Raw genomic sequence first — 57,671 nt, 5'->3', positions numbered from 1 at the left:
CGATTGCGCCGTTTTTCAGCTTTAGCCCGGCTTGGACGGCCATCAATGCCTACTTGATGGCTGTTTCTTTATCGCACTTCGGTTCCGTGGTGAAAGTGTGAGAAACGTCTACCAGACCCACATTCTCCAGCGTTCTTCGTCCAATGAGCACGGGGTAATTCATCTTGCCCCGATTCTTCAACGAGAACTGTTCGTTATAGATCTGATGGCCAATACAGATCTTCATCAGGACCACTGGTCGATGTTCGGCACCACCGGCACCTCGGATTTTCACGTTCCGCTCAATCTTCCGCTCGAACGGTGCAGTAACCAGCTTGCCAGTTTCGCTGTCTTTTACCTCAACATTAAAACGGACCCATTTTTCGCCATTTTTCTGGAATGGCTCCAAGTCCTTGGCGTCCAGTGAGGAGGTCAATGCCCCGGTATCAAGCTTGATCTTCACTGAAATATTTTCAGGCATCAACACACCTTCTTCGATCCAGCCAAAGACCTTCGGCGAGTTTTGAGTCGCGCAGAATGCTGGCTGTAAAAGTGATAGTCCAAGAGCGGATGCTGCAAGCCATTTTGCCATCGAACGTGCCATGTGAAGCTCCTCCAGGAATCGAAGCCTCAGTCTGCACACCGCACCGTCAACAACCCGTTAACACGAATTTCCGGATTTTGAATCGCCCTGGATTTTGTAGACACATCCTGGGGCGGATGCAGCCCTCCACGACAGGCAGCAATTGCCTGTAGATTCAACCGGTCGCCTTCAACCCGTTTTACACGCCAGCCAGGCGCCCCGGAAAAGGCTGCTGAAGAAACGCGTGGCCTCTGCGAATCCGCAGTCATGCAACAACTTCTGGACCGCCGCCTCGGAATGCGGGGGATCGGCGCCTTGAGAATTTTTCCAGGCTTGATCTTCACTTCGTCCGGGCTGGCGTCATACCCTGCCAATGCAATACGACTCTGCTTTGCGTACTCGTTGGCCCGGGAGGTATTAAACTTTTCAGCGGTGTGGGCAGAGGATGATTTCAAGGCGACTCTCCATGTCCTCAAATCAAACTACGCCACACAAACCGATAATAAAAATTCATTAATTTTATGCAATGCATTCCCACAAGGAATAAAAACCGCGCATTTTGTTGTCGATTTCCCAGCGTCTGGTTCGACTATCTTTCAGGGAACGCTCTCAAGGAATCGCACACTTCCCTGCCTAACCGCTTGAACCAGGATCAACCAGGAGAACAGCATGCGCACACTGACCGTTGCCGCGTTCGTGAGTCTGGACGGCGTCATGCAGGCGCCCGGCGGGCCTGAAGAGGATTCCAGTGGCGGATTCCGCTTCGGTGGCTGGATCGTGCCCTACGCCGACAAAACCACCGGTCAGGCCGTACAGGACCTGTTCTCACAGCCTTTCGAGTTGCTGCTGGGACGTCGTACCTACGACATCTTCGCCGCCTATTGGCCGCACATTCAGGCCGACGCACCCCATCACACCATCGCTGACCTGTTCAACGCCGCCCCCAAGCACGTGGCCACCCATCACGCCGACTCGCTGGATTGGCACAACAGTCATGCGCTGGAGGGCAACCTGGTCGACGCGATCCGCGCGCTCAAACGCCAGGACGGTCCTCAGCTACTGACCCAAGGCAGCGGCGACCTGGTGCGCCAACTGCTTGCCGCCGGCCTGGTGGACGAGTTACGGCTGATGATTCATCCCATCCTGCTGGGGTGCGGCAAGCGCTTGTTCGACGACAACGCACAAGCATCGGCCTTCACCCTGGTGAATTCGATCAGCTCCCCCGGAGGGGTGCTGATCGCCCGCTACACCCGCAGCGGCGAGGTGCGCACAGGTTCGTTCGAAGGTGTCAGGCAGCGATAGCCACCACCCCCGCGACGCCTCACGCCACCGGCATCAACTTCGCGTAAGCCTGCAAATGGTGATCGTCGTCGCCGAATTGGCGCGCCACCATCAGCAAATGCTTGGCATGGTGCGACAGCATGTATTCCCAGGTCAGGCCGATACCGCCGTGCAACTGGATGCTTTGGTCCGCGACAAAACGGCTGGCGCGGCTGACGATGAACTTGGCCGCTGCCAGGATGCGGCTGCGCTCGTCACTGTCGGCCTGATCGGCCACGCAGGCGGCGAGCAGGGTTATCGAGGTGGCCTGGTCCAGTTCGATGCGCATATCCACCATGCGGTGTTGCAGCACCTGGAACTTGCCGATGGGCTGACCGAACTGCTGGCGGGTTTTCAGGAAATCGAGGGTCAACGCGCACGCCGCTTCCATGCTGCCAACAGCCTCAGCGCATTGCGCGGCGATGCAACGACCTTGCTGATAACGCAGCGCTGGCAAGGCCTGCCCCACTTCGCCGAGTACCGCACTGCTTTTGACGAACACGTCCTCAAGGTACAGCTCGCAGGCCATCCGCCCATCCAGTGTGTCAAAGTCGCGTCGACTGACGCCGTTGTCTTGCGGGTCGACCAGGAACAGTGTGATGCCCTTCTCGTCCCGAACACCGCCGCTGGTGCGCGCCGACACCAGAATCAGCCCGGCGCTTTGGCCACCGATAATCACCGACTTGCGGCCACTAAGTTTCCAGCCGCCGCTGACTGGCTCGGCGATGGTCTGAACGTCGTGCAACTGGTAGTGACTCTGCGGCTCATCGAGGGCCACGGCCAGTTGCAGGCTGGCGCTGCCGACTTGCGGCAACAGCGTGTCTTTCTGGGCTGCGCAGCCCAACTGCTCGACCAGGCCGCCGGCGAAAATCACCGAGTGCAGGTAAGGCTCCAGGCACAGCCCCCGGCCCAGTTCGGTCATGATCAGCATGTTCTCCACACCGCTGCCACCATAGCCGCCATAGGCTTCGGCAAAGGGCACGGCGCACAGTCCGAGTTCACCCAGTTGCTGCATGAACGGGCCGCTGAATCCCTGCCTGCTTTGGCGGTATTGCTCGCGATGCTCAAAACCGTAAACGTCACGCACCAGGCGCGCGGCGGTTTCCTGCAGCATCAGCTGCTCTTCTGTCAGTTTGAAATCCATGGTCGTGGCGCCTTAGAGTTCGAGGATCATTTTCGCGATGATGTTCTTCTGGATTTCATTGGCGCCGCCATAGATCGAGGCCTTGCGCGCATCCAGGTACTGGTAGGTGGCCGCGCTGCTGTAGTCGGTGTAGAGCAACGGTTCGCTGCCATAACCGAGCTCATCCTCGATGAACGGCAATGCATAGGGACCCACGGCCTTGCTGATCAGGTAGGTGATGGCCTGCCGAATCTCGGTGCCCTTGATCTTCAGGAACGAGCTTTCGGCACCGGGTACATCGCCGTTTTGTGTCGCCGCCAATGTGCGCAGGTTGCTCATTTCGGCTGCCATCAATTGCATGTCGACTTCGGCGATCTGCGCGCGGAACAACGGATCTTCGATCAGCGGCCGTCCGTCACGGACTTCCTGGCCGGCAATGCGCTTGAGCCGGGTGAGCAATGCCTTGTTCTGCGCGATCCCGCCGATGCTGGTGCGTTCGTGGGTCAGCAAGTACTTGGCGCAGGTCCAGCCCTCATTCTCTTGCCCCACCAGATTCGCCACCGGCACCCGCGCGTTGTCGAAGAACACCTCGTTGACTTCATGTTCGCCGTCCAGGGTGATGATCGGCCGCACCGTGATGCCCGGGGTCTTCATATCGATCAGCAGGAACGAAATGCCCCGTTGCTGACGAGCCTCGGGGTCGGTGCGCACCAGGCAGAACATCCAGTCGGCAAAGTGCGCCAAGGTGGTCCAGGTCTTCTGGCCATTGACCACGTAGTGATCGCCCTCGCGCACCGCGCGGGTTTTCAACGACGACAAATCAGAACCGGCACCCGGCTCGGAGTAGCCCTGGCACCACCAGTCCTCACAGGAAAGAATCCGGGGAAGGAAGTGTGCTTTTTGCTCGGTAGTGCCGAACTTGATGATCACTGGCGCGACCATTTTCAGGCCGAACGACACCACCTTCGGTGCGCCCGCGGCAAAGCATTCCTCGTCGAAAATATGCTTCTGCACCGCGTTCCAGCCGGTGCCGCCGAACTCGACGGGCCACCCCGGCGCGAGCCAGCCCTGGCGGTCGAGAATCTGCATCCATTGCACTTGATGCGTTTTGCTCAGGCGTTTGCCCAACGAAATTCGCTCGGACAGTTCGCCAGGCAAATTGTCGCGCAAGAAGGCCCGGACTTCCTGGCGAAAGGCCTGTTCCTGCACCGTGAATTCAATGTCCATCCATCCACTCCAAAAGCATTGGGGCTTACCCGCTCCCACAGGGGAACTGCGGTGTTTATTCGAAAACGATCACAGAGCGCGCCAGCTCACCGCGACGCAGTTCATCGAACGCCTCGTTGATCTGGTCCAGGCGGATGCGCTGGGAAATCATCTCGTCGAGCTTGAGCTTGCCGGACATGTAGAAATCCACCAGGCGCGGCATGTCGACCGGGAAGCGGTTGGAGCCCATCAGCGAACCCTGAATGCGCCGTTCGTGGAGCAATTGCAGCGGGTCGAGTTCGATCTTCAGGCCCGGCTTGAGCATGCCGATCACCGTGGCGGTACCGCCACGGGCCAACATGGCGAACGCCTGCTCGGCGGTCTGCTTGAGGCCGATGCATTCGAACGCGTGGTGCACACCGCCACGGGTCAGCTCCATCACCTGCTTGGCGGCATCACCGTCGCGGCCGTTGATCACATCGGTGGCGCCGAACTGCCTGGCCAGCTCCAGCTTCGAGTCGAGCATGTCGATGGCGATGATCCGCCCTGCCCCGGCCAGCGCCGCGCCGTTGATCGCGGCCAGGCCGATACCGCCGCAACCGATCACGGCCACGGTTTCGCCCGGCCGCACCTTGGCGGTGTTGAACACCGCGCCGGTACCGGTGGTGACCGCGCAACCGAGCAAGGCGGCGCGGTCCAGCGGCATGTCGCGGCGGATCGCCACACAGGCGTTTTCGTGCACCAGCATCTGCTCGGCGAACCCGGACAGGTTGACGAATTGCGGCATCGGTTTGTGCACGTAGGTCAGGCGCGGCTCTTCGTCCTTGCCACGTTTGGTTTCCGGCGACACGCAGCGCGCCAGATGGCCGGTCACGCAATGATCGCAGTGGCCACAGAACACAGTCAGGCAGGTGACCACATGATCGCCGGGCTTGACCGAACGCACTTCGGAGCCGACCTGCTCAACCACACCGGCGGCTTCATGCCCCAACACCATCGGGCCGGGATAGGGAAACGAGCCGTCGATGACGTGCAGGTCCGAGTGGCACACACCCACCGCTTTAGTGCGGATCAACACTTCGCGCGGACCCGGTTTGCTGATGCCCACCTCTTCGATGACCAGCGGGGCTCCAACCTGATGGAATACGGCAGCTTTCATGGCAGTTCTCTCAACAATGATGTGGGGTTCAGACCGGGTTGGCCGCTGTACGCAAGACGGCCTTGGCGTGGCTGAAAGTGCGGAAACCGTCGATGCCGTGGTAGGCACCCATGCCGCTCTGGCCGACGCCGCCGAATGGCAAACCTTCGGTGCTGGCGTGGCTCATCACGCCATTGAGGGTCACGCCACCGGAACAGGTGCGGCTGAGTACCTGGGCCTCTTCGGCGGCATCGTTACCGAAGTAGTACAAGGCCAGCGGACGCGGCCGCGCGTTGATCTGGGCGATGACCTCGCTGAGGGTTTCGTAGGGTTTGATTGGCAGCAACGGGCCGAAGATTTCGTCCTGCATGACCTGCAAATCGTCACCGGGGTTGCGCAGCAGCGTCGGCACGATCTTGTTCAGTGTCGATTGGCTGAAATCTTCAGCACCGGCGTTCAGTTCGATCAGCTCGACACCGGCGGCGCGGGCCTCGCTCAGGTAACCCTGCAAGCGTTCGAAATGCCGGGCGTTGATGATCGAGGTGTAGTCGGGGTTGTCCCTGAGCGTCGGGAAGAACTTCGCCACCACGGCTTTCGCCACGCCGATGAAGGCGTCCACCGACTCTTGCGGGACAAACACGTAGTCCGGCGCCACGCACAACTGGCCGGCGTTGAGCAGCTTGCCGATCACGACCTTGGCCACCGCATCGTTGAAGTCCGCCGAGCGCGAGATGATCGTCGGCGACTTGCCGCCCAGCTCCAGGGTCACCGGCACCAGGTTCTCCGCCGCGGCGCGCAACACGTGTTTGCCGATGCTAGTGGCACCGGTGAACAGCAGATGGTCGAACGGCTGGCCGCAGAACGCCTGGCCGACCTGCGCGCCGCCCAGAACCACCGCTACTTCATCTTCGGAGTACACCGAACGAATCAGACGGGCGATCAATGCCGAGGTGTGCGGATTGAATTCCGACGGTTTGATCATCACCCGGTTGCCCGCTGCCAACGCGCCGGCAAGCCCGCTGAACACCATGTAGCCGGGCACGTTCCAGGCGGTGACGATGCCGACCACGCCGAGCGGCTGGTATTGCACCCAGGCTTCACCGGCCCGGGCCTGGCGCTGTTCCGGGCGCATCCATTGCGCCAGTTCGGCTTTGGTCTGCTTGAGCGTGGCCAGTGGCGACAGCACTTCACTGCCCTTGGAGAAACCGGGGCTGCGATGGCCGAAATCGGCGGTCAGGGCGTCGATGATTTCCTGCTCATGATTGACCAGCAAACCGATCGCCCGGTCGAGCAACTCGCTGCGTTCTTCAAGGGTATAGGGTTCGCGGGCCTGGAAAGCCGCGCGTTGTTTTTCCAGGATCGTGCGGATGTCACAGCTCGTCGAACTCTCGATGGCGCTCATCACTACCTCTCTTGTTTTTGTCAGGACGCGGCCACGGTCGGGCTGCAATGCACAGGGTCTGGCTGCATGGTTGATCATCGCCGGCGCGGCGCCGCCACCCGGATCAGGTGGGTGGCGCAACGACGATGGATTCAAGCGAGGATGCCCATGGCCTTGGCGCTGTTGATGGCCTGGGTGCGACGGCACGCGCCGAGCTTGACGTTGATGTTCTTGGCGTGGGTTTTCACGGTGTTTTCCGAGATGAACAAGCGGCTGCCCACCTCACGTACCGACATGCCTTCGGCCAGCAACTTGAGCACCGAGACCTCGCGGGGCGTCAGGTCATCCTGGTAATCCGCCACGCCGGTCAGGCGAACCGGCGAAACCTTGTCGTCGTTGGCCGGTTGCTCGCGGGCGGCGATCCGGGCTTTCTGCCGTGCGATCGGCCCTTGGTAACATGCAGCGTGGATCTTGCCCCAATGCATGCGCCGCTCGGCTTCGTACAAGTGCCAGCAGGCCTTTTCCGGGTCATGGCTGCGCGAAGCGATTTCCGACAACAGCAAGGGGGCGCAGCAGTCGCGGACCTGCAACAGCCCTGCCTGCACCACCACTTCGGCTTCGTGGGTATGGCCCTGTTGCAACAGCAACTCGCCTTGCGTGAACAGCAGCCGCCCGAGCAGCGGGTAAGGTTGCGCGCCCTTCACGGTCAGTCGGTTGAGCTCGCTTCGCACCAGCGATTGCGCCTGCCCCCATTGCCCCTGAAGCATCAGCAGGCGCGCCCGGTCGACGTTGACCAGCACTTCCGACTCATGACTGCCCTGGCGCCGGGCCAGCTCCAGTGAGTGATCCAGCAGCGACTGGGCCTCGACAAGGTCGCCGCCCTCCATCGCGATCCGCGCCAGGATGCAATGACACAGCAACACCGACAGCCAATCCTCCGCCGTCAGCTCGTCAAGGGCCGCCCGACAATGCAGGCGCGCCGAATCGGCATGGCCGCGCAATGCCTGCAAGGTGCCGTACAGCGCCTGCCAGTTCGCCAGCAGGCGCTGATTGCGCCGGGTATCGGGCAACGGCAGAAAGTGCCCGAGCCGCGCCAGGCAATCGGCGGCTTCGTCCAGCCGCCCACTGAACAACAGCGCCTTGGCACACAGGTAAATCAGGCGCGGGCTGCTGTGCAGCAACTGCGGTTCGATGCGCTCACGCCAGTCCATCAGCTTGCTCAGATGCCGTTCGCCGAGGATCCAGCTCAGCCACAAGCGCTCCATGTAATTGGCGGCCACCTCGGGCTGATCAGCGCACAACGCCTGCTCCACCGCCTCATCGACATGCCCCAGCACGCTGAGCAACTGACAAGCCCGCAGGCGCAGCCGATTCAACGGTGCTGCGCTCAACTGGTTTTGCAGGGCCTGTGCCACGGCGGGCAGCAGGCGATACCAACCGGGCTGTTGCTCGACCGGGAACAGAAATGCCCGGCAATCCAGCAGGCTGTGAAATACCCGGGCGCCCTGCTGGCCTTCCCATAACTGCTCGCAGAAGTCCGCGCTGAATCGGGACAAATGCGCGAGCCCACACAGGACCTCGCGCTGTTCCTGGCTCAGCCGCAACAACAGTTCGCGCTCAAGGTATTGGCCGAGCAAGGGTGACGACCGTACCTGCTCCAGAGAAAGCGACAGGCGAATACCGGCGCACCACCCGCCTGTCTCATGCCAGAGTTTTTCTCTGGCCGGTGCATCGGTGTGCGGCGCCAGGGCATCGATCAGCGATTCGAACTCATCGGGGCGCAGGGCCAGTTGCCCGGCGCCCAGCTCCTGCAACTGGCCGGTCAGCATCAAGCGCGGCAGATTCCAGTCCGGGCGCTGGCGGCAGGTGACCAACACGTGCAGTAGCGGGTTTTTGAGGGACAGGAGTTGGTCGAACCAGTGGTTCAGGTCTGTGGGCATATCGACGGGAAGATCGTCGAATACCAGGTGGATTGGGGCTACCTCAAGGGCCTCATCGCGAGCAGGCTCGCTCCTACAGTTAACCGCGTTCCCCTGTAGGAGCGAGCCTGCTCGCGATAGCAATAGCTCAGGCACCACAGCTCTTGAATCGAGAAACGCCAATACCGCATCCGGCGCAGTATCAGCCGCCAACCCCAATTCACCCGCCAATCCTGAAATGAAGTGCTCCAGCGTCTGCGGCTGTGCGCCCAAAGACATCCAGACCACTTGCCCCGGCGGGGCAATGCCTTGCAAATACTGCTGCAACAATGACGTCTTGCCATATCCGGCAGGCGCGCAAAGCAGTTGCAAGCGGCACTGTTTGCCCTCAAGTGCATCGATCAGATGCGGCCGTGGCACAAACATGGCGGACCTCGCTGATGGGAAGTGGACTCCATCATTGAACCGGACACCGGTTTGCGCGCCACCCGCATCAGGTGGGTGCAAGGCTCGCCATGCACAACGCCCTGCGAACAGGGCGTTGCTTGAGGCGGGAACGAACAGTCAGCGAATGCCGTCGTTGCGCAGCGCAGCCGGGGTGAAGTCGGTCATCTTCGCGGTCAGACCATAGGTGGTGGCATGCCTGGACTGGTTGGTCATGGCCAGCACGTTGTAGCGGCCGGCGATCAGGTCGTAGATGCCAAGCATCGCGAAGTTCGGCGCGCCACGCTCGTAATCGTTGATCGCATAACCTTCCGCCACCCGCCATAGCTGGCCACGACCGTCGTAGTGATCGACCTCGGCCAGTTGCCAGGTGTCCTCGTCAAAGTACATGTCACGCTTGGCATACACGTGACGCTGACCGGGCTTGAGCGTGGCCTGCACGTGCCAGACGCGGTGCAATTCGTAGCGCGTCAGGTCCTGGTTGATGTGCCCCGGCTTGATGATGTCGTCGTACTTGACCTTCGGCGACTGCAATTTGTAGTTGTTGTACGGGATGTACAGCTCCTGTTTGCCCACCAGTTTCCAGTCATAACGATCCGGTGCACCGTTCATCATGTCCGTGTTGTCGGCGGTGCGCATGCCGTCGGAGCCGTTGCCCGGGCCATCGTAAGCCACTTGCGGTGCCCGCCGTACGCGGCGCTGGCCGGCGTTGTAGACCCACGCCAGGCGCGGTTCCTTGACCTGGTCGATAGTCTCGTGGATCAGGATCACGCTGCCGGCCATGCGCGACGGCGCGGTGATTTCCTGCTTGTAGTAGTACAGGACGTTATCGGCCTGCCCCGCATCGACGCCTTCCATCAATTGCGGGAAGGCCAGTTTGTCTTCGTATTCGACGATGGAGTAAGAACCGTTGGTTTGCGGAGCCGCCTGGGCCGCTATACGTTCCATGTTGCCGCCGCGATAACGGTTGGTGTGGTTCCAGTAGATCTCCACGCCGTTCTTCGGAATCGGGAACGGGTAGTAGCGGGTCTGGGTGAAGTTCACCAGGCCGTTGCCATCGGGCGTCAGCTCGGTGGTCACCGCGCTCTTTTTCGCGATGTCATAGACGTTCTGCGGTGACGCCGCGGTGCGCTGGGTCTTGTACACCGGGATCTTGTAGCTGTCCGGATAGCGCTTGAACATCGCCAGCTGGCCCGGGGTCAGCTTGTCCTTGTACTGGTCGACGTTGGCTGCCGTGATCACGAACTGCGGTTTTTCACCGGCAAACGGATCGCCGAGAAAACCATTGTCGAGTGCCGCCGCACCGGGGTTGAGGCCCCCGATCCAGGCCGGAATGCTGCCGTTGACATTGCCCTCTTTCTGCGCCCCCAACGGCGTCAGCGTAGTCCCCAGTTGCGCCGCCTCCTGCGGAGAAACCGCGGCCATCACACCGCTGGCCAGCAACGACAGACTCAGTGCGCCAGCGCGCAGAATTAAACGTGCGTTCATGTTCAGTTTCCTCTGGCAGGGTTGCATCAGAAATTCACGCCGAAGCTCAGCGCGGCGTAGTCGCGGTCGACGTTGGTGTTGAAATCGCCACCAAAGTAGTTGGTGTAACTCAGACTGGCGGTGTAGGTGTTCTGGTAGTCGGCGTCGACACCGAGGCTCACGGCCTTGGAGCCTTCATCGAAGTTCGGGCCGAAACCCTGCACGTCGTGAGACCAGGCAAGGTTCGGCGACAGGTTGATACCGGCGATCACGTTCGGGTAATCGAGCTTGCCGCGCAGGCGATAACCCCAACTGCTGCTGGTGTAGAAGCCATCGTTGTTGCACTCCTGCGCCGGGTTGCTGGCGTTGGGCAGGCCCGCTGCGGTCCCACGGCAAGTGGCCGCCCCCGCTGCGCCCGGCAGTTCGCCGGAACCGAAGGCCGGGCTGCGACCGAAGCGCAGGTCCGTACCGTCCGCCTTGCCCAGGCCGTTGATCTTGTTGTAACCCACCTCGCCCACCAGGGTCAGGCGACTGGCGCCGAAGACCTGATCGAAGAACTGCGTGGCGGTCACCTGCGCCTGGGTCACCGGCATGCGCTTGTAGCCGTTGACCTCGGCCCCCAGAGTGCGTCCGGCGAAACCGGTGGTGATCAGCGGTGACGTTGCGCCGAAGGTCGCGGCGGACAACAGGTCAGCGGTGTTCAGCTGCAGCGGCATGTTTGGCCGGTAGCTGAGTTCGCCACCGAGCGATACGCCGGCGACGTTGGTCTGGAAGCTCAAGCCATACAGACGAATGTCTTCCGGATAATCGATGAAGTAACGCGCACTGCGCGCCGAGGCCACGCCACCGGCCGGGTTGCTCATCTGATTGATGCTCAGGAACGGGTTGCGACTGTGGTAGTTCATCGCGTAGGCACCGAACTCGGTGTCGTTGGCTTCCGGCACATACCAGCGCAGCGCCAGGCCATACTGGCCACCGTCGCGGGCATCGTTGTCCTTCAGGCGCGGGATGAACGCGTCGTCGGTGCCGGCAGCAATGGCAGCCAAACCGCCGGTGTTCTTCGCGACACCCGGTGGCAGGTCGAGACCGGCGATCACCAGGCGGTCATCACAACCTTGCGGCACACCGTCATTGCCGAAGAACGTGCCGCAGTTATCGACCACCGACTTGTCCCATTGCAGTTGGTAGAAACCTTCAGCGGTGATGTTGTCGGCCAGGCCCTGGGACACATAGAGCAGGTTGACCGGGATCAGGCCTTCTTTCACTTCGGCACCCGGGCGACGCAGCGCGGCGACGTCAATCGGGTTGATGCTGTTGATCGAGTTGCCGATGAAGGTACTCTCGCCCCAGCTCACCACTTGCTTGCCCAGGCGCACATTGCCGACCTGATCGCCAATCGAGTAGTTGTGGTAGACGAAGCTGTCGAGGAACATCGCGCCGGACGACTTGGCCGCGCGGTCACGTCCCGAGTCGTCGATGTCATAGAACGGACGGCTCTCGTCCATCAGCTCGAAGTCGTACCAGTATTTGCCGCGCACGAAGGCGCCGCTGTCGCCGTACTTGAGTTCCAGGTCATGCACGCCCTTGAAGATCTTCGAGAAGGTTTCACCCTTCTTGAAGTTCAGGCGGTTGTCGTCGGTGGTCCGGGACGCAGATTTGCCGCCGGTGACACCCTGGGAGTTGAAGTTGGAGATGAATTGCTTGTCTGGATCAGCTGCCGACCAGCTCACGCCAATCGACAGCGACGAATCGAAACTGCCCTGAATTTCCCCGATATTGAAAGCCACAGCGTGAGCCTGATTGCTCGCACAAGTGGCAACCATCACAGCGACGGCCAGCAGACTCGGCTGGAAGACTCCGCGCATTGTTTTTGTTGTCATGCGGTTTCTCCGGTTAAGGATTAAGTGTTGGAGCGCCCATGCTAGCGGCGCTCCGTTGGGGGTCTCACACCCGAACGGGTGATTTGAAGCAGCGTTATTGATGGGGTTTTGTGCCGCGTAACAACCTGGTTTGAACGGCGCTCACCGTGCGTTACGCTCGGTGACACTCACCCGGTAAAAGTTGGTGCCCGCTTGTCGATAAACGCCGCCACGGCTTCGCGGTGGTCGGCGGTCTGGTGCGACAGCACCTGGAACGTCGCCGACATTTCCAGCAGCGTGTCGAGTCGGGTGTGCAAGGCCTCGCGCAACAAACGCTTGGCCAGGCGCACGGCGTGAGGTGGGTTGGCGGCAATCGACGCGGCGATGTCCCGCGCCGTATCCAGCAACTGCTCGGCGGGGACAACGCGGGACACCAGGTTCCATTGCTCGGCCTGGCGAGCGTCAATCATTTGTCCGGTCAGGGTCAGTTCGGTGGCGCGGGACAAACCGATGATGCGTGGCAACAACCAGGCACCGCCGTCGCCTGGAATGATCCCCAACTTGACGAAACTCTCGGCAAACTTCGCGTGCTCGGACGCCACGCGGATGTCACACATGCACGCCAGATCCAGCCCCGCACCAATGGCCGCGCCATTGACCGCGGCGATCACCGGTACTTCCAGATTGAACAACGCCAAGGGCAAGCGCTGAATGCCGGTGCGATATTCCTGACGCAATTGCATGCCCGACATCTGCGCGTAGCGATCCATGTCGCGCACGTTGCCACCGGAGCAGAACGCCGTACCGGCGCCGGTGATGATCACTGCACGCACACTGCTGTCGCGTTCGATTCGCTCAATGGCTTCGAGGAACTCCGGCACGGCGCTGTTGCCGGTCAGCGGGTTGCGTCGCTCGGGGTCATTCATTGTCAGGGTGACGACATGACCTTCCTGTTCGTATTTCAAAAACGCGCTCATGAATGATCCTCAGGCCGATGGGGACAGGGTGACGTGACGCACGAAATGGCTGGCGCAGGCATCCGGTTGTGCGAGAAACGCCTGGCCGACGATGCCGTTCCACCAGGTTTCCGAGCCGTCGCTGATGCGCCACTCGTGCAGGCGCCGGGTGAACAGTTGCAAGTCCAGTTCTTCGGTCACGCCGATGGCGCCGAACAGTGCGTGGGCGATGGCAGTGACTTGAGGCACAGCCATGCTGGTCCGCGCTTTGGCAATGGCCGTCGCCATCAGGTCCGGCACCTGCAAATCGCCGGCAAACGCCAGTTCAGCGGCGATGCGCGCGGCGGCCACTTGCTCGGCCATCACGCTGAGTTGATGCTGCACGGCCTGGAATTTGCCGATGGCCTTGCCGAACTGCACCCGGTCGTTGCAGTACTCCAGCGTCATGGCGAGAACCTGCTCCATGGCCCCGGCGATGGTGGCGGCGTGAATGGCGGCGTTGAACACACGTACTTCTTCGCCGTTATTGCCAATTGCGCTGCCGAGTGAATCCTGCGGCCAGTACAAGGTGGCGCATTGACTGCCGTGAACACCGGTGGACTCGCGGCGGGCGAGGCTGCAATCGAGCAGCAGCAACTCGCCTTCCAGGTTGACCAGGGCAAAATCAGCCAACAAACCAAACGCCACACGCGGCACACACAACAGGCCATCGGGCTGGCGACAGGCTGTGCCGGCCAGGGTCACCATGCCGGACGGTGGCGCGCTCGGGCAGTCACGTAGCAACGCACGGGCGGCAATGCTTTGCGCCGCCGGGACCGGCAGCGCGCAGCGACCGAAGGCGACAAAAATCGGCAGCAGTGCATTCAGCGCAAGTCCCGCTCCACCAGCGATTTCTGGCGTCAGCAATTCCAGAAAGCCGCTGTCTTCCAGGGCACTCCACAGCGTTGCGGCGCTGTCTCCGCCTTCCACAGCACGGACCAGTGCCGGCGTGCAAAAGTCGCTGAGGATCTTTTCAATGGCTTCAGTGAACATGAAGTTTTTCCTATTCGAGGTGCATCAGCGCAGGCCGAGGCCGCGGGCGATCATGCCGCGCAGGATTTCCCGGGTGCCGCCGCGCAACGAGAAAGTCGGCGCGACCTGGTTCAGGTAGGCGACCGTGCGGTACAGCTCCTCATCGACGGGTACATCCGGATGGGCACTGATCGCCGAGGCAATCGCTGACGGGATCGCCTGTTCGAATTCAGTGCCGATGTCCTTGACCAGTGCAGCTTCCACCACCGGGCTTTCGCCCCGGGCGAGCAACGCCGTCAGCGCCAGCGAGAGATTGCGCAGGCAGGTCAGCTGCGTGAGGAAACTGCCGAGCAACGCGGATTCCTGTGCAGTGGCGCCGTGACGGCGCAAGGTGTCGGCCCACAGATCGAGCAACACCACGCTGGAGTAGAAACGTTCCGGCCCGCTGCGCTCGAACGCGAGTTCGGCATTCACCTGCTTCCAGCCGCTGCCCTCCTCGCCCACCAACGCGTCTTCGCCAAGCAAGACGTCGTCGAAGGCGACTTCGGAGAAATGCGCGTCGCCCGCTAGGTCGACAATGGGACGCACGCTGATGCCTGGCTGCCTGAGGTCGATGATGAATTGCGACAGCCCGTTGTGACGGTCCTCGGGCGAACCACTGGTGCGCACCAGAGCGATCATGTAGTCGGCGTGATGGGCATTGGTGGTCCAGATCTTGCGCCCGCTCAGACGCCAGCCTTCAGGGCAAAGGGTGGCGCGGCTGCGCACGCTGGCCAGGTCAGACCCCGAGTTCGGTTCGCTCATGCCGATGCAGAAAAACGCCTTGCCGGCGCAGATGCGCGGCAGGAAAAAATCCTTCTGCGCGTCGTTGCCGAATTTCAGGATCAACGGCCCGCTCTGGCGGTCGGCGATCCAGTGTGCCGCCACCGGAGCACCGGCCGACAGCAGCTCTTCGACCAGCACAAAGCGACTGAATGCATCCAGCCCGGCACCGCCATAAGCGGCCGGCAAGGTCAGGCCGACCCAGCCACGTTGCGCCAGTTGGCGACTGAAACCGGCGTCGAAACCGGTCCAGCTGCGGGCCCGCACATCCGCCGGGACGCTCGGCAGATGCTCGGCCAGAAATCCTTTGACCTCGGCACGAAAGGCCTCGGCGTGTGGCGGTAGAGCGGTCAGGCGAAAGGCGTCGAGCAAGCTGCTCACTGGGCACCTCCACTGACTTTGCCGTACAGCGTCACCACGCATGCACCGCCCAGCCCGAGGTTATGGGCCATGGCCAGACGTGCACCGTCGACCTGGCGTTGATCGGCGCTGCCGCGCAATTGTCGGGTCAGCTCGTAGCACTGCGCCAGGCCGGTGGCGCCCAAGGGATGGCCCTTGGAAAGCAGGCCGCCGGACGGGTTGATGACGATCTGTCCGCCGTAGGTGTTGTCGCCGTCCATGACGAACTTCTCGGCCCCGCCCTCGGGGCAGAAACCCAGCGATTCGTAGCAGATCACTTCGTTCTGGGCGAAGCAGTCGTGCAGTTCGCAGACATCGATGTCCTGCGGGCCGACACCGGCCTTCTCGTAGACCTGGCCCACGGCGGCGTGGGTCATGTGGGTGCCGACCCAATCGAGCAGCGACGGCTGTTCGAAGTTGAAGGATTCCGGGGTGTCGGTGGTCATCGCCTGGGCGACGATTTCCACGTCGCGACGCAAGCCATGCTTTTTCGCAAAACGTTCGGACACCAGGATTGCCGCGGCACCACCGCAGGTTGGCGGGCAGGCCATCAGCCGCGTCATGACGCCTGGCAGAATCACCGGGTCGTTCATCACGTCTTCGACGCTGAGCACCTTGCGAAACAATGCGAGCGGGTTGTTGGCTGCATGACGGCTGGCCTTGGCGCGCACGGCGGCGAAGGTTTGCATTTTGGTGCCGTATTTGTGCATGTACTCGCGCCCGGCACCACCGAAGGTACGGATGGCCTGGGGCATGCCATCCATATCGGCGGTGAGACCGCGCAGGATCGGCAGGAAGCGCTCACGGGTTGGCGGGCGGTCGTCCCAGTGGGATTTCAATGCGCCGGCCTGCATCTGCTCGAAACCCACCGCCAATACGCAATCAGCCGAACCGGACTCGATGGCCTTGCGCGCCAGGAACAGCGCGGTGGAACCGGTGGAGCAGTTATTGTTGACGTTGACCACAGGAATCCCGGTCATGCCCACTTCGTACAGTACGGTCTGGCCGCAGGTGGAGTCGCCGTAGACATAACCGGCATACGCTTCTTGCACCAGTTTGTAGTCAATGCCCGCATCAGCCAGGGCCAGACGTACCGCTTCTGAACCCATCTGCACATAGGTCGGGCTGTCGCTGGGCTTGCGGAACGGGATCATGCCGACGCCGGCAACCAGTACTTTTTCGCTCATGGTGTCACCTGAAAATGAGGGGGAAGGATCACAACTGGCGCGCGATCAGTTCGCGCAATACTTCACTGGTGCCACCAAAGATGCGCGTCACGCGCATGTCGACGAAGGCGCGGGCAATCGGGTACTCGAGCATGTAGCCGTAGCCGCCGTGGAGCTGGACCATGTCGTCGATGCACTGCCAAAGCGTCTCGGTGGCGTACAGCTTGGCGATGGCCGACTCCTGCACGGTCAGGCGACGGCGCATGTGTTCGGCGATGTAGTGGTCGATGGTCAGGCGCACGGCGGTGGCCTTGGCCTTGATGTCGGCCAGCTTGAATTTGGTGTTCTGGAAGTCCCACACGGTCTGGTTGAAGGCCTTGCGGTCCTTGACGTACTCGACGGTCTGCTCCAGCAGGCGTTCGAGTTTGGCGGCGCAGTACAGGGCGATGACCAGGCGCTCTTGCGGCAACTCCTCCATCAAGTGCATGAAGCCTTTGTTTTCTTCACCGAGCAGGTTGCCCACCGGCACACGGACGTCGTCGAAGAACAACTCGGCGGTGTCGGCAGCGTGCTGGCCGACCTTCTCCAGCTTGCGGCCACGACGGAAACCCTCGCGATTGCACTCGACCATGATCAGGCTGCAACCCTTGGCGCCAGCGCTCGGGTCGGTCTTGCACACCACCACGACCATGTCGCAGGTCAGGCCGTTGCTGATGAAAGTCTTGCTGCCATTGATCACCCACTCGTCACCGTCGCGCACGGCGGTGGTGCGGATCGCCTTGAGGTCGGAACCGGTGCCCGGTTCGGTCATGGCCACCGCCAGCACGGTTTCGCCGGAGCAGATTTTCGGCAGCCATTGCTGCTTCTGCTCTTCGGTGCCCAGGCGCACGATGTAGGGGGCGACGATGTCCGAATGCACACCCAGGCTCCAGCCGGAGACACCGGCGCGGTACAGCTCTTCGATCAGCACCGCCGAGTGACCGAAGTCGCCACCGCCACCGCCGTATTCGGTGGGCACGGTGAGGCACAACAGGTTGTGGCGGCCAGCCTTGAGCCAGGTTTCCCGGTCGACCTGCCCGGCCTCGTCCCACTGCGCCTGCTTGGGCAGGCATTCACGCTCGAAGAAACGCCGCGCGGTTTCACGCAGCATTTCGTGGTCTTCACGGTAGACGGTACGGTTGATGTGCATCGGGATCTCCAGTGGGTTGCCAGGCAGGCACGCGCCTGGTTCGTGGGTCCACTGTATTGGCGGGGGGTGGGTGATGAAGCCACCCGGATCGGGTAGCGGATTTGCGGAACAGTTGTACGGAGGGCTTGAAATGAAACACCATCAAGGTAGGAGCTGGCGAAGCCTGCGATCTTTTGACTTTGCTTTTCAAAAACAAGATCAAAAGATCGCAGCCTCCGGCAGCTCCTACGGGGATTTGTGGTGGGGTTACTGGCGCAGTTCGCGCTTGAGGACTTTGCCCGCCGCCGACAGTGGCAGCTCGTCGCGGAACTCCACGGTCTTGGGGCACTTGTAGGGGGCGATGAATTCACGACAAAACAGGCGCAATTGCTCCTCATCGGCTTGGGCACCGGGCTTGCGCACCACCACCGCGTGCACCGCCTCGCCCCACTGTTCATGGGGAATGCCGATCACCGCGCACATCGCCACGGCCGGGTGCCGCGACAGAACGTTTTCGACTTCCGCCGAGTAAACGTTTTCCCCACCGCTGACGATCATGTCCTTCAAGCGGTCGACGATGAATAGGTAGCCCTGCTCGTCCATCCACGCCGCGTCGCCGGTGTACAGCCAACCGTCTCGCAACACCCTGGCGGTTTCTTCGGGCTTGTTCCAGTAGCCCTGCATGATGTTCGGCCCGCGCACAATGATCTCGCCCACTGTGCCACGGGGAACCTCTTGCCCCTGCGGGTCGACAATCTTCACGTTGACACCCAGACCGCCACGCCCCACCGAGCGCGACAAGCCGCTGATGCGAGCCTCTGGCGTGTGATTGCACGGCAGATTGCTGGACACCACCGGGCAGGCCTCGGTCAGTCCGTAGGAATGTGAAAGTTCGATGTCCGGCAGTCTGGCCAGCACTTGCTCGACCATATCCCCGGCGCTGGGTGAAGCACCGTAGGTCAGGCGTTTCAGGCTGCCCAGGTCATACTTGTCAAAGTCAGGATGAGCCAACAGCGCAAGGATCATGGTCGGCACCAGCAACGTCTCGGTGACCCGTTCGCGCTCAATCATCTGCAAGGCCTGCAAGGGGTCGAAGCTCGACGCCAGCACATGGCTTTCACCGGCCAGAAACTGAATCAGTGCACGGGCCATACCGGCGACATGGAACAATGGCGCGACATGCATCAGCAGGCCGCCGCGGATCGGCGGCATGTCCACCATGCGAGGCATGCACGCCGACCACAGGTTCAGGTGCGACTGCATGACCCCCTTGGGAAACCCGGTGGTGCCGCCGGTGTACATGATGCAGGCAAGGTCTTCACCGCCCCGCCCGGCGTCTTGCACTGGCGCAGTCTGGGCAATCAATTGCTCGAAACCCGACATGCCGGCCGGCACGTCACCGTCACCCGCATAAATCAACAGCGGCGCACGACGGGCCCTGGCACAAATGCCTTCGGCCAGCGCTGCGAAGTGCTCATCGACGATGAGGATGCCAGTACTGCAATCGTCCAGCGAATAGACGATCTCCGGCACGCTCCAGCGGATGTTCACCGGGTTGAGCACTCCGCCGCCCCACCAAACACCCATGATGTACTCCAGGTAGCGGTCGGAGTTCAGCGCCAGCATGCCGACCCGGTCACCGGCCGCCATGCCGAGTTTCTGCAAGGCGCCCGCCAGGCGAGCGACCCGTTCGCCAAATTCACGGTAGGTGTGGCGACGTTCGCCATGGATAGTCGCGATGTGGTCCGGGTTCTGTTGCAGCGTGCGTTGCAGGCATTGGGTCATGTACATGCTGTCAGCTCACGCCCCGATCCGTGCCGCGCCAGAACGGTTCACGCAGATCGCGCTTGAGCACCTTGCCGGCACCGGACAACGGCAACGCCGTACGGAACTCCACGGATTTCGGGGTCTTGTAGCCGGCAATCTGCCGACGGCAGTGTTCAATGATCTGGGCGCTTGCAACCTCGTTGTCCGGCTTGAGCACCACCACCGCGTGCACCGCTTCGCCCCACTGGGCACAAGGAATGCCGATCACTGCGCAGGCCGCGACGGCCGGGTGACTGGCGATGGCGCTTTCCACTTCGCCGGAATACACGTTTTCGCCACCGCTGACAATCATGTCCTTGAAACGGTCGACGATGTAGATAAAGCCATCCGCGTCCATATAAGCGCCATCGCCGGTGTGCATCCAGCCGCCGCGCAAGGCCTTGGCGGTTTCCTCGGGGTTGTTCCAGTAGCCGAGCATGATGTTCGGGCCGCGCACCACCACTTCGCCGACGGTGCCGCAGGGCACTTGGTTGTCATTTTCGTCGACGATGCGCACCGTGACCCCCAGCCCCGGGCGCCCGGCCGAGCGCAGGCGGCCATTGGCGATGCCTTCGGCGCTGTGGTTTTCCGGGCCGTTGGCAGAGATCGGCGGCGCCGCTTCGGTCATGCCGTAGCCTTGGGTGAACTCGACATTCGGCAAGGCCTTGAGCGCCATTTCCAGCAAGGGCACGGCAATCGGCGAGGCGCCGTAGGTGAGGCTGCGCAGGCAGCTCAGGTCATGCCTGGCGAAATCGGGGTGCATGATCAGCGCCTGAAGCATGGTCGGCACGATCAGGATATCGGTGATGCGCTCGCGCTCGATGGTGCGCATCACGTCCAGGGCATCGAAGGCCGGAACGAAAATGCTCGGCAGCCCCAGCAGCGAAATCAGGATCACCCGCGACAACGCCGCCAGGTGGAACATCGGCGCGATGTGCAGGGTCAATGCGTCCGCCGGCACCGGTACGTCGGCGGCGCGGGCCACGGCAGCGGTCCACAGGTTCATGTGCGACTGCATCACGCCTTTCGGTCGGCCGGTGGTACCGCCGGTGTACATGATGCTCGCCAGGTCGTCGCCGCCGCGAAACGCGTCGTCAACGGGCGTGGCTTCACCAATCAATTGCTCGTAGGACAGCATGCCTTCTGGCAACGGCCCGTCGCCGATGTGGATCAGCAACGGCCGCACCCTGGCGCTGCTGGCAATGCCTTCGGCCAGGGGCAGGAAGGTGTCGTCGATCAGCAGGATGCGGGTGTCGCAGTCGTCCAGCGAATAGACGATTTCCGGCACGCTCCAGCGAATGTTCACCGGGTTGACCACGCCACCGCCCCACCAGGTCGCCAGGAAATACTCAAGGAACCGGTCGGAGTTCAGGCCCAGCAGACCGACGCGATCGCCGGTCCGCATCCCCAAATGCTGCAAGGCCCCGGCCAGGCGAGCCACCCGGTCGGCCAGTTCGGCATAGGTGCGGCGGCGGTCGCGAAAGACCGTCGCCACGGCATGGGGACGTTGCTGCAGCACGCGGTGCAGGCCTTGGGTCAGATACATGAGGTTCTCCTGTGAATTATTGTTGTCAGGTAACGAACGCGACGCTACGGATCAGGTACCGGTGTATTTCGGCGAACGCTGCTCGACCTGGGCCATGCGCCCTTCGGCGTGATCTTCGCTGTCGCGCAGCAAGCCCCAATGCAGATGGGCCTGGGTGACGAAGTCCCGGGGCGCGAGATGGGCGCTCTGCAAGGCCAGGCGCTTGATCGACTGCACCGCGAGCGGGCCGTTGGCGGCAATACGCTCGGCCAGGTCCAGCGCCGCCGGCAGCAGACGGTCCTTGGGCAGCAGCTCGATGATCAAACCGATGCCCAAGGCCTGCCCGGCGCTGATCGATTCCCCGGTCAGCGCCATTTTCATGGCATGGGCCGCTGGAATTGCACGCAGCAAGTACTGCACGCCACCGGCCGCCGGAATGGTCGCGTCGCACACCTCGGGCAAGCCGAACGTGGCGCTGGCCGAGGCAATGCGCAGATCGCATTGCAGCGCCAGCTCGAGACCGCCCCCCAGGCAGGCACCATTGATGGCGGCAATCACCGGTTTCCAGATGTCCAGGTCGCTGAGGTCGAACAGCCGGCTGTAGCCGCCCTCCTCGGCTTCGGTCTCGCGGCTTTTGAGGGTGCCGGCGACAAAACCGGATGCCGCCAGCAACGACTCCTTGTGGCTTGCACCGCTGCAAAACGCGCGCTCGCCGGCACCGGTCAGGACGATCACCCGCACCTGCTCGTCATCCTGGCAGGCACCCAGGGTCTTGCGCAGGTGCATCAGATCGCTGACGGTCAGCGCGTTGTTCGACTGTTGCGCATCGAGCGTGATGAGTGCCACGTGATCGATGATCTTGAACTGAATGGCCATGGTGTAACTCCTGCGCTGCGCGATTCTTCATGTTGTTTTTCAGGCGCCAAAACCCAGGCCCAGTTCACGCAAGCGCTCAATGGCCGCGGTGTCGAAGCCCCAGTCACGCAGTGCTGCGCCGCCATGCTCTCCACGCGCGGGCGCCGGTTGCGGTTGCGCCGATGGCGTGCCGAGGAAACGCGGAGCCGGGACCGGTTGCACTACCCCGTCGACCTCAATGAAGCTGCCACGGGCAACGCCGTGGGGGTGCCTGGCTGCTTCGGCCAGGCCCAACACCGGCGCAACGCAGGCGTCGCTGCCTTCGAAGGCTTCCTCCCACTGCTTGCGGGTACGACCGAAGAACGCAGCGGTGAATGACTCCCGCAGCCGCGGCCAGCCAGCCCGGTCGTGCTGGCTGGGCAGGTCCGCGTTGGAGAGTCCGAGAATGTCCAGCATCTGCCCATAGAAGCGCGATTCAATCGGCCCGATCGCCATGTACTGGCCGTCGCGGGTTTCGTAGGTGTCGTACCAGGGCGCACCGCCATCGAGCAGGTTGCTGCCGCGCTGTTCTTTCCAGTGACCACCGGCCAGCAGGCCCCAGATCACCGAGCCCAGCTGCGCCGCACCTTCGGTCATCGCCGCATCGACCACCTGCCCGGCGCCGCCGCGCTGCACATTGAGCAGCGCCGCCAGTACGCCCATCGCCAGCAACATGCCGCCACCGCCGTAGTCACCCACCAGGTTCAGCGGCGGCACCGGCCGACCACCGGCCGGGCCGATACTCGACAGCACACCCGACAAGGCGATGTAGTTCAGGTCATGGCCAGCGCGGTCGGCCATCGGGCCGGTCTGGCCCCAGCCGGTCATACGGGCGTAGACCAGACGCGGATTGCTCTGTAGCGCGACTTCCGGGCCGAGGCCCAGGCGCTCCATCGTGCCGGGGCGAAACCCTTCGATCACCACGTCGGCGCGCTCAATCAATTGCAGCGCGACGGCGACACTGTCGGGGTGCTTCAGGTCGAGGGTGACCGAACGGCGGTTGCGCCCGGTGATGTCGGCCCGCTTGCCCTCAAGCTTCGGCCCCAGGTCACTGGCCTTCTGCGGCCGGTCGATGCGCACCACGTCGGCGCCCATGTCGGCCAACAGCATGGTGCCAAACGGCGCCGGCCCGATTGCCTCAAACTCCACCACCCGAATGCCGCTCAGTACGCCCATCGCCAACGCTCCGTGATTCTTCTGGAGCGCCAGCAGCACTCCTATTGTTGTGCCATCCAGTAGATCAATCCCGGCCCCACCGACCACCACCCGCATCGGGTGGTGGCCGCCAAAGACAGGGTCATCCCGCCCATGGTCTGGGTTACACTCGATGAGATTCGGCGCACTCACAAAACAAAAAAGAATCGGACAGCCCCATGGATAAACACCGCAAGTCCAATGCATCGGACACCCATGCCAGCCAGGTCTTCAATCCGGTTCAGTCCCCGATCGTCAGTACCAAACTGACTCCGCCGCGCAGCGCCGGGCGCCTGATTTCCCGCGAGCGCCTGCAGGAGCAAATGCTCAAGGCCCGCCGCCTGCGTTGCATCGTGCTCAGGGGACCAGCCGGGTGTGGCAAGACTTCGACCCTGATCGCCTGGCGCCAGGCGCTGTTGCCGCTGGGGTTCGACGTGGCGTGGCTGACGCTGTCGGCCGATGACAACGAACTGGCGCGCTTTCTTGACTATCTGCTGGCAAGCCTCGGCCAGATCGACCCGACGCTCGTGCGCGAAGCGACTCAACTGGAAGGTCGCGGCCTCGACAGCGAAGCCGTGGAACGCACCGTCATCACCCTGGTGCGCAGCATTGCCAGCCGTGGCCGTGAGCTGGTGCTGGTACTCGACGACCTGCACCACCTGACTGACGTGGGCATTCACCAGGCCCTGCAATGGCTGATCGACTACGCCCCGGCCAACCTCCACCTGGCGCTGATATCGCGCAGCGTCGTGCCGTTGTCCCTGGCGCGGTTGCGCAGCCAGGAACTGGTGCTGGAGCTGAACCTGCGGGACTTGCGTTTCACCGCCGCCGAATCCGAACAGTTCCTCAAGGCGCAATTGGGCGAGATCAGCGCCCGGGACGCCCGGATGATGCATGAGCTGACCGATGGCTGGGTCGCCGGCCTGCAACTGCTCGCCGTCAGCCGCAAAAAGAATCGCCCGCCTGCCGCCGCAGAGGCAACGTCGGTGCAAGCGCAGCTACGGGACGATCAAGCCTTCGCCAGGTTCTTCGAAGTCGAAGTGTTGTCCCACCTGTCACCGACAGACCTGGACCTGTTGCTGCTCATGGCCGTGTGCAACCGCTTCTGCGCCTCGTTGTGCGCTGCCTTGAGCGGTCACCCGCAGGCGGTTGCCGAGGCGAACGCGCTGCTGACGCGGCTGGAGCGGGACAACCTGTTCCTGATTCCGGTAGACAGCGCCGAGCGCGAAACCTGGTATCGCCTGCACCCATTGCTGCGCGAAACCCTGCTCAAGTATTTCGACTCGCGCAGCAACGCCGAGCAACAAGCGGTGCACGTTCGCGCATGGAGCTGGTTCCGCGAGCACAATCACCTGGATGAAGCGGTGCACCATGCGGTCATGGGCGGCGACCCGTCGGCCGCCGCCGATCTGGTGGAACAACACTGCGAGGCGTTGTACGCCCATGGCGACCTGCGCATGTTGATCGAGCTGGTGCGGCTGTTGCCGGTCGAACAGGTACAGGCCCGGGTCAAGCTGCGCATTCTCAAGACGCGGATGCAGCTGTATGCCAGGGACTTCGTGGCCTGCACCGCCAGCCTCGAACAACTGTTTCGCGACGTTCCCGAGAGCGAAGTCCATGACCGCTTCATGATCTCGCTGCTGCGCGCCTCTTTGGCCCTGCAGCGGGATGACACCGATGCGGCCATGACGGTCCTGCCGCAATTGCTCAACCCGCCTGCGGGCAGCAACAGCGTGGCCATCGGCTCCTGTGCCAACATCCTGTCCTGGCTGTACATGCACCGCGGTGAATACGAAAAGGCCCGCCAGGTGCAACTCGACCGGCCGAACCTGCTGATCAATGGCCAGCCGCTGCTGGGGACCACGGCGGGCAGCCTTCAGGGTCGTTGCCTGATCGGCTTGAGCCTGGCCCTTGAAGGCCAGATGACCCAGGCGGAACGGGTTTACCGCGATGTGTTGCATGAAGCCGGCCAATGCGGCAAGGGCGGTGCCGACGCGACTTATCTCTCCGCTGCGCTGCTTGGCGAAGTGCTGTACGAAACCAACGACCTCGACGCCGCGTTCAAGATGCTCTCGGGCTGGATCGACATTCTCGAACGGATCTCGATTCCCGATTCCGTGCTGCGTGTGCTGCAAGTGCTGTGGAATGTGCAATGGCTGGCGGGTAACCATCAGGAGGCCCTGGCATTTGTCGAGCGGCTTGATGAGTACGCGATCAAACTCGGCCTGGAGCGCCTGCAAGCCTACTGCCTGACCTGGCAGGTGCGCTGGTTGCTGACACTCGGGGAAACCGCACAAGCCCAAGCCAAGCTGGCGCGCCTGGATGCCATCGACGCGCGCCACCCGGACGCCGGGCACACGGCACTCAAGGAAATCCACATCCTGGCCGAGAACGCCCGCGCTCGCTGGCAACTGGCACAGGGCGACCTGGACGGCGCCTACGCACGCATAGAACAGCTGATCGAAACCTGTGAAAGGCACCGCCGCCAACTCGGAGCGGTACGCCTGATGGTGCTCAGTGCCGTGATCGAGTCCGAACGGGGTCACCATGAGCAGGCGCGGGACAAGGTCATGGAGGCGCTGCGCCGAGGGCAGCGCTTCGGCCTGGTGCGCAGCCTCATCGACGCCCATCCGGACGGGTTGAAACTGATCTGCGATATCACCAGCCGGGAAGTCCTTGACCCGGTGCTGGCGTTTTATGTCGAGCGCCTGCAGGCCGCCGGGGCCACAGCGCCTGCGGTCTCGAAAACCAAGCCTGCGACGGCGGCAACCAGCAAACCGCTGGCGGCCGGGATCGAGCCCTTGAGCGAACGGGAGATCGAAGTGGTGCGCCTGCTGGCCCAGGCCCTGCCCAACAAGAAAATCGCCCGTGCGCTGGGGCTGTCCCCGGAAACCGTGAAATGGCACCTGAGCCATATCTACAGCAAGCTCGGCGTCGGCAGCCGCGATGAAGCGGTGGCGCGGGTGCGGGATCTGGAATCGCAGGGTGATCCAGGCACTGGTACTCACTAACTGCCAATAGAGAAACCTGTGGGAGCGGGCTTGCCCGCGAAGGCGGTGTGTCAGTCAACACAGATGTTGAATTTGCTGGCCTCTTCGCGGGCAAGCCCGCTCCCACAGGGATTGTGTTGTCTTCAGTGATTTTTTAACCGCCACCCACCTCGGGTGGCGTTCACTCGCGCCCCCCCACCTATCGTAACCCTCAGATCACAGGCGCAGTTCGCGCCTTGCGTAAGCGCTCGGCCTAAGGCCGGCCTGGCATTTTTGAGGAGTCTTGCGTGCACATCGCCCGAACCGTTTTCCGCGACGACCATGAGATGTTCCGCACCACCGTGCGCCGTTTTTTCGAGCGTGAATGCCTGCCGCGCCAGGCCGCCTGGGACAAGGCCGGCCAGGTCGACCGGGAAACCTGGCTCAAGGCCGGCCGCGAAGGCCTGCTCGGCATCACCCTGCCCACCGAATACGGTGGTGGCGGCGGCGACTTCGGCCACTGCGCGGTGTTCAACGAAGAGTTCGCCCGGGCTGGCGTGAGCGGCGCCTACTTCGGCATGCACTCCGACGTGATCGCCCCCTACATCAACCGTTGCGGCAACGAAGAACAGAAACAGACATGGCTGCCGGGCATCTGCGCAGGCGAAATCATCCTCGCCATCGCCATGACCGAACCCGGCACCGGCAGCGACCTCAAGGCTGTGCGCACCACCGCCGTGCGCGATGGCGACGAGTACGTGATCAATGGCAGCAAGACCTTCATCAGCAACGGCCTGACCGCCGACCTGGTGATCGTCGTATGCAAGACCGACCCGACCGCTGGCGCCAAGGGCATCAGCCTGATTGCCGTGGAAACCGGCCGCGCCGGTTTCAAGCATGGCCGCAAGCTGGAAAAGGTCGGCCAGCACGCCCAGGACACCGCCGAGCTGTTCTTCGACAACGTCCGCGTGCCGGTGGGCAACCGTCTGGGCGAGGAAGGCCTGGGCTTCACCTACCTGATGGGTGAGCTGCCGCAAGAGCGTTTTTCCATCGCCGTGTCCGCCGCCGCCAAGCTTGAGCGCCTGCTGGAGCTGACCATCGAGTACGTAAAAGACCGCAAGGCCTTCAATCAGACCGTATGGGACTTCCAGAACAGCAAATTCAAACTTGCCGACATCAAGGCCCAGGCCACCGCCCTGCGGGTGATGGTCGACTACTACCTGGGCGAACACATGCGCCGCCGGCTGACCCTCGAAGAAGCCGCCATCGCCAAGCTCCACACCACCGAAACCCTGTGGAAATGCATCGACGACATGGTCCAGCTGCACGGCGGCTACGGCTACATGATGGAGTACCCGATTGCCCGCGCGTTCGTCGACATGCGCGTCAACCGCATCTACGGCGGCACCAGTGAAGTCATGCGCGAAATGATCGCGCGCAAGCTCTGAACCTCTCAAACAACAAGGAAAACAACGATGAGCAATAAAGTGTTCGTTGCTGGCGTCGGCATGATCCAGTTCAAGAAACCGGGGACCAATGAGCCCTACGACATCATGGGTGAACAGGCGATTCGCCTGGCCCTGGCCGATTGCGGGCTGGACTTCAGTGACATCCAGCAGGCCTACGCCGGCTACGTCTACGGCGACTCCACCTGCGGCCAGAAAGCCCTGTACCGCGTGGGCATGACCGGCATCCCGCTGATCAACGTCAACAACAACTGCGCCACCGGCTCCAGCGCGCTGTTCCTGGCCCGGCAGGCCGTGGCCAGCGGTGCGGTGGACTGCGCCCTGGCATTTGGCTTCGAGCAGATGAATCCGGGCGCATTGAGATCCGCCTGGACCGACCGCGCCCCGGCCACCGAGCGCGCCCTCAAGTTGACCAACGAACTGGTGGGCATGCCCGACCTGCCGACCGCCATCCGCCAGTTTGCCGGTGCCGGTCACGCGCACATGCAGAAGTACGGCACCCGGCTGGAGACCTTCGCCAAAATCCGCGCCAAGGCCAGCCGCCATGCCGCCAACAACCCGCTGGCCGTATTCCGCAACGTAGTCACCCCGGAAGAAGTCCTGGCTGCGCCAATGTTGTGGGAAGGCGTGCTGACCCGCCTGATGGCCTGCCCGCCGACCTGTGGCGCCGCCGCGAGCATCGTAGTGTCCGAGTCCTTCGCGAAAAAGCATGGCCTGCGCACCGACGTGCTGATGGCCGGCCAGGCCCTGACCACCGACCTGCCGAGCACCTACGACGCCAAGGACATGATCCGCGTGGTCGGTTTCGACATGACCCGCATGGCAGCGGACATCGCCTACAACCAGGCCGGCATAGGTCCACAAGACATCGACGTGATCGAGCTGCACGACTGCTTCGCCCAGAACGAGCTGCTGACCTACGAAGGCCTCGGCTTGTGCGCTGAAGGCGGCGCCGAGCAACTGGTCAACGACGGCGACAACACCTACGGCGGCAAGTGGGTAACCAACCCCTCCGGCGGACTGCTCTCCAAGGGTCACCCGCTGGGCGCCACCGGCCTGGCCCAGTGCTACGAGCTGACCCACCAGTTGCGCGGCACCGCCGAACAGCGCCAGGTGCCGAACGCGCGCATCGCCGTGCAGCACAACCTCGGTCTGGGCGGCGCCTGCGTCGTCACCGTGTACCAGAAAAACTGAAGCGACCGGGTAATCAAGGAGTCACTCAGATGATCGACAAAAAACACATCGGCAGACAACTGCCCACCTTCCTCGCCACCGCCGAAGCCGGGCAACTGCGCTTCTTCGCCAAGGCCACCGGGGAAACCAACCCGATCTACTTCGACGAGCAGGCCGCTCGCGATGCAGGGCATCCGAACCTGCCGTTGCCACCAACCTTCCTGTTCTCGCTGGAATTCCAGATCCCGTCCAACGCCTGGCGCTTTGAGCTGGGCATCGTCACCGCACGCATCCTGCACGGTGAGGAATCGTTCCGTTATCACCGCATGGCCTATGCCGGCGACACCCTGCGCTTCGACGTACGCATCGCCGACATCTACGACAAAAAAGGCGGCGCGCTGGAATTCGTGGTGCGCGAGACCCGAGTCACCAACCAGCACGGTGAGCACGTCGCGGACCTGCGCAGCGTGCTCGTACAGCGCAACAGCTGAAGCGGAGAACATTGATGAACGCCATAAGCCTGGAAAAAATCAACATCGGCGACACCCTGCCACCGCTGGCGCTGCCGCCGATCAACCGCACCACCCTGGCGCTGTTCGCCGGCGCGTCCGGTGACCACAACGCCATTCACATCGACACCGATTACGCGCGCAAAGCCGGCATGGCTGACGTGTTCGCCCACGGCATGTTGTCGATGGCCTACCTCGGTCGCCTGCTGACCCAGTGGGTCGATCAGCGCCAGTTGCGCGAGTTCGGCGTGCGCTTTCTCGGCATCACCCACCTGGGTCATCAGATCACCTGCACCGGCACCGTCGTCGAGCGCTTTGAAGTCGACGGCGAGCAACGCATCAAGGTCGAAGTGCGCACCACCAACCAATACGGCGACACCAAAATTGTTGGTGACGCTGTGATCGCTCTGTAAACAAACCCAAGAATTGAGGAGCAACACCCCATGGCAAAACTCGAAGGCAAAGTCGCACTGGTCACCGGTTCCGGTCGTGGCATCGGCCAGCAGATCGCCCTGAAACTGGCAAGCGAAGGCGCGCGCATCGTGATCAACGACCTGGACGCCGATCCGGCCCATGAAACCGCAGAACTGATCCGCAAGATGGGTGGCGAAGCCGCCGTGTGTCACGGCAACGTCAGCGCCCCGGATTTCGCCGAGCGCTACATCAAGACCGCGATGGACAACTTCAACGGCATCGACATCATCGTCAACAACGCCGGCTACACCTGGGACGACGTGATCCAGAAGATGACCGACGAGCAGTGGTACGCGATTCTCGACTGCCACATGACCGCACCGTTCCGCATCCTGCGTGCCGCCTACCCGATCATCAAGGCGCAGGCCCAGGCGGACGCCGCAGCAGAGCGCGAAGTGTTCCGCAAAGTGGTGAACATCTCGTCAGTGTCGGCGCTCAACGGCAATGCCGGGCAGATGAACTACTCCTCCGCCAAGGCCGGTGTACTGGGCATGACCCGCGCGCTGGCCCGGGAATGGGGCCGCTTCAAGGTCAACGTCAACGCCGTGGCCTTCGGTTTCATCGAAACCCGCATGACCAGCGCCGACGCCCATGCCGGCGCCACGGTGAACATCGAAGGCCGCGACATCCGTGTCGGCATCAGCCCGGAAGCGGCCAAATCGTTCGCCCAGCGCAACCCGCTCGGCCGCCCGGGCACCACGAAGGAAGCGGCCGACGCCGTGTACCTGTTCTGCTCGCCGGAGTCGAACTACATCACGGCCCAGACCATCGCGGTGGCCGGCAATCTGCAGTAACCGACAAGCAACAAGCAAAACCACTGTGGCGAGGGAGCTTGCTCCCGCTGGGCTGCGAAGCGGCCCCCGACAATCTGTCAGTTGCTGCGCATCGGCAGAGATACGACTGCTTCGCAGCCGAACGGGAGCAAGCTCCCTCGCCACAACTGCCCCCTCGCCACATTGGCTCTGCTGACTTTGAGATCGATGACCGCAGGATCACACCATGAACATGACTGAAACCAATATCCGCCAGGCTGCCATCAAACTGATCTCGCGTAATGGCTACGGCTCGATGAGCCTTCGGCAACTGGCGGCTGAATCGGGGATCAACCCCTCGACGCTGTACCTCTATTACCAAGGCAAAGGCGAGTTGCTGCTGGAGCTGGTTCTGGAATATTTCCAGGGGATTTCCCAGGCATGGGCACGCAGCCGCCCCGCCGTTGCGCGGGCCGATACGAAACTGCGCACGTTCATCGCCTGCCATGTGCGTTATCACTTGGAACATCAGGATCAGGCCATTCTCGGCAACCTGGAATTGCGCAGCCTGGATGAACAATCCTTGACCCAGGTCCGCCAGGCGCGACGGGTTTACCTCAGGGGCCTGCAAGATCTGCTGGAGCAAGGCGTGCGTGAAGGCTCGCTCAGCTGCGCCGAACCCAAACTGATGGCGCGCACCCTGTTCAACATGCTGACGCATGCCTGTGTCTGGTATCAGGCCGATGGCCGCTGGAGCGTCGACGACGTGATCCGCCATTACTCGGAACTGGTGCTGAAAATGCTCGGTGCCGTGCCCATCGCATCACCTCGCCCACCTCTGCGCCGTGCGGCCATTACACGCCGCACTATGCCGATGGAGGCAGTTTCATGAGCGACCTCATGCAGCCCTTTTCCATGGCCGGCAAAACCGTGCTGGTAGCCGATGCCACCACCCGACTCGGCGCCCATTTCGCCCGGCTGATCAGCCTCGCCGGCGCCCGGGTGGCCCTCGGCGCGCAACACCCTGCGCAACTTGAGCAGCTGGTGGCCGACCTGCGCTGGGAGGGTGGTGAAGTGCTGATCGTCAGCCTCGACAGCGCCCGCCGTCCCAGCATCGAAGCGGCGCTTGAGGCCGTCGAAGAGCGCTTGGGCAGCATCGATGTACTGATCAACAACAGCGCCGAGCGTGAGCACGTGGTGCTGAAAAATCACCTGATCCATTGCACCAGCCAGCACATGATCAAGGCCGAGCGTGGCGGTAGCATCGTCAACATCGAACCGCCGCCCCGACCGATCAGAGAGCCCAACCCTTGTTTGCGCTCCAACAGCAGCCTGATCCGCATGAGCCGGGCCATGGCCCAGTCGCTGACGCCGCACCGGATCCGGGTCAATGTGATTGCCGCCGGACGCGGCAACGACGCGGGTCTGCAGGAACTCAACGGTCCCTTGCTGTTGCTGGCCAGTGGCGCGGGTGCCAGCGTCACCGGTGCGGTGCTGCACATCGACAACTATGCCACCTGATACGGGTGGCGTTTAGTTTCTGACGACCCTTGAACATCGGAACCGGTCGCCTTGCGCGACGCCCGTCAACAAGGAGCCAGTCAGATGACTCGCATAAAAAAGTGGCTGCCGAAACTCGCCATGGTGGCGACAACGGTCATGGCATTGGCGGCGAATGCCGCTGACAAACCCAACATCCTGGTGATCTTCGGCGATGACATCGGCCAGACCAACATCAGCGCCTATTCCATGGGTGTGGTCGGCTACAAGACCCCGAACATCGACCGCATCGCTCACGAAGGCATGCTGTTCACCGACTACTACGCGGAGAACAGCTGCACCGCCGGGCGCTCGTCGTTCATCACCGGCCAGTCACCATTGCGCACCGGCCTGACCAAGGTCGGCGTGCCGGGGGCGCCGGTCGGTATCCAGAAACGCGACATCACCCTCGCCCAGGCCCTCAAGTCCCAGGGTTACGCCACCGGCCAGTTCGGCAAGAACCACCTCGGCGACCGTGACGAATACCTGCCGACCAACCACGGTTTCGATGAGTTCTTCGGCAACCTGTACCACCTCAACGCCGAAGAAGAACCCGAGCGCCCGTACTGGCCCAAGGACGACCCGGACTTCGTCAAATCCCGGACTCCCCGTGGCGTGATCCACAGCTACGCCGACGGCAAGATCGAAGACACCGGCGCACTGACCACCAAGCGCATGGAAACCATCGACGACGAAACCACCGCCGCCGCGCAAACGTTCATCGAGAAACAGGCCAGGGCCGACAAGCCGTTCTTCGTCTGGATGAACACCACGCGCATGCATGTGTTCACCCACGTGCGTGAATCGATGAAAGGCCAGAGCGGCATGCCCGGCAACGATTACGCCGATGGCATGATCGAGCACGACGGTGACGTCGGCAAACTGCTGCAGACCCTCGACGACCTGAAGATCACCGACAACACCATCGTCGTCTACACCACCGACAACGGCCCGAACCAGTTCTCCTGGCCGGACGCGGCGACCACGCCGTTCCGTAACGAGAAGAACTCCAACTGGGAGGGTGCCTATCGCGTACCGGCGATTGTGCGTTGGCCGGGCAAGATCAAGGCCGGTGAAGTTTCGAACGAGATGTTCTCGGGCATGGACTGGTTCCCTACCCTGCTCGCGGCGGCTGGCGATACCGAGGTGAAGGACAAGCTGTTGAAAGGCTGGGCACCGACTTCGGGCGGCGCCAGTTTCAAGGTGCACCTGGACGGCTACAACCAGTTGCCCTACCTGACTGGCCAACAGCCTAAAGGGCAACGCCGCGAGTTCTACTACTTCAACGACGACGGCGTGCTGGTGTCCATGCGCTTCGACAACTGGAAAGTGGTCTTCGCCGAACAGCGCGAACCGGGTGGTTTTGCGGTATGGAGCAGCCCGTTCGTGCCGCTGCGGGTGCCCAAGCTGTTCAACCTGCGCATGGACCCGTATGAGCGGGCTGACCTGGTCTCGGACCAGTACAACGACTGGCTCGTGAAGAACTCCTACCTGCTGGCCGCAGGTGTGGCCAAGGCTGCGCGCTTCCTGCAGACCTTCATCGAGTACCCGCCGAGCCAGAAGCCTGCCAGTTTCAGCGTTGATCAGATTCGCGCGGCGGTCGATGCGAAAATCGAAGAGAGGCTGAAAAGCCAGGCCAAACCGTAGGCAGCCTCTCACTCAGAAAGTCCTGGAGGACAAACACCGCACCCGTGGCGAGGGAGCTTGCTCCCGTTGGGTCGCGAAGCGACCCCAAAAAATGGGCCTGCTGCGCAGTCCAGCGGGACGGTGCGGCGATCCGACAAGCTCCCTCGCCACATTCAGGGCTATGTCGTAGAGGTGTGAAATTAAGCTTGGGCTAAGGTTGCTTCTCTAATCTTCGACACTTTCGGGTCGTCGAGTATTTCGAAGATGGGTAGTGTCGATACAAACGCCAAACCACCGTTCAGCATCGTTCTGGTTAATTACAAAACCCCCGAGCTCACCAGGATCTGCCTGGAGCTGTTGCAGGAGCATGTCCAAAAAGCCGGCATTGCGGTCTGGGTGGTGGATAACGATTCGGCGGACGCCAGCGTCGAATATTTGCGCTCGCTCGACTGGATCAACCTGATCGAGCGCGATGCCCCTACCAAAGAGCCGGGGCACATCGCCCACGGCAAAGCGCTGGACATGGCGCTGGCCAGGGTCAGCACCGACTATCTGTTCCTGATGCACACCGACACGTTCGTCTTCGATGCAAACGTCTTTGCGATGATGATGGAGCACTGCACCAAGGATCAAAACGTCATCGCGGTCGGTTGCACCGAGCAACTCAACCGCGGACTGCCAAGGACCGCGTGGCGCTTCACTTCACGCCTGATCAAACACCACTACCGACGCTTGAAGCAATCGCTGGGCCTGAGATCAAAGGAGCCGAAACCCTACCGGGAAACCTACGTGAAAAGCTTTTGCACGCTGTGGAATGGCAGACTGATGAAGCAACAGGGTTTGCATTTTCAGATCGATGACCGTGTGCCCGGTTATGAGCTGCAAGACCGCGTGATCGGGCTTGGCTACAAAGTCGTGTTTCTTTCGCCCGGCAAAATGTTCAAGTACCTGGACCACGTCCAGTCCGGCACCGTCGCTGCTGCGGGCGGCTATGGCCAAGATCATCGACGGACGAAAATGTACCAGGACATTCTCAAGCGCTTCGGCGCGACCAACTCCTCGATGTCTTGAATAAACCCGCACCCACAAAAAAGCCCACTGACCGTTGCCGGATCAGTGGGCTTTTGTGCATCAGGCTAACGCTGATTCACTGCTTCATGATGAACGTCGCCAGGCTTTTCAGGTCGTCCGAGCTCAACTGCGCGAACGGTGGCATGGGCACATCCCCCCACTTTCCGCTACCGCCGTGCTGAATGCTCGACATGACCCGGGCCAGCCCCTGCGGGTCATTGGCATACTTGGCCGCCACATCGTGATAGGCCGGGCCGACGACCTTATGGTCGACTGCGTGACAGGACAGGCAGGCGTTGTCCTGGAGCAAGGCCGAGGCAACTTTCGCTACCGACACCGTGGGTGGCTGATCCGCCGGCGGGTTGGAGACCGCCTGAACATCGGCATCGCTCGCCTTCGCACTGCCGTAAGTCACCGCCAGGTAAGCACCGATAACACTCACATCCTGGTCGCTGATCGGAGCGCCGTACACGTGCTGCATCTTGCCCGCTTCGGCGGTCCACTGCGCCAGGCTCATGCCCGGCGGCTGGAAGTTGATGTAATCGGCCGAATGGCAGACAGAACACTTCTGCTGCGCCAAAGCATAGCCAGGCATCGTGCTGGGCTTGAACACAGCCGTTTCAGGCGGCAGTGTGATGGACAGCGGTGCGGCGCCAGCCAGGGTGGTGAGAAAAACCGGAGCCGCGCAGAGCAAGGCGGTCATGCATTTCACAAGTTTCATGCGGCCCTCCTCAGGCGACGGTCACGTGGGTGGTTTCGACGACGTGGCGGCGGTAGCCAGCGGGGTTCCAGTCGGCTTGCAGCGGCTGCGTCTCGCCGGCACTGTTGCTGGCTCGCACCATCAACTGAGTGGCGCCCTTGCCGGTAAAGGTGATCGGCAGTGTCCACTCACGGAAGGAGTAACGGCCAAGGTCCTGCCCGAGTTGGGTCTCGCGCCAGGTTTTTCCACCGTCGATCGACACCTCCACCTTGTTGACCCCAACGCCCCCGTCGAAAGCGATGCCCTTGAGCAGCACGCTTTTGTTCAGCGGCAGTACATCGCCGTGTTTAACGCTGGTGATGAAACTGCGCACCGGCAATTTGGAGATCGGCAGGGTTTTCGCCGCCGTGGTGCCGGGGGCAATGCAGAAGCAATCGTTATCCGGAACCCGGTACCCCTTGGCCATGAAGAAACCGTCGAAGGTATGGTCGACGACTTCGATCTCACTCAGGTGCTTGACCCAGTACGTGCCGAAATAGCCTGGCACCACCAGGCGAATCGGGTAACCGTTGAGAAATGGCAGGTCGGTGCCATTCATCGACCAGGCGATCATCGGCTCGCCATCCATGGCATGGCTGATGTCCAGCGCCTTGATGTACTCCGGCGTGCTTGGCAGCACCGGTTTATCGAGCCCACGGAAAGTCACTTGTTTGGCCTCGGCTTTTACCCCCGCCTTTTCCAGCACAGCCTTGAGCGGTACCCCCACCCACCGCGCATTGCCCATTGAGCCATTGCCCAACTGAGCGCCGAACACCCGGGGCATCGAGAAGCCACGGCTGTTGCCCGAACATTGATTCACGGCGACCACTTCAACCGGTTCGGCAAGCGCCTTGAGCTCGGCAAGGGACAGTGACAACGGCGTGTCGACCGTGCCCTTGATCGTCAGGCGGTAGCTGTCCGGATCGATGCTGGTCGGGAAATTGGCCAAGTGGTAACGCACGAAAAAGGCGTCATTGGGCGTGATCGGCCCCTCGTTGAAGACGGGGAACGGCGTCTCCAGATGCGGCGGCCGAGTGGTCACCAGGGTCAACGGGCGTTTTTGCGGGTATTGCACCAGCGGTCGTGGGCCGGCGGCAAAGGTCACTTCCTCCGCGGATTCGCTGGCCGCTGCGGATTCGTCGGCTGCCCTGGCCAGGCTTGCCAACGGCGAGGCCGCCAAAGCCAGAGTGAAAGCATCGCGTAAAACCCGCCGGCGGGTCGGCTGGCTGTTGTCTACATAACTGAACTTCATTCTGCGCTCTCTATGATTGTTTTATTGAGATGCAACTGACTGTGGGAGCGAGCTTGCTCGCGATGTCGTTAACGATAGCGCGTGCTTACTGACTAACCGTAGCGCACTTGAGTCCATCGCGAGCACGCTCGCTCATACAAATTCCCGCCGGGGCGGAGAGGTATCAGGCTTACGGTTTCGCCTTACCGTGGTCGGTAAACAAATCAGTATCGTCAGGGCCAAACTGTCTGCTTCTCATTGAGCGTCAGTGACTTGACAATTGATGACAGGACCCCCCGTTATGGACGGCGTAGACACTCCGGGTTCAAAGCGCTGCCTGTGCCATCGCCCACAAAAAAGCCCACTGACCATCGCCGGTTCAGTGGGCTTTTTCACATCAGGCTAAAACCGCCCTCGCCTGCTACTGCGGATCTACCTGATCCAGCACGCGGTTCACCGATAGCTCTGCCAAGGTAATCATCTGTTGAATGCCCAGCGCCAAATTGCATTTTGGGCCGTTGAGGATAAACGCCAGTTCACTTGCCATGACACTGGCCGAGGCAAGGGTTTCACAGGCGTGAACCAGGAGGGTTTCGTTGTTGACGTTGGGGGCGATGGTGAAGATTGGGTTGGGACGGCGCTTGGCCAATTTTGGTTTGCTAGATGAGGACTCGGAATCGGAGTCTATCTGCGCGCCTGAATCAGGGGGATTCGGAGTTGGTTTTATCATTGTGAAGCTCCTATGAAGTGAGCACCTCCCCATTCGCTACCACGCAAGATAGGGAGACGGCTGTACACAGGGTGGTAGACCGGTCATAGAAACCCGGCAGGCCGAAGCCTCCCATGCACAGCCGCCACAAAGCAGCCAGCACAAAAAAACGCCCTGAGGCGTTCTGGGTCTATGAAGAAACCGGGCTACCACACCCGTTCGCTGAATTGGCAGCGACGGGCGAAGGTTAGCGAGGTGGGTTCTCATGTGCAAGCCCGAGTGAATATGAAAAAACTCATAACCCTGTGGTTCGCGATCTAGCCCACTAGGAGGACCACCATTTGTAGCGGGCCCTAGTGGTTTAGTGTGGCGCTACCTCGTCAAAAACATGTTCACACTTGCCTCGAAAATTAGGCGAGTTGACCTACCATTGAGTAGTCTCGGGGTACTAGAAAACTCTGTTATTGCCCTCAGTATCGAATGTAGATTCGCCCCTGTATTCACTGTTTCATTCCTTCGTACACCTGCACGTTTGATAACGAACAGCAAGTCCAACGAGTCTCCCAAAAACCGCCACCAGAGAATCAACGAATGGTTATCGAAGCATTTTCCGCAATTGTCGATGCTGTAAGGCTTTGGAAGGAAAGAAACCATGAGACAGCTGAAGAGCTGAACAAGAAGCGTGAAGCCTTAAAGCTAGTCATGGATGCGGTGATTGCTACGAAAGCTTATTTGTATGACCTTGATCAAGGTATGGAACCATCGCGCTCCACCGAAACGTTACTAGCTCGCAGTTGGAGTAGCGCTTCAATTGCGATTAGTAAATATGACTACGAATTGTTTAGTTCAGCTCGACTAAAAGCTCTAGGCTGGGCTGATCCTCGGGAATGGAAGCGAGCCGAAGTTCGTCCATGGGTAATCAAACTGGATGTCATTATTGATCAATGCAACTACTTACTCGATCAGGAGTGAGAAACGTAAGAGCAAAATGCCCAGAAAAATGTGACCCTTCGCCCACAAAAAAACCCACTGACCGTCGCCGGTTCAGTGGGCTTTTTTTGATTGGGTCTCTAATTACAGAGCCATATCACTCGCAGCATTAGCCTTCGGTGCCTTCACAGCAGTGTCGACAGTCACTGGCGTCACGGCCGGTGCGATCACCGCGGGTGGCGGAGTCAGTTCCAGCACCTTGGCGGTATAAGCCCACTCTTCAGCAACCTTCTCAGGGCTGGCGTTCAGCTGAGTGCCGTAGCTCGGTACGATCTGGTGCAGTTTTGCCTGCCACTCAGGGGTCGCGACCTTGTCCTTGAACACTTTCTGCAGCACGGTCAGCATGATCGGTGCGGCGGTCGATGCGCCTGGGGAGGCGCCCAGCAGGCCGGCGATGCTGCCGTCTTGCGAAGCGACGATTTCGGTGCCCAGTTTCAGCACGCCACCGGCGGCTTCGTCACGCTTGATGATCTGCACGCGCTGGCCCGCTTGCCACAGGCGCCAGTCTTCAGCCTTGGCGTTCGGGAAGTACTCTTTCAGAGCGTTCATACGGTCTTCGTCAGACAGCATCAGCTGGCCTGCCAGGTACTCGACCAGCGGGTATTCCTTGATGCCGACCTTGGTCATTGGCCACACGTTGTGCGTGGTCGTGGTGGTCAGCAGGTCCAGGTACGAACCTTCTTTCAGGAACTTGGTGCTGAAGGTCGCGAATGGGCCAAACAGGATCACGCGCTTGCCGTCCAGCACGCGGGTGTCCAGGTGCGGAACCGACATCGGCGGAGCGCCAACGGAGGCTTTGCCGTAGGCCTTGGCCAGGTGTTGTTCGGCGATGGTCGGGTTCTCGGTCACCAGGAACGAGCCGCCCACCGGGAACCCTGCGTATTCCTTGGCTTCAGGAATGCCGGACTTCTGCAGCAGGTGCAGGGCACCGCCGCCGGCGCCGATGAACACGAACTTGGCGTCGGTTTCGGTCTTGCTGCCGTCTTTCAGGTTCTTGTAGCTGACGCGCCAGCTGCCGTCTTCGTTCTTGGTGATGTCCTGCACTTCGCTGGACAGCTTCAAATCGAACTTCGGCGTAGTTTGCAGGTGCGCGACGAACTGGCGGGTGATCTCGCCAAAGTTCATATCGTTGCCGAGCTGGCTCCAGGTGGCCGCGACTTTCTGGTTCGGGTCACGCCCTTCCATCATCAGCGGCACCCACTGCTTGATCACAGCCGGGTCTTCGGAGTACTGCATGCCGGCGAACAGCGGGCTCGCCTGCAGGGCTTCGTAGCGCTTCTTCAGGAACTTGATGTTGTCATCGCCCCACACAAAGCTCATGTGCGGAGTGGAGTTGATGAACGAACGCGGGTTCTTCAGCACGCCTTGCTGAACCTGCCAGGCCCAGAACTGACGGGAAATCTGGAACGCTTCGTTGATTTCAACGGCTTTCGCGATCTGGACGTTGCCCTTGTCGTCTTCCGGGGTGTAGTTCAGCTCGGCCAGGGCGGAGTGACCGGTACCGGCGTTGTTCCAGCCGTTGGAGCTTTCCTGGGCGACGCCGTCGAGGCGCTCGACCATTTCCATCGACATGCCGGGTTCCAGCTCATTGAGCCACACACCCAGGGTCGCGCTCATGATGCCGCCGCCGATCAGCAGCACATCGACTTTCTTTGCCTCTTGCGCGTGGACGGAAGACATCCCCATCGACAAAGCCAGCCCCAGCAGGGCCGTGTTCACTTTCTTAAACATCTGTAGCACCTATGATAAAACGCCATCCGCCCTTCCATCCCCACGCGCACAGCCCCATGTTTCACGGCAGTCACGGGTGCGGCACTCAAGGATTGCAGGGTGGGCACACAAGGCCGATGAACCGCATCGACCCCACTTTAATGTCCCTTCTGAACTGACTTTTTATCTTTATTGGCTTCAGCTACTTGAGCGACAGTGATTCCGTCGGCACGTCTCAAGGACATGCAAACTGAATAGGTCAAACCAAGTTGGCGCGCAGAATATCACGACAAGGCTTACCCGCGCGTCTGTTCCCGACCGGTTAGTCCGGGCCCGGGCGCCCGGCCTTCTATACTCATCCTGTTTTTCTCAACGAGTGTGTCAGGAACAGCCATGAGCGATAGGAGCAGTCATGAGCGATAAAGACGATCTGCGCAAGTACTCCTCTCAAGTGATCGACGGCGTGGAGGCCGCTCCGGCACGCGCCATGTTGCGGGCCGTGGGCTTTACCGATGCAGACTTCACCAAGCCGCAGATCGGCATCGCTTCGACCTGGGCCATGGTCACGCCCTGCAACATGCACATCGACAAGCTGGCGCTCGAAGCTGAAAAAGGCGCGAATGCCGCCGGTGCCAAGGGCGTGATCTTCAACACCATCACCATTTCCGACGGCATCGCCAACGGCACCGAAGGCATGAAGTATTCGCTGGTGTCCCGCGAGGTGATCGCCGACTCCATTGAAGTGGTCACCGGTTGCGAAGGCTTCGACGGCCTGGTGACCATCGGCGGCTGCGACAAGAACATGCCGGGCTGCCTGATCGGCATGGCACGGCTGAATCGCCCGTCGATCTTTGTCTATGGCGGCACCATCCAGCCGGGCGCCGGCCACACCGACATCATTTCCGTGTTCGAGGCCGTTGGCCAACACGCGCGGGGCGATATCAGCGAGATCCAGGTCAAGCAGATCGAGGAAGTGGCGATTCCCGGCCCCGGTTCCTGTGGCGGCATGTACACCGCCAACACCATGGCCTCGGCCATTGAAGCATTGGGCATGAGCCTGCCCGGCTCCAGCTCCCAGGAGGCCATTGGCGCCGACAAGGCCTCGGACAGCTTCCGCGCCGGCCAGCAGGTGATGGAGCTGCTCAAGCTCGACCTCAAGCCGCGCGACATCATGACCCGCAAAGCCTTCGAGAACGCCATTCGCGTGGTGATCGCCCTCGCCGGCTCGACCAACGCCGTGCTGCACCTGCTGGCCATGGCCAATGCGGTGGATGTCGAACTGACCCTGGATGACTTCGTCGAGCTGGGCAAGGTCTCCCCGGTGGTCGCCGACCTGCGCCCCAGCGGTAAATACATGATGAGCGAACTGGTGGCCATCGGCGGCATTCAACCGCTGATGAAGCGCATGCTCGATGCCGGCATGCTGCACGGCGATGTGCTGACCGTCACCGGCCAGACCCTGGCGCAAAACCTGGCCAGCGTGCCCGACTACCCGGCCGGCCAGGACGTGATCCGGCCTTTCGACCAGCCGATCAAAAAGGACTCCCACCTGGTCATTCTGCGCGGCAACCTCTCGCCCACCGGCGCCGTGGCCAAGATCACCGGCAAGGAAGGCCTGCGCTTCGAAGGCACGGCCCGGGTCTATCACGGCGAGGAAGGTGCGCTGGCCGGCATTCTCAATGGCGAGGTGCAGCCCGGCGAAGTGATCGTGATCCGCTACGAAGGGCCCAAGGGTGGCCCGGGCATGCGCGAAATGCTCTCGCCGACCTCGGCGGTCATGGGCAAGGGCCTCGGCAAGGAGGTGGCGCTGATCACCGACGGGCGTTTTTCCGGTGGTTCCCACGGTTTCGTGGTCGGTCACATCACGCCGGAAGCCTTTGAGGGCGGGCCGATTGCGCTGGTCGAGAATGGCGACAGGATCATCATCGATGCTGAAACCCGGCAGATCACGGTGGATGTCTCCGATGCCGTGCTGGCCGAGCGCAAGTCGCACTGGGTGCGGCCGCCGTCCAAGTACACGCGCGGGGTGTTGGCCAAATATGCGAAGACTGTTTCCAGTGCTTCGGAGGGGGCTGTGACGGATAAATATCTTTAGGCCGTGAGGACGGTGTTGTTAGATAGGACGCCATCGCGAGCAAGCTCGCTCACACAGGAATCGAGGTCGTACACAAATGCTCCGTACACCTGATTCACTGTGGGAGCTTGCTCGCGATGGCGTCCTGTCTGGAAACAAACCGATCCACCCGATCACCGTGCTGTCGTCATCGAGTGTTTTTGCGCCATGCCGCGCAAAGACACCAGCAACAGACAGGCAAACGCCCCAACCACCGCGATGGCCATGTCCTTCTGCGAATCCCACGGATCGTTTTGCGCGCCGACGAAGGCGTTCGCCGTGTCATTGCCCAGGAAGGCACCGCCGATCCACTCCACCAGTTCGTACACGGCGGACGTCGACAGCATGATGTTCAGGGTCACAAAAAACAGCCAGAACCCGCGCAGCGGCGTCAGTCGCCGCAGCACTTCGCGCACCGGATAAGCCAGCAGCAGCCCGTAGCTCAGATGCACCAGGCGGTCGTAGTGATTGCGGTGAACACCAGGCGCCCGGTCGAAACTGAAGCCCAACCACGCCGAAGACCAATGATCGTAAGGCACCAGGGAATAGGTGTAGTGGGCGCCCAATTCATGCACGCACAAAAACGCAAACACCAGCGTGATGGAAGTCGCCGACAAACGGAACCGACGAGAAACCGCCACCAACGTCCCCACCAGCAACAGCACCAGCAGGTTTTCCAGCGCCCAGTCCACTTGGCTGCGGGGAGAAAAACCCGACACCACGACAATCACCAGGAATACCACGAGCAATGTCATGTCGTGCCGTAAACGTTGGTTCGGCTGCATGACTGCAATACCTCGAAGTCAGGACATCGCCCTTTTAACTTCGAGGCAAGGCCGCCGGGCAAGTTCGCTTTTTTCCTCCAATGCATGCTAGGTTGTACGATGACTGACGAATGATCGTCCAGTCGTCGCGCTATCCCTACAACAACAAGGAAACACCCATGAAAAAAGCAAAAGTGCTGATCGGTTTTCTGTGCCTGTTCAGCGGCTATGTCGCCGCCACCCCGGTTGCCGCGGACAAGGACGTGGCCCAGGCGGTCGACCACCTGACCCAGGCCATGCTGCACAAAGACATCCCGCAACTGAACGCCTTGACCGCCGAGAACCTGACCTACGGGCATTCCAGCGGCAAGATCCAGGACAAGCAGGCCTTCATCGCCGACATCGAAACCGGCAAAAGCGCGTTCAAGACCCTTGAAATGCAGAACCAGACCATTACCGTCTCCGGCGATGTCGCACTGGTCCGCCACCACTTCTCGGCGCAAGCGCTCAAAGGCACTGAAGTAGTGCCGACCGAAATCGAAAACTTCCAGATCTGGCAAAAACAGGAAGGCAAATGGCTGTTGGTAGGACGGCAGGCGTACAAGTTCTGATGCATTGGTAAAACCACCAGCGTACCTGTGCGAGCTTGCTCCCACAGGGTTCCGGGTGAATCAACTACCTTTCCACTCCCTGGGGCTCAGCCCGGTCTTGCGCCGAAACGCCCGGGCCAGTGCCGAAGGGCTTTCGTAACCGACTTCCTCGGCGATCAGCGCAATCGGCCGGCCCTCGCGCAGGCGTTTCTGCGCCAGGCTGATGCGCCAGCTCACCAGATAATCAACTGGCGTCTGCCCGACCACCCGGCGAAAATGCTCGGCGAAACTGGCCCGCGACATGTTGGCGGCGACCGACAGTTCAGCCACGCTCCAGGCCTTGGCCGGGGTTTGATGCATCAGGCTCAGGGGCCGCGCCAGGCGCGCATCGGCGAGGCCGGCCATCATGCCCGGTTGCTGGCCCGTGGTGCTCAGGATGTGCCGCAGCAACAGAATCACCAGCAGCTCGAACAGGCGATCCATCACCGCTTCGCGCCCGCAGGTACCGTCGAACGCCTCGTTGAACAGCCATTCCAGGGTCCCGGCCAGCGTCGGGATTTCATCGAGCTTGAGCACCAGATAATCCGGCAGCGCCGCCGCCAGGGCATTGCCCGCACCGCCGTCGAAATCCAGGGTCGCGCACACCAGTTGCGTGCCGGACGCTTCAGACGCAAACAGGCGATGTCGATAGGGCCGGGGGAAAAAGATCAGACTCGGTTCGGTCAGTTGCAGGTCCGGCTGATCGCCCAATTTCAGCAGCAACTCGCCCGCCTGAAGCAGGTGCAAATGACCGCTGGCCTGTTGGCCATCGTAGGCGGCGGTGCCGCAGAACGTACCGCTATGAAAAGTGCCGGCATTGACACCGAAGTGTGTCAGCAACGTGGACAAGCGATCCATGACAGGCTCCCGGAAGCAGTTCTGGACGATCTGTCGCATATCCTCGACGATTCGCACCCAATACACCAGCCTCTCTACCTAACATGAGCTCCGTACCCAGCGCATTTCGCGCCTTACACCACGGAGTATCACCATGACCCGCATTGCCCCGATCAGCCTGGAACACGCCACCGACGCTACCCGCCCGCTGCTGGAAGGCGTGCAGAAGAAAATCGGCTTTCTGCCCAACGTCTTCAAAGTATTGGCCCACGCCCCGGCGGTGTTGGCCTCGTACCTGCAAAACTCGGCTGCACTGGGCAAGACCTCCTTGAGCGCCAGAGAAAAAGAAGCGGTGTTTCTCGCCACTTCGCAGGTCAACGGCTGCGACTACTGCCTGGCCGCTCACACGCTGTTCGCCGGCAAGGCCGGGCTGTCGGGCCAGGACATCCGAAGCGCGCGCCAAGGCGAGCTCGACGCCTATGCCACCCTCGCCCGCCAGGTCACCGAAAGCCGTGGGCACCTGACCGTCGAGCAGCTCGCCGCTGCCCGTGCCGCCGGTATCAATGACGGCAAGATCATCGAGGTGATCGCCCATGTGGCTTCGCAGACGCTGACCAACTACCTGAACAACACAGCGCTGACCGACATCGACTTCCCGGCTATCGAGGCCTGAGAGGGTCGTTGAGCAAAATACCCAGGCAAACGACAACTCGTGGCGAGGGAGCTTGCTCCCGTTGGATCGCACAGCAATCCCCTTTTTGGGGCCGCTTCGCTGCCCAGCGGGAGCAAGCTCCCTCGCCACAGGTGCAGTGTCACATCTGATTGACCGGAATCACCAGTCGGTCAGGTATTGGTTTTCAACTTGGTCCACAGCCGCGTGCTCAACCGTGCAATAGCCGCGGGCAAGTCCTCGACGGTAAACAGCTTGTCCATCACGCTCTTGGGCGGATAGATCGCCAGGTCCTGCTTCACCGCCGGGTCGACAAAGGCATCCGCCGCACTGTTGGGGTTGGCGTAATGGATGCTGTTGCTGATGTTGGCAATCACCTTCGGCTCCAGCAGGTAGTTCATGTAGGCGTAGCCGTTCTTCTCATGGGGCGCGTTCTTGGGCATGACCACCATGTCCAGCCACAACGTGGAACCTTCGTCCGGGATCGAGTAGGCAATGTCGATCCCGTTTTTCGCCTCCCTGGCGCTGGCGGCGGCCTGCACGATGTCGCCGTTGAAACCGATCACCGCGCAGACGTTACCGTTGGCCAGGTCGCTGATGTACTTGGACGCATGGAAATACTGGACGTAAGGCCGGATCTTCAGCAGCGCCTGCTCGGCTTTCTTGTAGTCGGCAGGCTCATGGCTGTGGGGCGGCAGGCCCAGGTAGTTAAGCGTGATCGGCAGGATCTGCGTCGGGTTGTCGATGATCGCCACCCCACACTCGCTGAGCTTCTTGATGTTGTTCTCGTCGAAGAACAGGCTCCAGGAATGGGTGACGTCGGTATTGCCGAAGATCGCCTTGATCTTCTCGACGTTGTAACCGATGCCCGCCGTGCCCCACATGTACGGATAGCCGTACTGGTTGCCCGGGTCGTTGACCTCAAGCTTTTTCATCAGCGCCGGGTCGAGGTTTTTCCAGTTGGGCAACTGGCTCCTGTCGAGTTTCTGGATGGCGCCGGCCTTGATCAGGCGCGACAGGAAGTGGTTCGACGGGCTGACCACGTCATACCCGGTGTTGCCGGTCATCAGCTTCGATTCCAGCACTTCGTTGCTGTCGTGAATGTCGTAGGTCGCCTTGATTCCGGTGTCCTTGGTGAAACTGGCCAGGGTGTCGTCGGCGATGTAGCCGTTCCAGTTGGAAATGTTGACGGTTTCGTCGGCATGAGTGACGACGGAAAAGGTCGAGATCAGGGCCACTAGGGAAAGCGTATTGACGCGCATGTTGAATCACCTTCGATGGGAAGTGCTTTTGTTCTTGTTGTGACGTGGGTGTTTTCAGATTTCGCTTCTGGCCCGGACCGTTTCCACGCGCATACGCAGCATGGCACCGATGTCGAGCAACGGCTTGGGTGGCAGCCAGCCGGGCTGCGCTCGGGCGATGACCGATTGCAGCAACGGTGAATCACAACCCGAGGCCAGCTCCGCCAGCAAGCGACCCCACAGCGTGCCCCGCGCCACGCCGGAACCATTGCACCCGGCCACGGCGAACACGCCCTCCTCGACTTTGCCGAAATACGGTTGCCCGGAACGCGAAGCGCTGAGATGGCCGGTCCAGGTGTATTCGATGTCCTGCTCGCCGAGCATCGGGAACCGTCGTTGCAACCCCAGCACATGGTGTTGGCGGCGAGTCGACAATTCGCTCAATGACAAATCCCGCGAGCGGTATTCCGCGGTGTTGCGGATCATCACCCGGCGATCCGGGGTCAGGCGCACCGTGGCGCCCAACGGGCGGGTCGACAGCACGCCCCAGGACGCTGGCGCACCAAGGGTTTGAAACTCTTGATCGCTGAGCGGCCGCGTGAGGCTGGCGCTGAGTTCCATCGCGAATGTGCCGCTGTCATCGATGCCCGCGCGAGGGATAAAGGCGTTCAGGCAGACCAATACCCGTTTGGCCTCGACGCAGCCGTTTTGGCCCCGGGCGCGAATTTGGCCGTTGCCCAGGCGCTCAAGGCCCGTGATATCAGTGTTTTCGTAGACCGTCACTTTCGGTGGTAGGGCATCGAGCAAGCCCCTCACGTACTTTGCCGGTTGCAGCAGCGCATTGCCGTTGCCGCACCAGATCGCGGCGCGGTAGTGCCGGCTGCCGAGTTTCTCAAGCAATGGCTCGCCCTGCAGAAACTGCGCGCTGGCGCCCACGGCACGCAGGGTCTGCAACTTGGCCTCGACCTGGGTCAGCTTGCGTGGATCGCTGACGGCGAAGAAATAGCCCGATTCCCTGAAATCGCATTCGATGCCATGGCGGGAAATCTGCTTGCGGACCTCGTCGGTGGCTGCGCGGCCGATTGCCGTATCCACTTGATACCCGGCGAACCCGTCGCTACCCAGTAGCTCACCAGTGGCGGGATGCTCATGGGCCACCACAAAACCGGAATTGCGCGCCGAAGCGCCTTGGGCGGCCCGCTGCCGGTCAACGACGACGATGCGTGCCTGGGGGTGCATTTGCGCCAGGGTGTGTGCGGCACTGAGGCCGGTGATGCCGGCACCGATCACCAGCCAATCGGCCTGTTGCGTGCCTTTGAGTGGATCGCGCAGGGTCGGACTCCCCGCTTGCGCAATCCAGCCACAGATATTTTCCATGTGTCACCTCAGGTTCTTGTTCTGCGAACCGTCTCGATCCAAAGCAGCACTGCATGCAGGATTTGCATAAATGGTTTTCGAAGACGGTGGCGATGACTAGAATCTAAAGGCTCCAAACACGGGCAACCAACGTTATTAAATCATCGAGGCATTCTGAAAACGCATGGACAAGATTCGCCACGTGCTCTCGCTGCAGGGCTTGCAGGCCTTGGTCGAGGTTGCCGGGTCGGGCAGCTTCACCCAGGCGGCGCAAAAGCTCTGCCTGACCCAAAGCGCCGTGAGCCGACAGATCCAGCAACTGGAGAGTCACTTTGGTGTGCCGCTGTTTGTCAGGAGCAGCCGCAGCCTTCAACTGACCGCCGAGGGCGAACAGGTACTGGCCAGCGCCCGCAGCATCCTCGAACAGTTGCGCAGCCTCGAAGACCGGCTCGCGCCGCAAAAACGCCCGTTCCGCATTCGCATGCACGTGTCACTGGCGGTGCGCTGGCTGCTGCCCAGGCTGAGCGAGTTCTACCGGCATCACCCGGAGGTATCCCTGGCAATCGAAACCGTGGCCACCGAAGTGGTTGAGCCGGCCAGCGACAGCGACGCCTACATTCTTTATCTGCCGGAGCCGGCCACAGCGCCCGATTGCCTGACCCTGTTCGAGGAAGCACTGGTGCCGGTGTGCGCGCCGGGCCTGGGCAGTCCGGATCGGCCATTGGCGGCGCTGGAAGATTTGCCGGGGTACGCCTTGCTGCACCGCTCAAGCGACCAGAATGACTGGCAAGTCTGGCTGTCAGCCAACGGCGGCAAGGCGCTGCAGGACTATCGGCACATCCCCTTCAACCTTGACGAACTGGCACTCGATGCGGCCGCGCGGGGCCTGGGGGTGGCGATGACCGACATGACCCTGGCGGGCGAGTCGATCCAGCGCGGCGAACTGGTGATTCCTTTCGGCGAGCCGTTGAAGACCCGGGGGATTTACTCGTTGTGCCTGCAACCCTCGGCGGCATCGCATCCGGCGTGCACACCGGTCATGCAGTGGTTCATCGCACAAACCACTGCATGACCCTGTAGGAGCGAGCCTGCTCCAGGTGGCGCTCCGACGATTGCGGTGTAATCAGACAACAGTTTGATGTTGAAGCGGCCAACCCTTTCGCTCTCCACCCGCAAAACTGCACTTAATACAGCTGAACTTCATCTCACGCACCCGCGCTGGAAGTTACTGTTTAAAAAAGCGCCATTCAAAAACTTACACACTTAAAATACACTCACTCTTTCCAATCGTACTGTCACCCCCACCAGACATCACCATTAAATATATTGAATCGATTAATCGAAGATTTTTATCGACCTTTTTAAATACAATCCACCCACATAAAAACCCTACAATACATACCGCAACGAAACATCAAACCCAATGAAAACCTGTGCCGCAAGGAGTGCTAGCATGCACCGAAACATTTTTCGACTTTCAACCACACTACTTACAATATATGCTTTCCTATTTTCTGATTCATTAAAAGCCGAAAATGGCTGGATTGGTTATACTTGGAGAACCCCACCCCAACCCGATATTATATCCGCCTGCCGGGCAGTAGCAGAGATAATATTTTCGCCACCTTACTGGCCTCATCCACAGGAAGATGTCAAAAAAGAAACCATCCGCATCACGAATATGCGATACCAATTTGTTAATCCTGTAATGGCTTACTGCTCAATACAGATGCGAAGCTCATACTTCCCGCACGAATTCTATCCGTTTAATATAACCGTATATAGGGACGACGTGCGATGCGTTGCTGGAAAGTCATTTAATCCAGGGACAGGTGCATGCGACGCAACGACTGGAGAAGTCGATAGAAAACAGCTAGGCATCCCACCATTTCAAAGTTGCGACTCAAATACCTTTACTGGAAATCCGATAAACTACGCAACAGGAAATAAAGTTCAGGTCGAGCATGATTACATTGCCTCAAGCGGTTCACCATTGACCCTAGAGAGACATTACAACAGCAAAGAAGGTGTTTGGAGACACTCATACTCCCAGCGTCTATTTATAACTTCTGACAAGGTAGTTATGAGGCAAGATGATGGCAGACAGATTCACTTCACTCGCTCAGGTAATGTGACGACCCCCGAATCAACAGAGCTAGGGCATCTGACCCTACTCGAAAACGGAAATTGGTTTGAGTCAACTTGGACCTATACGTCCTCCAACAATGAACAATTAGTGTTTGATTATCAGGGAAAACTAATTTCAAAAAACAACCCCCTCGGCCAGAAAGTGATGATCAGCTACTCAGGGGATGCAGCAACCTTGACAGATGAGTACGGAAAATACTTGACATTAAAAGAATACGGGTTAGGCCAACCCCTTTCTGTAGAGAACCAAGATGTGAAGATTACCTACTCCTATAATGATCATGGACAGTTAAGTTCTGTCGGCATCAAATATCAGGATGACGAAACCACAGAATACAGGACCTACTTATATGAGATCAGTACGAACTCAAACCTCCTCACGGGCATGATGGATGAAAGAGGGGTACGCTTTGCAACTTGGAACTATGACGAGCAGGGTCGCGCCATATCAAGCGAACATGCCAATGAAGCCTATAAAAAAACCATTACATATAACATTGATGGATCGACTTCCGTCACCAACGAACTCGGAAGAACAACAACTTACAAATTCGAAACCATTCAAGGTGTTAAGAAAGTAACATCCATTACTGGCCAGCCATCAAGCAATTGCCCACTTAGCAATTCAACCTTTGCCTACAATGACCGCGGTCAGATTTCCGAGAAAACCGATACAATAGGGAATGTCACTGTCTTTCATTACAACAATAGAGGATTGGAGGTTAGTCGCACTGAAGCCAGTGGCACACCACTCGCCCGAACAACCATTACCGAATGGGACTCTTCACGCCATTTAAAAACAAAGGTAATCGAACCCAATCAAACCAAGCTTTACACCTACGATGACACCGGAAGACTCTCAAGTAAACAGGTCACCTCAAACTGAGCTTCCTAATTTTAGAAGGATCTAATCATGTCATTTCCTGCGTCTCGCCTCGGCATTCTTACTGTGTTGCTGGCTTGCACATCGGTAACACTGTGTGCATCGGCTGACAGTACGATTAATTACACTTATACGGCCTTTGGCCAAGTCGCCAGCATCGATGGGCCGCGAATCGATGTGTCCGACGTCACGCAATATACTTATGATATTCAAGGTAAATTGAACAAAATTATCAACGCGCTCGGCCAAGTCGTCGCTCTATCCAATTTTGATAGCCAGGGACGGCCGCAAACACTTACTGATCCCAATGGGGTTGTAACTACCTTTACGTATACCCGGCAAGGCTGGCTGACCTCCAGCAGTACGGCTGACTCTACCACTCAATATGTTTACAACGCAGTCGGCGACCTCATTCGAATCACCGCTCCAGATGGCAGCTTTCTAGCTTATACCTATGACGATGCTCGTCGCCTGACAGGTGTAACCAATGCCTTGGGGGAGAGCCGGAGCTATACCCTTGATGCAATGGGTAATCGCACGGTAGAGCAAATCAGGGACGCCAGCGGTGCTCTGACGCATCAACAGCAACGTACCTATGACGAACTGGGGCGTTTGCTGACTCATGTCGGAGCTAGCGGCCAAACAACTCGATATGCCTATGACCTCAACAACCAGTTGACCCAACACACCGATGCCCGCAGTAACGCCACCAGTCAGGCATTTGACGCCTTGGGTCGAGTCACTCAAGTGACGGATCCACTCGGTGGAATCAGTGCGCTGACTCACAATACGGACGACAAACTCACCCGTTTTGTGGATCCGCGCGGAGTAACGACGCAGTACGTCTATGATAATCATGGTCGGGTCATACAGGTGCAAAGCCCGGATGGTGGCACTTCATCCTTTACCTACGACAACAGCGGAAATCTCACTCAGAAAACCGACGCCCGAGGTGTGATCAGCACGTACCAATACGACGCGCTGAACCGCCTAGTCGCCCAGCACTATCCGTCAAACCCAGCGCTGGACGTGCTATACACTTACGATCAAAGTTCCGCTGAGAATAAAGGTATAGGGCGTCTTACCAGAATTCAGGATACCAGTGGCACAGTTTCTTACAAATACGACGGACGCGGACTGCTCATCGCACAGGATAGTGTCCTGAACCTGAATGAGATCAGCGTGAGCATCCCTCAGAGCTTCACCTATGACAGTATTGGACGGCTGACAAACCATAACTACTCTGACGGCATCGCACTGAACTACGCTCATAATGCCGTGGGTCAAGTCAGTGCGGTAAGTGCTGTTTTTATGGGTAAAACATTCTCTATCGCCAGCAATATCGGTTATGCCCCCTTCGGCCCAGTGTCGCAACTGACGTGGGGGAATGGCATGTCGTTGACCCGCACTTACGATCAGGACTACCAACTCACCACCCAAAGCGTCGGCACGTGGCAGAATCAATACAGGCATGATGCGGTAGGCAATATAATCGACCAAAAAAACAACCTCTGGGGGGCGGTGCAGTATCAATATGATGCTCTTAATCGCCTGACGCGGGAGCAGACAACCAACACCCATAAGGACTATTTCCTTGATGCTGGGGGCAATCGCACCCTGCGCACCACAACCGATCTCGTAACCGGCAACATCATCGAGTCTCAGTACACTACCGTGGCTGCGGACAGTAACCAACTCGAGACAGTTAACGGGTTTTCACTCTCCTATGATGCCGCTGGCAACGTACAGCAACACAGCAATGGATTGAGTTACACCTACGACGACAGCGGACGGATGAACGCGGTTTATCAAGCGGGGACACAAAAAGTGGCGTCCTATACTTATAACGCAAAAGGTCAAAGAGGCATTCAAATCAACTATGATCCTTTGAGCGGTGCAATCATTAGCGGTAGCGTCTACCTCTACGGACTGGCGAGAGAACTGATCGGACAGACGGATTACAATCCTATTGGTCAACCAACTTTTGCCTACTATTGGGTCTGGCTTAAGGGCATGCCTATCGCACAATTTAAGTTAACTTACAACCAAGGCTCTTATACTGATAGCGAACTGGTCTACCTTCACTCGGATCACTTGAATACACCACGACTGGCAAGTACGGATCGAGTGGTGTGGAGTTGGGTGAGTGATGCGTACGGCGATGCGGCGCCGAATGAGGATGTAGACGGAGACGGAGTTATCACCCGCATTCCATTGCGATTCCCTGGTCAGTTTTATGACGCGCAAACACAGCTCAATTACAACTACTTCAGGGATTACGACCCGCAGACCGGGCGCTATGTGGAAAGTGATCCGATTGGGCTTAACGGCGGGCTAAATACTTACGGATATGTTTATGCAAACCCGCTTAAGCTTATAGACCCATATGGATTGGCAGTAGGATTTGATGACTCTCCCGGTAGCGCAGCTTTAGAAAAAGCTTATGACGAGGTAAGAAAAACAAAACATGGGGAGGAAATTTGTAGGAAACTGGAGGAGGACCCCAACTACTATCTGATTACATCGAAAGACTCTCATAACTCCGCTTGGTATGAAGGCAAGGTTCGGGCAATTAGAATTGACCCGAACTATAGTCCCATGACGAATACAACCCAAGGTGATCAACGTGCCAATACGACCACAATCATGGCACATGAGGTTGGACATGCGGCAACCAAGACATGGGATGATGGGGCAAGCCAGATGAACAATGTGAATGCCAACGAGAACCCAGTGAGAAGAGAGCTTGGCCTTCCAGAAAGAACTACTTATGAATACAAGTCATGCGGATGCTAAACATGAACAAAATGTCTACTACATTGTTATTTTTAGCGATTACAGCACCTCAGTTCGCGAAAGCTGAGTGCGCAGAGGCATATTGGATTCCTTTTGATGCCGAGCTATACGCCCCTGAGAGCGAGTCATCAATTGAGGCGCGTGCATTTGAGAAGCGAGCCATATCTGTCTCTGCAGCAGAGTCGTTAAGCCCTCAACTATTTCCTAGCCATGAGGCACCCGACTACAAGCCTGGAAATACAAGAGTTCTTATTCGCCTTCCGGGAAAAGAAACTTACATTGATCGATTTGGCTGGATTCGCCAAGGCAACACTTATGGCAAGGCAAGCGCACCAGAAATTGAAGAAAAGTTATCTACGCCATGCGTTGATAAATAGCCCTGTAGGACGGGGCATTTGACCCGTGCAAAACAGAACGCTACGACTTAGGCTGTAGCGTTCCTACTAGATCTCGCTCTTGAGCGCCTCAACGATCTCTCGCGCTGTGGCATAGTCGCTCAGCTGTTTGATATCGGGGCCAGCCGTATCAACTTCCCCAGCAGGATGTTCAGATTTTTTCGGTTTTAAGTATCAGGTTAGGCCGGCACGGTGTTCACGTTGAGCCAGCGCCTACAAGTGTGGGGGCCGGAAAGTTTGATACGGTCTGCGGGCTAAGGTTGATACCCTGGGCCGGAAAACTTTGAACACCCTGCTGTAAGCACGGAAGAGTTGCTGTGTACTATATTTAGGCCGACCGGATTAGACAACAGGTATTAAAAAAATGAAAAAAATCATACGGTTTTTTTGTTAACAACCCAAACCGACTGCGAACAGATTAAAATAGATAAATGCTTGGACAATGGTGGCCGCTGGAACTATGAAAAAAGTCAGTGCGAGCACAAATAATATAGCCATCACTAATTTCCACATTTTCTAGTGCTCCATACTTTCTAGCGGGTACCGACTTTCCCACCCCTCAGCACCGGCCTTGCGCCGGTGCTTTCTTGCCAACACGATTACGGTGCCCCCCAGGTTGTAATAGCCATCAAAATCACCTCCTCAAACTAGAGCGTCTCCGGCAACTAGATTGCCAATACAGTTCTATTAAAACCGAGGCCCAATTTTAGTAAATCCGCTCACACATTAGTTGCATTTGACTGAGAGACATTCGGTGCCATCAATCATCCTCATGCAACTTGATGCCGCGTTTATGCAACACATGGGGCACCACCAGCACCAACAATGTCAGGGCGAGGAAGAACGCCGAGATCGGTTGCGTGACGAACACCGTCCAGTCGCCCTGGCTGATGGACAAGGCGTTGCGCAGTTGTTTCTCGGCCATCGGCCCCAGCAGCATGCCGACGATCACCGGGGCGACGGGGAAGTCGAAGCGGCGCATCAGCACCCCGCCCCAGCCAATGGCCAACATCAGGATCAGGTCGAAGGATGAGTGGCGCATGCCATACACGCCGATGGTGGCGAATACCAGGATGCCGGCGTTCAGGTACGGCCGGGGGATTTGCAGCAGTTTGACCCACAGCCCCACCAGCGGCAGGTTCAACACCAGCAGAATCACGTTGCCGATGTACAGCGAGGCCACCAGCGTCCAGACCAGGTCGGCAGAGGTTTCGAATAGCATCGGTCCCGGTTGCAGATTGTAGTTCTGGAACGCCGCCAAGAGGATCGCAGCGGTAGCGGACGTCGGGATGCCCAGGGTCAGCAACGGCACCAGAGACCCGGTCGCGCTGGCGTTGTTGGCCGCTTCCGGGCCAGCGACGCCTTCGATGGCACCTTCGCCCTTGTTGGCGGAAAACTCCTTGGGATACTTGCTGAGTTTGCGTTCGGTGGAATAGGACAAAAAGGTCGGAATCTCGGCGCCACCGGCCGGAATCGAACCAAACGGAAAACCGATCAGCGTGCCCCGCAGCCACGCGGGCACCGAGCGTTTCCAGTCGGCGCGGGTCATCCACAACGAGGTCAGGCGATGCCGGCCCTCGTTTGATTCCGTTTGATAGAGCAGGCTGTACAAGGCCTCGCCCACCGCGAACAAACCGACCGCCACCAGCACCACCTCGATACCGTCCACCAGTTCCGGCACGCCGAGGGTGTAGCGGGCAATACCCGAGGTCGAATCCAGGCCGATCAAACCGATGGTCAGCCCGACACCCAGCGAGGCAAACCCGCGCAGCATCGAAGCGCCGAGCACCGCCGACACGGTGGTGAACGACAGCACCAGGATCGCGAAGTACTCGGTCGGGCCGAAATTCAGGGCCAGCCTGGCCACGATGGGCGCAAACAGCGTCAGCAAAATCGTGGCGATGGTGCCGGCGACGAATGAGCCGATCGCCGCCGTTGCCAGCGCAGGTCCCGCCCGGCCATTGCGCGCCATCAGGTTGCCTTCCAGCGCCGTGACCATCGACGAAGACTCGCCGGGCGTGTTGAGCAGGATCGAGGTGGTGGAGCCACCGAACTGCGCGCCGTAATAGATACCGGCGAACATGATCAGCGCGCCAGTGGGGTCGACCTTGGCGGTGATCGGCAACAGCAGGGCCACCGTCAGTGCCGGACCGATCCCCGGCAACACGCCGATGGCGGTGCCGAGCAGGCAGCCGATGAACCCCCACATCAGATTGATCGGCGTCAGCGCCGCGGCAAAACCCATCGCTAGGCTTGAAAGAATGTCCACGGTGTCGATCTCCTTTCAAAGCCAAATGTTGATCAGCGACGGCAGGGAAACCCCCAGCCCGGCGTTGAACAGCCAGTAGATCGGCAGGGTCAAGGCAATGCCGATAGCCAGGTCCCGCACAGGATGACGGCTGCCGAACCCCCGCGCCGAACAGGCAAACAGCAACCCGGCGGCCAGCACAAACCCGATCAGATTGATCAGCAGCGCCACCCCGACAAGCCCCGCGGTCACCCACGCAGCACCGGTTTTTCCACCGGGCACCGTGGCGGCGTCGTTATCCAGTTCGCGAAAACCGCCACTGACGGCCTGATACCCCAGCAGCAGGCCCACGGCACCGAGAAACGCCGCCACGACATAGGGATAGACGTACGCCGGGAGGATGACGAAACCCATTTCGGGCGGAAACCGGTAGGCGCCGATCGCCAACACGACGCTGATGGCGATCAGGCCGATGCCGACCGCCAATTGCGTCGGCACCACTGCGCGCTGTGTGGCCATCTCAAAGCAGCCCGACCTTGACCAGCATGGCGTGCAACCGCACGTGTTCTTCCTCGACGAATTTGCCGAACTCATCGCCGGTCAGCACGCTGGGCGTCCAGGCGTTGGCCTGGATATTGTCCTGCCAGACCTTGCTGTTGGTGGCGGCCACGACCGCGTCGATCACCTCTTTACGCTGCTGCGGGGTGAGGCCCGCTGCACCGTAAACGCCGCGCCAGTTGCCGATCGTCACGTCATAGCCGCTCTCCTTGAGGGTCGGTGCATCAATGCCGGGAACGCGCTCCGGCGCGCCGATGGCCAGGACACGGAACTGACCGGTCTTGATGTATTGGCCCAGCTCGGCGTAACCGCCGGTGATCACCTTGAGCTGGCCGCCCAGCGCCTGGGCAACCACCTCGCCTCCGCCACCAAAGGCCACGTAGTTGACCTTGTTGACCGGCACGTCCAGCTTGCCCGCCAGCTCGGCGATGCCGATGTGATCCACCGAGCCCTTGGAGCCGCCGCCCCAGGTGATGCTTGTCGGATTGGCCTTGAAGGCCTTGATCAGGTCATCGAGGGTCTTGTATTCAGACTCCTTGCGCACGGCGATCACGTTGTATTCGGTGAACAGCCGGGCAATGGGCGTCACGTCCTTCAGGCTGATCTGCGGTTTGTTCTGTTCGATGCCCGCGACCATGATCGCGCCGACCACCAGCAATGCGTTCGGGTCACCCTTGGTGCTGTTGGCAAACTGCGCCAGCCCCAGGGTCCCGCC

At 60.2% G+C, this 57,671-nt stretch carries 47 protein-coding genes and 1 pseudogene; 19 read left to right on the top strand and 29 right to left on the bottom strand.

What is annotated here, in order from left to right; translation table 11 throughout:
* Nucleotides 1–49 precede the first annotated feature (49 nt).
* A complete protein-coding gene (locus KGA85_RS17515) occupies nucleotides 50–583 on the bottom strand; it encodes an ATP-dependent zinc protease (protein WP_223456030.1) in 534 nt (177 codons plus the stop codon).
* A gap of 168 nt (nucleotides 584–751) precedes the next feature.
* Nucleotides 752–927, bottom strand: a pseudogene (locus KGA85_RS17510) (SAM-dependent methyltransferase); the annotation flags it as partial.
* Nucleotides 928–1,231: 304 nt separating this feature from the next.
* On the opposite strand from KGA85_RS17510, the gene KGA85_RS17505 reads away from it, so the two are divergent.
* Complete coding sequence (locus KGA85_RS17505; protein WP_223536523.1) at nucleotides 1,232–1,864, top strand: dihydrofolate reductase family protein; 633 nt, start codon at nucleotides 1,232–1,234, stop codon at nucleotides 1,862–1,864.
* 19 nt (nucleotides 1,865–1,883) lie between these two features.
* On the opposite strand, the gene KGA85_RS17500 is transcribed toward KGA85_RS17505, so the two are convergent.
* The 16 genes from KGA85_RS17500 to KGA85_RS17425 all read right to left on the bottom strand — a co-directional run bounded on the left by KGA85_RS17500 (nucleotide 1,884) and on the right by KGA85_RS17425 (nucleotide 23,342).
* The gene (locus tag KGA85_RS17500) at nucleotides 1,884–3,026 is read right to left on the bottom strand and encodes an acyl-CoA dehydrogenase family protein (RefSeq protein WP_223456032.1); all 1,143 of its coding nucleotides are present in this window, start codon (nucleotides 3,024–3,026) and stop codon (nucleotides 1,884–1,886) included.
* Nucleotides 3,027–3,038: 12 nt separating this feature from the next.
* Entirely contained in the window at nucleotides 3,039–4,232 is a 1,194-nt protein-coding gene (locus KGA85_RS17495; protein WP_223456033.1) for an acyl-CoA dehydrogenase family protein, read from the bottom strand.
* Nucleotides 4,233–4,287: 55 nt separating this feature from the next.
* Entirely contained in the window at nucleotides 4,288–5,370 is a 1,083-nt protein-coding gene (locus KGA85_RS17490) for a Zn-dependent alcohol dehydrogenase (RefSeq protein WP_046040422.1), read from the bottom strand.
* 28 nt (nucleotides 5,371–5,398) lie between these two features.
* A complete protein-coding gene (locus KGA85_RS17485; RefSeq protein WP_223456071.1) occupies nucleotides 5,399–6,829 on the bottom strand; it encodes a coniferyl aldehyde dehydrogenase in 1,431 nt (476 codons plus the stop codon).
* 53 nt (nucleotides 6,830–6,882) lie between these two features.
* Nucleotides 6,883–9,075 carry a LuxR C-terminal-related transcriptional regulator gene (locus KGA85_RS17480; protein ID WP_223543271.1) on the bottom strand — a complete coding sequence of 731 codons (2,193 nt, stop codon included), beginning with the start codon at nucleotides 9,073–9,075 and terminating at the stop codon, nucleotides 6,883–6,885.
* A gap of 138 nt (nucleotides 9,076–9,213) precedes the next feature.
* Nucleotides 9,214–10,581: a DUF1329 domain-containing protein gene (locus tag KGA85_RS17475; RefSeq protein ID WP_223456035.1), complete on the bottom strand. Its 1,368-nt coding sequence runs from the start codon at nucleotides 10,579–10,581 to the stop codon at nucleotides 9,214–9,216.
* A 26-nt stretch (nucleotides 10,582–10,607) separates the two neighbouring features.
* The gene (locus KGA85_RS17470; RefSeq protein WP_223456036.1) at nucleotides 10,608–12,440 is read right to left on the bottom strand and encodes a DUF1302 domain-containing protein; all 1,833 of its coding nucleotides are present in this window, start codon (nucleotides 12,438–12,440) and stop codon (nucleotides 10,608–10,610) included.
* A 167-nt stretch (nucleotides 12,441–12,607) separates the two neighbouring features.
* Nucleotides 12,608–13,396, bottom strand: a complete 789-nt coding sequence (locus tag KGA85_RS17465) for a crotonase/enoyl-CoA hydratase family protein (RefSeq protein ID WP_223456037.1) — start codon at nucleotides 13,394–13,396, stop codon at nucleotides 12,608–12,610.
* Nucleotides 13,397–13,405: 9 nt separating this feature from the next.
* Nucleotides 13,406–14,407 (bottom strand): acyl-CoA dehydrogenase family protein, encoded by a 1,002-nt coding sequence (locus KGA85_RS17460; protein WP_223456038.1) that lies wholly within the window; start codon nucleotides 14,405–14,407, stop codon nucleotides 13,406–13,408.
* 24 nt (nucleotides 14,408–14,431) lie between these two features.
* Nucleotides 14,432–15,589, bottom strand: a complete 1,158-nt coding sequence (locus KGA85_RS17455) for an acyl-CoA dehydrogenase family protein (protein WP_223456039.1) — start codon at nucleotides 15,587–15,589, stop codon at nucleotides 14,432–14,434.
* A complete protein-coding gene (locus KGA85_RS17450; RefSeq protein WP_223456040.1) occupies nucleotides 15,586–16,794 on the bottom strand; it encodes a lipid-transfer protein in 1,209 nt (402 codons plus the stop codon). Before KGA85_RS17450 ends, KGA85_RS17455 begins: the two co-directional genes overlap by 4 nt.
* Before the next feature lie 28 nt (nucleotides 16,795–16,822).
* A complete protein-coding gene (locus KGA85_RS17445; protein WP_046040411.1) occupies nucleotides 16,823–17,962 on the bottom strand; it encodes an acyl-CoA dehydrogenase family protein in 1,140 nt (379 codons plus the stop codon).
* Nucleotides 17,963–18,208: 246 nt separating this feature from the next.
* Nucleotides 18,209–19,732, bottom strand: coding sequence for an acyl-CoA synthetase (locus KGA85_RS17440; RefSeq protein ID WP_223536550.1), 1,524 nt, complete (start codon nucleotides 19,730–19,732; stop codon nucleotides 18,209–18,211).
* Nucleotides 19,733–19,736: 4 nt separating this feature from the next.
* Nucleotides 19,737–21,293 (bottom strand): acyl-CoA synthetase, encoded by a 1,557-nt coding sequence (locus KGA85_RS17435; protein ID WP_223543270.1) that lies wholly within the window; start codon nucleotides 21,291–21,293, stop codon nucleotides 19,737–19,739.
* Between the two features lie 51 nt (nucleotides 21,294–21,344).
* Complete coding sequence (locus KGA85_RS17430; RefSeq protein ID WP_223456043.1) at nucleotides 21,345–22,148, bottom strand: enoyl-CoA hydratase/isomerase family protein; 804 nt, start codon at nucleotides 22,146–22,148, stop codon at nucleotides 21,345–21,347.
* A gap of 39 nt (nucleotides 22,149–22,187) precedes the next feature.
* Complete coding sequence (locus KGA85_RS17425) at nucleotides 22,188–23,342, bottom strand: CaiB/BaiF CoA transferase family protein (protein WP_223456044.1); 1,155 nt, start codon at nucleotides 23,340–23,342, stop codon at nucleotides 22,188–22,190.
* A 197-nt stretch (nucleotides 23,343–23,539) separates the two neighbouring features.
* Here KGA85_RS17425 and KGA85_RS17420 point away from each other — a divergent pair, with 197 nt between their 5' ends.
* From KGA85_RS17420 to KGA85_RS17375, 10 genes are all read left to right on the top strand, one after another.
* The gene (locus KGA85_RS17420) at nucleotides 23,540–26,371 is read left to right on the top strand and encodes a LuxR C-terminal-related transcriptional regulator (RefSeq protein ID WP_223533319.1); all 2,832 of its coding nucleotides are present in this window, start codon (nucleotides 23,540–23,542) and stop codon (nucleotides 26,369–26,371) included.
* A gap of 305 nt (nucleotides 26,372–26,676) precedes the next feature.
* Nucleotides 26,677–27,777, top strand: coding sequence for an acyl-CoA dehydrogenase family protein (locus tag KGA85_RS17415; RefSeq protein WP_223533330.1), 1,101 nt, complete (start codon nucleotides 26,677–26,679; stop codon nucleotides 27,775–27,777).
* 27 nt (nucleotides 27,778–27,804) lie between these two features.
* Nucleotides 27,805–28,989, top strand: a complete 1,185-nt coding sequence (locus KGA85_RS17410; RefSeq protein ID WP_223456046.1) for a lipid-transfer protein — start codon at nucleotides 27,805–27,807, stop codon at nucleotides 28,987–28,989.
* Between the two features lie 29 nt (nucleotides 28,990–29,018).
* Complete coding sequence (locus tag KGA85_RS17405) at nucleotides 29,019–29,459, top strand: MaoC family dehydratase N-terminal domain-containing protein (protein WP_223456047.1); 441 nt, start codon at nucleotides 29,019–29,021, stop codon at nucleotides 29,457–29,459.
* Between the two features lie 14 nt (nucleotides 29,460–29,473).
* Nucleotides 29,474–29,890: a MaoC family dehydratase gene (locus KGA85_RS17400; RefSeq protein ID WP_046040402.1), complete on the top strand. Its 417-nt coding sequence runs from the start codon at nucleotides 29,474–29,476 to the stop codon at nucleotides 29,888–29,890.
* A gap of 30 nt (nucleotides 29,891–29,920) precedes the next feature.
* Nucleotides 29,921–30,745, top strand: coding sequence for an SDR family NAD(P)-dependent oxidoreductase (locus tag KGA85_RS17395; RefSeq protein ID WP_223456048.1), 825 nt, complete (start codon nucleotides 29,921–29,923; stop codon nucleotides 30,743–30,745).
* A gap of 205 nt (nucleotides 30,746–30,950) precedes the next feature.
* Entirely contained in the window at nucleotides 30,951–31,595 is a 645-nt protein-coding gene (locus KGA85_RS17390; RefSeq protein WP_223456049.1) for a TetR/AcrR family transcriptional regulator, read from the top strand.
* Nucleotides 31,592–32,224, top strand: a complete 633-nt coding sequence (locus KGA85_RS17385) for an SDR family NAD(P)-dependent oxidoreductase (RefSeq protein WP_223456050.1) — start codon at nucleotides 31,592–31,594, stop codon at nucleotides 32,222–32,224. The genes KGA85_RS17390 and KGA85_RS17385 overlap by 4 nt, the downstream gene beginning before the upstream one ends.
* An 84-nt stretch (nucleotides 32,225–32,308) precedes the next feature.
* Nucleotides 32,309–33,889 (top strand): arylsulfatase, encoded by a 1,581-nt coding sequence (locus KGA85_RS17380; protein ID WP_223543269.1) that lies wholly within the window; start codon nucleotides 32,309–32,311, stop codon nucleotides 33,887–33,889.
* A 243-nt stretch (nucleotides 33,890–34,132) separates the two neighbouring features.
* Entirely contained in the window at nucleotides 34,133–34,939 is an 807-nt protein-coding gene (locus KGA85_RS17375; RefSeq protein ID WP_223543268.1) for a glycosyltransferase family 2 protein, read from the top strand.
* Nucleotides 34,940–35,015: 76 nt separating this feature from the next.
* Here the strand turns inward: KGA85_RS17375 and KGA85_RS17370 are convergent, their stop codons facing one another.
* From KGA85_RS17370 to KGA85_RS17360, 3 genes are all read right to left on the bottom strand, one after another.
* Complete coding sequence (locus KGA85_RS17370; protein WP_046040396.1) at nucleotides 35,016–35,660, bottom strand: c-type cytochrome; 645 nt, start codon at nucleotides 35,658–35,660, stop codon at nucleotides 35,016–35,018.
* 10 nt (nucleotides 35,661–35,670) lie between these two features.
* Nucleotides 35,671–36,930, bottom strand: a complete 1,260-nt coding sequence (locus KGA85_RS17365; protein WP_223456053.1) for a molybdopterin-dependent oxidoreductase — start codon at nucleotides 36,928–36,930, stop codon at nucleotides 35,671–35,673.
* Nucleotides 36,931–37,330: 400 nt separating this feature from the next.
* Nucleotides 37,331–37,639 carry a DUF6124 family protein gene (locus KGA85_RS17360; RefSeq protein WP_223543267.1) on the bottom strand — a complete coding sequence of 103 codons (309 nt, stop codon included), beginning with the start codon at nucleotides 37,637–37,639 and terminating at the stop codon, nucleotides 37,331–37,333.
* A 570-nt stretch (nucleotides 37,640–38,209) separates the two neighbouring features.
* Between KGA85_RS17360 and KGA85_RS17355 the strand changes: the two genes are divergently transcribed.
* Entirely contained in the window at nucleotides 38,210–38,590 is a 381-nt protein-coding gene (locus tag KGA85_RS17355) for a hypothetical protein (RefSeq protein WP_223456055.1), read from the top strand.
* A 102-nt stretch (nucleotides 38,591–38,692) separates the two neighbouring features.
* Here KGA85_RS17355 and mqo read toward each other — a convergent pair whose 3' ends face one another.
* A complete protein-coding gene (gene mqo, locus KGA85_RS17350; RefSeq protein ID WP_223533316.1) occupies nucleotides 38,693–40,339 on the bottom strand; it encodes a malate dehydrogenase (quinone) in 1,647 nt (548 codons plus the stop codon).
* A gap of 391 nt (nucleotides 40,340–40,730) precedes the next feature.
* Between mqo and ilvD the strand changes: the two genes are divergently transcribed.
* Nucleotides 40,731–42,413: a dihydroxy-acid dehydratase gene (gene ilvD, locus KGA85_RS17345; RefSeq protein WP_223456057.1), complete on the top strand. Its 1,683-nt coding sequence runs from the start codon at nucleotides 40,731–40,733 to the stop codon at nucleotides 42,411–42,413.
* A gap of 152 nt (nucleotides 42,414–42,565) precedes the next feature.
* Here ilvD and KGA85_RS17340 read toward each other — a convergent pair whose 3' ends face one another.
* A complete protein-coding gene (locus KGA85_RS17340; RefSeq protein ID WP_223543266.1) occupies nucleotides 42,566–43,216 on the bottom strand; it encodes a DUF2238 domain-containing protein in 651 nt (216 codons plus the stop codon).
* A gap of 158 nt (nucleotides 43,217–43,374) precedes the next feature.
* Between KGA85_RS17340 and KGA85_RS17335 the strand changes: the two genes are divergently transcribed.
* Entirely contained in the window at nucleotides 43,375–43,806 is a 432-nt protein-coding gene (locus KGA85_RS17335; RefSeq protein ID WP_223456059.1) for a nuclear transport factor 2 family protein, read from the top strand.
* 60 nt (nucleotides 43,807–43,866) lie between these two features.
* Here KGA85_RS17335 and KGA85_RS17330 read toward each other — a convergent pair whose 3' ends face one another.
* Nucleotides 43,867–44,682: an AraC family transcriptional regulator gene (locus tag KGA85_RS17330; RefSeq protein ID WP_223456060.1), complete on the bottom strand. Its 816-nt coding sequence runs from the start codon at nucleotides 44,680–44,682 to the stop codon at nucleotides 43,867–43,869.
* A 133-nt stretch (nucleotides 44,683–44,815) separates the two neighbouring features.
* Here KGA85_RS17330 and KGA85_RS17325 point away from each other — a divergent pair, with 133 nt between their 5' ends.
* On the top strand, nucleotides 44,816–45,334 hold the full coding sequence (locus KGA85_RS17325; protein WP_223456061.1) for a carboxymuconolactone decarboxylase family protein: 519 nt from the start codon (nucleotides 44,816–44,818) through the stop codon (nucleotides 45,332–45,334).
* A gap of 170 nt (nucleotides 45,335–45,504) precedes the next feature.
* On the opposite strand, the gene KGA85_RS17320 is transcribed toward KGA85_RS17325, so the two are convergent.
* Nucleotides 45,505–46,593, bottom strand: a complete 1,089-nt coding sequence (locus KGA85_RS17320) for a polyamine ABC transporter substrate-binding protein (RefSeq protein ID WP_223456062.1) — start codon at nucleotides 46,591–46,593, stop codon at nucleotides 45,505–45,507.
* A 54-nt stretch (nucleotides 46,594–46,647) separates the two neighbouring features.
* Complete coding sequence (locus KGA85_RS17315) at nucleotides 46,648–47,949, bottom strand: NAD(P)/FAD-dependent oxidoreductase (protein WP_223456063.1); 1,302 nt, start codon at nucleotides 47,947–47,949, stop codon at nucleotides 46,648–46,650.
* A gap of 163 nt (nucleotides 47,950–48,112) precedes the next feature.
* Here KGA85_RS17315 and KGA85_RS17310 point away from each other — a divergent pair, with 163 nt between their 5' ends.
* The 4 genes from KGA85_RS17310 (at nucleotide 48,113) to KGA85_RS17295 (ending at nucleotide 54,132) form a co-directional block, all read left to right on the top strand.
* Nucleotides 48,113–49,000, top strand: coding sequence for a LysR family transcriptional regulator (locus KGA85_RS17310; protein ID WP_223456064.1), 888 nt, complete (start codon nucleotides 48,113–48,115; stop codon nucleotides 48,998–49,000).
* Nucleotides 49,001–49,381: 381 nt separating this feature from the next.
* The gene (locus KGA85_RS17305; protein WP_223456065.1) at nucleotides 49,382–50,962 is read left to right on the top strand and encodes a DUF6531 domain-containing protein; all 1,581 of its coding nucleotides are present in this window, start codon (nucleotides 49,382–49,384) and stop codon (nucleotides 50,960–50,962) included.
* 27 nt (nucleotides 50,963–50,989) lie between these two features.
* On the top strand, nucleotides 50,990–53,755 hold the full coding sequence (locus KGA85_RS17300; protein WP_223543265.1) for an RHS repeat-associated core domain-containing protein: 2,766 nt from the start codon (nucleotides 50,990–50,992) through the stop codon (nucleotides 53,753–53,755).
* A gap of 2 nt (nucleotides 53,756–53,757) precedes the next feature.
* Nucleotides 53,758–54,132: a hypothetical protein gene (locus KGA85_RS17295; protein WP_223456067.1), complete on the top strand. Its 375-nt coding sequence runs from the start codon at nucleotides 53,758–53,760 to the stop codon at nucleotides 54,130–54,132.
* Nucleotides 54,133–54,910: 778 nt separating this feature from the next.
* On the opposite strand, the gene KGA85_RS17290 is transcribed toward KGA85_RS17295, so the two are convergent.
* The 3 genes from KGA85_RS17290 to KGA85_RS17280 all read right to left on the bottom strand — a co-directional run.
* Entirely contained in the window at nucleotides 54,911–56,419 is a 1,509-nt protein-coding gene (locus KGA85_RS17290) for a tripartite tricarboxylate transporter permease (RefSeq protein ID WP_223456068.1), read from the bottom strand.
* A 15-nt stretch (nucleotides 56,420–56,434) separates the two neighbouring features.
* The gene (locus tag KGA85_RS17285; protein ID WP_223456069.1) at nucleotides 56,435–56,917 is read right to left on the bottom strand and encodes a tripartite tricarboxylate transporter TctB family protein; all 483 of its coding nucleotides are present in this window, start codon (nucleotides 56,915–56,917) and stop codon (nucleotides 56,435–56,437) included.
* Between the two features lies 1 nt (nucleotide 56,918).
* On the bottom strand, nucleotides 56,919–57,671 hold a 753-nt coding region (locus KGA85_RS17280; RefSeq protein WP_223533313.1), incomplete at its 5' end, for a tripartite tricarboxylate transporter substrate binding protein.

The sequence above is a fragment of the Pseudomonas sp. GL-B-12 genome (assembly GCF_019955895.1).
GTDB lineage: Bacteria > Pseudomonadota > Gammaproteobacteria > Pseudomonadales > Pseudomonadaceae > Aquipseudomonas.
The sequence above is the reverse complement of the archived record's forward strand: the minus strand, read 5'-3'. Positions and strand labels throughout refer to the sequence as shown.

What these genes read in the sequence shown, in the direction of transcription:
- KGA85_RS17515 (WP_223456030.1), bottom strand. Translation starts at nt 583, where the DNA reads ATGGCACGTTCGATGGCAAAATGGCTTGCAGCATCCGCTCTTGGACTA.
- KGA85_RS17505 (WP_223536523.1), top strand. Translation starts at nt 1,232, where the DNA reads ATGCGCACACTGACCGTTGCCGCGTTCGTGAGTCTGGACGGCGTCATG.
- KGA85_RS17500 (WP_223456032.1), bottom strand. Translation starts at nt 3,026, where the DNA reads ATGGATTTCAAACTGACAGAAGAGCAGCTGATGCTGCAGGAAACCGCC.
- KGA85_RS17495 (WP_223456033.1), bottom strand. Translation starts at nt 4,232, where the DNA reads ATGGACATTGAATTCACGGTGCAGGAACAGGCCTTTCGCCAGGAAGTC.
- KGA85_RS17490 (WP_046040422.1), bottom strand. Translation starts at nt 5,370, where the DNA reads ATGAAAGCTGCCGTATTCCATCAGGTTGGAGCCCCGCTGGTCATCGAA.
- KGA85_RS17485 (WP_223456071.1), bottom strand. Translation starts at nt 6,829, where the DNA reads ATGATCAACCATGCAGCCAGACCCTGTGCATTGCAGCCCGACCGTGGC.
- KGA85_RS17480 (WP_223543271.1), bottom strand. Translation starts at nt 9,075, where the DNA reads ATGTTTGTGCCACGGCCGCATCTGATCGATGCACTTGAGGGCAAACAG.
- KGA85_RS17475 (WP_223456035.1), bottom strand. Translation starts at nt 10,581, where the DNA reads ATGAACGCACGTTTAATTCTGCGCGCTGGCGCACTGAGTCTGTCGTTG.
- KGA85_RS17470 (WP_223456036.1), bottom strand. Translation starts at nt 12,440, where the DNA reads ATGACAACAAAAACAATGCGCGGAGTCTTCCAGCCGAGTCTGCTGGCC.
- KGA85_RS17465 (WP_223456037.1), bottom strand. Translation starts at nt 13,396, where the DNA reads ATGAGCGCGTTTTTGAAATACGAACAGGAAGGTCATGTCGTCACCCTG.
- KGA85_RS17460 (WP_223456038.1), bottom strand. Translation starts at nt 14,407, where the DNA reads ATGTTCACTGAAGCCATTGAAAAGATCCTCAGCGACTTTTGCACGCCG.
- KGA85_RS17450 (WP_223456040.1), bottom strand. Translation starts at nt 16,794, where the DNA reads ATGAGCGAAAAAGTACTGGTTGCCGGCGTCGGCATGATCCCGTTCCGC.
- KGA85_RS17445 (WP_046040411.1), bottom strand. Translation starts at nt 17,962, where the DNA reads ATGCACATCAACCGTACCGTCTACCGTGAAGACCACGAAATGCTGCGT.
- KGA85_RS17440 (WP_223536550.1), bottom strand. Translation starts at nt 19,732, where the DNA reads ATGTACATGACCCAATGCCTGCAACGCACGCTGCAACAGAACCCGGAC.
- KGA85_RS17435 (WP_223543270.1), bottom strand. Translation starts at nt 21,293, where the DNA reads ATGTATCTGACCCAAGGCCTGCACCGCGTGCTGCAGCAACGTCCCCAT.
- KGA85_RS17430 (WP_223456043.1), bottom strand. Translation starts at nt 22,148, where the DNA reads ATGGCCATTCAGTTCAAGATCATCGATCACGTGGCACTCATCACGCTC.
- KGA85_RS17425 (WP_223456044.1), bottom strand. Translation starts at nt 23,342, where the DNA reads ATGGGCGTACTGAGCGGCATTCGGGTGGTGGAGTTTGAGGCAATCGGG.
- KGA85_RS17420 (WP_223533319.1), top strand. Translation starts at nt 23,540, where the DNA reads ATGGATAAACACCGCAAGTCCAATGCATCGGACACCCATGCCAGCCAG.
- KGA85_RS17415 (WP_223533330.1), top strand. Translation starts at nt 26,677, where the DNA reads ATGTTCCGCACCACCGTGCGCCGTTTTTTCGAGCGTGAATGCCTGCCG.
- KGA85_RS17410 (WP_223456046.1), top strand. Translation starts at nt 27,805, where the DNA reads ATGAGCAATAAAGTGTTCGTTGCTGGCGTCGGCATGATCCAGTTCAAG.
- KGA85_RS17405 (WP_223456047.1), top strand. Translation starts at nt 29,019, where the DNA reads ATGATCGACAAAAAACACATCGGCAGACAACTGCCCACCTTCCTCGCC.
- KGA85_RS17400 (WP_046040402.1), top strand. Translation starts at nt 29,474, where the DNA reads ATGAACGCCATAAGCCTGGAAAAAATCAACATCGGCGACACCCTGCCA.
- KGA85_RS17395 (WP_223456048.1), top strand. Translation starts at nt 29,921, where the DNA reads ATGGCAAAACTCGAAGGCAAAGTCGCACTGGTCACCGGTTCCGGTCGT.
- KGA85_RS17390 (WP_223456049.1), top strand. Translation starts at nt 30,951, where the DNA reads ATGAACATGACTGAAACCAATATCCGCCAGGCTGCCATCAAACTGATC.
- KGA85_RS17385 (WP_223456050.1), top strand. Translation starts at nt 31,592, where the DNA reads ATGAGCGACCTCATGCAGCCCTTTTCCATGGCCGGCAAAACCGTGCTG.
- KGA85_RS17380 (WP_223543269.1), top strand. Translation starts at nt 32,309, where the DNA reads ATGACTCGCATAAAAAAGTGGCTGCCGAAACTCGCCATGGTGGCGACA.
- KGA85_RS17375 (WP_223543268.1), top strand. Translation starts at nt 34,133, where the DNA reads ATGGGTAGTGTCGATACAAACGCCAAACCACCGTTCAGCATCGTTCTG.
- KGA85_RS17370 (WP_046040396.1), bottom strand. Translation starts at nt 35,660, where the DNA reads ATGAAACTTGTGAAATGCATGACCGCCTTGCTCTGCGCGGCTCCGGTT.
- KGA85_RS17365 (WP_223456053.1), bottom strand. Translation starts at nt 36,930, where the DNA reads ATGAAGTTCAGTTATGTAGACAACAGCCAGCCGACCCGCCGGCGGGTT.
- KGA85_RS17360 (WP_223543267.1), bottom strand. Translation starts at nt 37,639, where the DNA reads ATGATAAAACCAACTCCGAATCCCCCTGATTCAGGCGCGCAGATAGAC.
- KGA85_RS17355 (WP_223456055.1), top strand. Translation starts at nt 38,210, where the DNA reads ATGGTTATCGAAGCATTTTCCGCAATTGTCGATGCTGTAAGGCTTTGG.
- mqo (WP_223533316.1), bottom strand. Translation starts at nt 40,339, where the DNA reads ATGTTTAAGAAAGTGAACACGGCCCTGCTGGGGCTGGCTTTGTCGATG.
- ilvD (WP_223456057.1), top strand. Translation starts at nt 40,731, where the DNA reads ATGAGCGATAAAGACGATCTGCGCAAGTACTCCTCTCAAGTGATCGAC.
- KGA85_RS17340 (WP_223543266.1), bottom strand. Translation starts at nt 43,216, where the DNA reads ATGCAGCCGAACCAACGTTTACGGCACGACATGACATTGCTCGTGGTA.
- KGA85_RS17335 (WP_223456059.1), top strand. Translation starts at nt 43,375, where the DNA reads ATGAAAAAAGCAAAAGTGCTGATCGGTTTTCTGTGCCTGTTCAGCGGC.
- KGA85_RS17330 (WP_223456060.1), bottom strand. Translation starts at nt 44,682, where the DNA reads ATGGATCGCTTGTCCACGTTGCTGACACACTTCGGTGTCAATGCCGGC.
- KGA85_RS17325 (WP_223456061.1), top strand. Translation starts at nt 44,816, where the DNA reads ATGACCCGCATTGCCCCGATCAGCCTGGAACACGCCACCGACGCTACC.
- KGA85_RS17320 (WP_223456062.1), bottom strand. Translation starts at nt 46,593, where the DNA reads ATGCGCGTCAATACGCTTTCCCTAGTGGCCCTGATCTCGACCTTTTCC.
- KGA85_RS17315 (WP_223456063.1), bottom strand. Translation starts at nt 47,949, where the DNA reads ATGGAAAATATCTGTGGCTGGATTGCGCAAGCGGGGAGTCCGACCCTG.
- KGA85_RS17310 (WP_223456064.1), top strand. Translation starts at nt 48,113, where the DNA reads ATGGACAAGATTCGCCACGTGCTCTCGCTGCAGGGCTTGCAGGCCTTG.
- KGA85_RS17305 (WP_223456065.1), top strand. Translation starts at nt 49,382, where the DNA reads ATGCACCGAAACATTTTTCGACTTTCAACCACACTACTTACAATATAT.
- KGA85_RS17300 (WP_223543265.1), top strand. Translation starts at nt 50,990, where the DNA reads ATGTCATTTCCTGCGTCTCGCCTCGGCATTCTTACTGTGTTGCTGGCT.
- KGA85_RS17295 (WP_223456067.1), top strand. Translation starts at nt 53,758, where the DNA reads ATGAACAAAATGTCTACTACATTGTTATTTTTAGCGATTACAGCACCT.
- KGA85_RS17285 (WP_223456069.1), bottom strand. Translation starts at nt 56,917, where the DNA reads ATGGCCACACAGCGCGCAGTGGTGCCGACGCAATTGGCGGTCGGCATC.